Raw genomic sequence first — 57671 nt, forward strand, 5'->3', positions numbered from 1 at the left:
CCGAGATGGTCTGCGCGTCCGGCTTCAGCGCGTCCGCGTTCGTGCCGTTGGCCGGCTCGTACTGGACGACCTGGCTGTCCGCGATCCCGTACGCCTGACGCGTCGCGTCGATGTTCTTCTGGATGTACGGCGTCTCCTTGGCCTGCTCGTTCGGCTTGACCTGGAACTGCTGCACGATCGCCGGGTACACCCCGCCGATCAGCACCGCCGACAGCACCATCAGCCCCAGCCCGATCAGGGCCGGCGCCCAGGTGCGGCGCACCGGGGTCAGGAAGAAGAGCAGCGCGCAGATCACCGCGACGAAGAACAGGATCGTCTTCGCCGGCAGGAACGCGTTCGCGTCCACGTACCGCAGGCCCGTCCAGCCGGACACGCCCTTGTACGTACCGGTCTTCACCGCCAGCGCGTACCGGTCAAGCCAGTACGCCACCGCCTTCAGCAGCACGAACACGCCCAGCAGCACCGCCAGGTGCCCCTGCGCGCCGACGCTCGCCCGCCGCCCCGGCCCCTGCAGCCGCAGCCCCCCGTACAGGTAGTGCACCATCACCGAGGTCAGCAGCGAGACGATCACCGCGCTGAACGCGAAGCCCAGCAGGAACTCGTAGAACGGCAGGTCGAAGGCGTAGAACGAGACGTCCTTGCCGAACTGCGGGTCCTTCGTGCCGAACGGCGTCCCGTTCGTCCACAGCAGCCAGGTCCGCCACTGGCCCGAGGCCGCGGCACCCGCCACCAGCCCGATCACCAGCGACACCCCGAGCAGCGCCCAGCGCTTGAACGGCGCCAGGCCCGAGCGGTAGCGGTCCAGGCTCTGCTGCTCCACCGACATCGCCGACAGCGGCGGCCGCAGCCGGTGCGCCAGCCAGACGTTGAAGCCGACGATCACCGCCATCAGCAGGCCGAACACCGCGAACAGGCCGATCTTCGTCCACAGTTGGGTGGTGAAGACCGACGAGTAGTGCACCGACCTGAACCAGAGCCAGTCCGTCCAGAACCCGGCGAACATGACGAACAGCAGGAACAGCACCGCGAGCACGCCCAGGGTCAGCAGGAGCACCCGCGCCCGCCGCGAAGGTGGTCCCACTCTTCGCCGGAACCCCGGTCCTGAGCGTTCCGGCATCTGGAAAACCACGGTGGCACCTCGGCTGTGTCGTCTTGAGTCGGTCGGTCCTCAGTGCAACTTAACCAGTCTTTGGCCGAGTTCCCACCGTTAGCAGACGGTTACGACAACCCGGGAACCGGGACGCTCCCCCGGCCTCCGCCCGGCCTCCGCCCGCACCCCGTGCGGGTCCCCGGCGGGCGGACGCCACGCGCGGGTCGCCCGGCGTGTGAGGATTGAGACATGTCCGATGGATCCAACCTCCCCGACGACGTCTCCACCCTCCCGGCCGGCAGCCCGCTGACCCGGGCCGCGCTGGAGATCGACGAGTACGCCGCCACCCTCGGCTGGGACCTCCCGGCCCGCCTCTTCGCCCTGGTGGACAGCGCCGCCCTGCGCAAGGCCGACCCCCGCATCGCCGAGCAGCTCGGCCTCCCCGACGGCGGCGAGCCCGGCCTCACCCCGGTCGAGCAGGACGAGCTGCCCGCCGGCATGGAGCTGGACAAGTTCCTCGGCACCATCGCCTGGCCGGCCGCGGTGGCCGGCTGCGCCCTGGTCGTCGAGCGCCTCATGCTGCCGCCGGGCGCCGAGCAGTCCCGCCCGCGCAACGCCAGCGACGCCCAGCTCGCCGATTGGGTGGCCAACCACCCCAAGCGCGAGGAGGTGCGGATCACCGCCGCCGTGCTGCGCGACGGCAGCAAGGAGATCGCGCTGCGGCTGCGTTCCAAGGACGTCGCCCGCGAGGTGCTGACCGGCCCCGACCTGGTGCCGGGCCTGACCGAGGCGCTGCTGGCGACCTTCGTCTGAGGCCCGCCGGGCCTGCCGGGCCCTACGAGGCGCAGGACGGCAGCGCGGAGGTCTGCCCGGAGCTGATCTGCTCCAGCGCCTTCAGCGCGCCGTCCAGCGTCTCCACCTTGACCAGGCGCAGCCCGGACGGGGTGTTCTTGGTGGCCTCGGCGCAGTTCGCCGCCGGGGCGAGGAAGTACTCGGCGCCCGCGTCCCGGGCGGCGATCAGCTTCATCGCTATCCCGCCGATCGGGCCGACCTCGCCCGCGTCGGTGATGGTGCCCGTGCCGGCCACGAACCGCCCGCCGGTCAGGTCGCCCGGGGTCAGCTTGTCGATGATGCCGAGCGAGAACATCAGGCCCGCGCTGGGCCCGCCGACGTCCTGCAGGCCGATGTCGATCCGGAACGGGTAGGTGTGCCGCAGGCCCGGGCGGATGCCGACCATCGCGGCGCCGGTGTCCGGCGACTTCACGGTCGGGACGCTGATGTCGGTGCGCACCCCGGGCTCGGCCGAGCCCTCCTTGACCCGCGGCACCACGGTGAAGACCGCCGGCTCGCCGGGCTGGTGCCGGGTGACCGCCTTGGCGACCGCGTCCGCGTCGGCGACCGGGGTGCCGTCCACCGCGACGATCTGGTCCCCCGCGTGCAGCCGGCCCTCGGCCGGGGCGCCGGCGGTGACGCTCTGGACGATCAGCTCGCTGCCCATCGGGATGCCGAGCTGGCTCAGCGCCGCGGTGCGGGCGTGGTCCTCGGAGAGCGCGAACTCCTCGGCGTTCTGCCGCTTCGCGTCGGCGTCGGTCTGGCCCTTCGGGTAGACGTTGTCGTGCGGCACCACCAGCACGTCGTCGCGCAGCCAGCCGACCACCGCGTTGACCAGGCTCGGCTCGTACTTGGCGCCGGTGACCTGGACGGTCGTCATGTTGAGGTTCCCGCTCGCCGGGAACGACTCGTGGCCGGTGATGGTGATCACCGGGGTCCCCGTCTTCTCCTGCACCCCGAGCGTGTTGTACGTCGGCCCCGGGCTCATCTCCGTGTACGGCACCTTCATCAGCACCGAGGCGCAGAGCAGCGCTATGAGCAGCAGGGTGGCGGCGAGCATCGTCGCAGAGCGGCGTGGCATGCCTCGACAGTACGGGACGCCGGTGACGGCACGCCCGGCGGGCCGGGCGCCACCGGCCCCGGTGCTACCGCTCCGGGCGCTCGCGCGGGGCGTCGGCGGCCGTGGTGCGTTCCATCGCGGCCATGAACCGCTGGTGCTCGGCCAGTGAGGCCGGGTCCCCCGTCGCCCTCGGGGCCCGCTGGGCCCAGCCCGCCCACACGGTGGCCAGCACCGCGGCGACGCAGGGAATGATCAACCAGGCGAGCACAGCCATCTCAGTACTCCCAGCTCGTCGTGTCTATGAGCAGATTAACCATCCCGGCGGACAACGCCACGGGCGCCGTCCGGGTTACGGCACCGCCGATCGGCTCACTGCCAGGGAGTATCCGGCGCACCGGCCCACACCCGTTCGGGTGAGCGACCGGCGCGCCTGCACGACACGGGGATCCGACGGCTGCTCAGCAGTCGCCGGCGCCGACCCACTCCTCGCCGCCGTCCGCGAACACCTGGTGCTTCCAGATCGGCACCTCGTGCTTGAGGTCGTCGATCAGCCGGCGGGCCGCCTCGAACGCCTCGCCGCGGTGCGCGCAGGACACGGCGACGATCACGGCCTTGTCGGTGATCCCCAGCCGGCCCACCCGGTGCACCGCGGCCAGCGCCCGGACCGGGAAGTCGGCGACGACCTTCTCGGCGACCCGGCGCAGCTCCTGCTCCGCCGACGGGTGGCAGCTGTACTCCAGCACGGAGACCGGCCGGCCGCCGTCGTGGTCGCGGACCGTCCCGACGAAGACGGTCGTCCCGCCGGCCGCGTCGTCGCCCACCGCCGCGTACACCTCGTCGAGCGAGAGCGGGGTGTCGCGGATCGCGAGCAGGCGGATCGGGTCGTGGTTCTCGGACATGCCCTCATGATGGCCCATCGGGGACGGACGGGGGCAAGCGCCTTCCGCATCACGACGGCGGAATTCCGCATCGCGAGAACCACGAGGTGCCCCGGACCACCGCCCGGGGCACCGTCGGAGCCTGGATCCGCTCAGCACCGGAACCGGCTCAGAACCGTGACCGGCTCAGCACCGTGACCGGCTCAGAACCGGCGCCGCTTGCGCGCCCGCCGCACCAGCGCGGCTGTGCCCACCAGCGCCACCGTCGCCCCCGCCGCGCCCAGGCTCGTCGCCGCCTCCTTGCCGCCGAGGCGCCGGCCCGCCACCGCGTGCTTGCCCGCCACCTGCGCCAGCAGCTCCGCGAGCACCTCCTCGTTGGTGTGCACCGGCCGCCAGCCCGCCTCGTGCAGCCGACTCCCCGACACCACCCACGGGTACATCGTGTAGGCCAGGTCCCCGGCCGGCGCCGGCGTCAGCCCCAGCCGGTGCAGCCGCGCCGCCGTGCCCAGCGCCAGCGAGGCCGGCAGCTCCATCCGCCGGATCCCCGACAGCCGCTCCACGTCCTCCTGCTCCAGCCAGCCGTCGCAGCCGACCGTCACCTCGCCCTCGACCAGGCCGAGCGCCGCGTACTCCAGCGCCGCCGCCAGATCGTCCACGTGGCAGAACTGCCAGCACGGCCGCGAACCCGCCACCACCAGCAGCCGCGGCGCCTCGAAGTGCCGCGTCAGCACCGTGTCCACCCCGGGGCCGACCACCACCGCCGGGCGCAGCACCGTCACCTGCAGCCCCGGGTGCGCGCGCGGCGCCCGCCGGGCCAGCCGCTCGATCTCCAGCAGGTCCCCGACCAGCGAGGCCTCCTCGGTCGCCCGCAGCTCCGAGTCCTCCGCCAGCGGCACCTCGTTGTCGGCCAGCGCGCCGTAGACCATCGCCGAGGTGCACAGCACCACCCGGGGCACCCCGGCCGCCGCGGCCGCCGTCAGCACCGTCTGCGCGCCCCGCACGTTGTAGGCGCTGCGCGCCCGCGGGTCCGACTCCATGCCCAGGTCCATCGCCAGGTGGACCACCACGTCCACCCCGGCCAGCCTCTCCGCGACCGCCGGGTCCCGGACGTCCAGGACCCGCCACTGCACCCCCGGCACCTCACCGCGCCGGTCGTCCACCGCCAGGACCCGCTTCACCCCCGGCGAGGCCACCAGCCGGGCCGCGACCCGTTCGCCGAGCACCCCGGCGGCACCCGTGACCGCCACGGTCAGCGGTCTTCCGGCATAGGCTGGAGGCGGCGACGCCGTGATGTCCGGGGCGTCCTCTCCTCCGGTCAGCCCAGAGCGAACGTCCGAGGGCGGGGAACTCACCGGCCATCCTCCACGGTTAGCTTATGTGCGTACGTACGTGTGTCACGTACGTCCATCCTGCCCGAGGCGGAGGCCCGGCGGTGCACCCGGCGCGGGCCAGCCGCACGGGAGCCGCCCACCGGCCGGGAGTCCCCCCACTCCACCGACCGCCCCGGGCACGCAGACTTCACCGCCACCACCCGTATGACGGCCGACCGGATCGAGGACCCCGTGAGCGACCTTCCCTTCGGATTCGGCGTTCCGCCCGAGGAGCCCGAGGACGGCAAGGCCAAGCCCGACGACGACCAGAAGAAGAAGGAGGAGAGCGGCAGCGCCCAGTCCGGCGGCCCGCACCCCTTCGGCTTCGCCGGCGGCAACCCGCTGGGCGCCCTGTTCGGCATGGGCCTGCCCGGTATGCCCGGCACCCCCGGTGCGGGCGGGCCCGGCGCCGGCGACAACCCGTTCGCCGCGATGTTCGGCGGCCTCAACCCCAACGACCTCGGCGCCGCCTTCCAGCAGCTCGGCCAGATGCTCTCCTTCGAGGGCGGCCCGGTCAACTGGGACCTCGCCAAGGACATCGCCCGGCAGACCGTTGTCGCCGAGCCCGCCGAGGGCAAGAGCAAGGACCGCTCCGTCAGCGCCTCCGAGCGCTCCGCCGTCGCCGAGGCCGTCCGCCTCGCCGACCTGTGGCTCGACGGCGTCACCACCTTCCCCTCCGGCGCCGGGACCGCCGTCGCCTGGAGCCGCGCCGAGTGGATCGAGGCCACCCTCCCGGTCTGGAAGGACCTCGTCGACCCGGTCGCCGAGCGCGTCGGCAACGCCATGGGCGGCGTCCTGCCCGAGGAGATGCAGGCCATGGCCGGCCCGCTGCTGGGCATGATGCGCTCCATGGGCGGCGCCATGTTCGGCACCCAGATCGGCCAGGCGCTCGGCGCCCTGGCCGCCGAGGTCGTCGGCTCCACCGACGTCGGCCTGCCGCTCGCCCCCGCCGGCAAGGCCGCGCTGCTGCCCCAGAACGTCGCCGAGTTCGGCGAGGGCCTGAGCGTGCCCGCCGAGGAGGTCCGCCTCTACCTCGCCCTGCGCGAAGCCGCCCACCAGCGGCTCTTCGCCCACGTGCCGTGGCTGCGCGCCCACCTCCTCGGCGCCGTCGAGGCCTACGCCCGCGGCATCAAGGTCGACAGCTCCCGCATGGAGGAACTCGTCGGCCAGCTCGACCCGGGCAACCCCGAGGCGCTCCAAGAAGCCCTCGCCGGCGGCCTGCTCCAGCCCGAGGACACCCCCGAGCAGAAGGCCGCGCTCGCCCGGCTGGAGACCGCGCTCGCCCTCGTCGAGGGCTGGGTCGACGCCGTCGTGCACGCCGCCGCCGAGCCCCACCTGCCGCAGGCCGGCGCCCTGCGCGAGACCGTCCGCCGCCGCCGCGCGGCCGGCGGGCCCGCCGAGCAGACCTTCGCCACCCTCGTCGGCCTCGAACTGCGCCCGCGCCGGCTGCGCGATGCCGCCCGCCTCTGGGCGCTGCTCGCCGACGCCCGCGGCACCGAGGGCCGCGACGACCTCTGGCAGCACCCCGACATGCTCCCCACCGCCGCCGACCTCGACGACCCCGACGCCTTCGTGCACCGGGGCGGCGGCGACGACCTGGAGGGCGGCATCGACTTCGACGCCCTCGACAAGCTGCTCGGCGAAGCCGCCGCCGGCGGTGCCCCGGGCACCGGCTCGGGCACCGGCTCGGGCACCGGCTCGGGCGACACGAAGCCCGACCTGACGAAGGACGACGGCGACGACCGCGGGAAGGGCGAGCCCACCGCATGACGGCCACCGAGACGGACCGCGCCGGAGCCCTGCACGCCGACGCCGTGCGCGCCCTGGGCGACTGGCGGCCCGCGGAAGCCGCGCAGGAACAGCTGCGGCTCGACTACCTGCGGCACCTCGCGGAGCAGCCCGAGGGCCTGTACCGCGCCTGCCTGCCCGCTCACATCACCGCCAGCGCCGCCGTCGTCGACCCCGCCGCCGGGCGCGTCCTGCTGACCCTGCACCCCAAGGTCGGCCGGTGGCTGCAGATGGGCGGCCACTGCGAACCCGGGGACCACGACCTCGCCTCGGCCGCGCTGCGGGAGGCCACCGAGGAGTCCGGCATCCCCGACCTCACCCTGCTCACCCGCGACGGCGCGCCCGTCCCGGTCAAGCTCGACCGCCACCAGGTCCGCTGCACCGGCAAGGACCGGCCCGAGAACACCCACCTCGACGTCCAGTACATCGCGCTGGCCCCGCCCGGCGCCCAGACGCTGATCAGCGAGGAGTCGCTCGACCTGCGCTGGTTCGACTACGACCGCCTGCCCGAGCTCACCGACCAGTCCGTGCGCGACCTCGTCGCGCGCGCCCGCGAGCTCACCGGCTGAAGCACTCCGGAGCGCCCGGACGGCGGGAGGGGCGCGGGCCACATGGGCCCGCGCCCCTCCCGCCGTCCGTTCCGTCCGCTGCTCCGCGACGTCCCCGGGCCGCCGCGGTGCCCCGGGTGACCGCTCAGCCGCAGGACTCCGCCGGGCCGGGCTCCGACGGGGCCTCGTGCCGGGCCCCCGGAATGTGCGGCAGCCGGGCCGCCGACACCACGCCCTCCAGATAGCCGCGCGCCCGCTCCGTCCGCGGATACGCCTCCAGCAGCGCCCAGAAGTCCGGGCCGTGGTCCGGCACCAGCAGGTGCGCCAGCTCGTGCAGCAGCACGTAGTCGACCACGTACTCCGGCATCCCCTGCAGGCGGTGCGAGAGCCGGATCGTCCGCTCGCTCGGGGTGCACGACCCCCAGCGCGAATTCTGATTGGTCACCCAGCGGACCTGCGCGGGCCGGGCGCGACCGCCCAGGTAGGCCCCCGAAAGCTCGCGCGCCCGGGCCACCAGCGCATCGTCACCGAGCACCCGGCGGCTCTCCTGCGCGGCCAGCTTCTCCAGCATCTGGGCGACCCACCGCTGCTCCTCCGCATGCGACATCCGGGCCGGGATCAGCACGATCGTGCGGTCGCCCTCGCGGTAGGCGGACACCGTCCGGCTGCGGCGGGCGCTGCGCCGCACCTCCACCCGGGACCGGTCGAGCGGCTCGCGCGCGGCCTCCGGCTGCGGTTCCGGGCGCTGCTCGGGCCGTTGGTCGGGACGCTGCTCCGGACGCCCGCGCGTACTCGGCGCCGCCATGTGCGACCCGGACGCTGCACGGGCACGCCGAGGCGACGCCGAGGGATGGGAGTCCCGTTCGGCTGCCATGGCACACGACGTTACCCGTTCCCCCTGACAGAAGTCCGCTGCCATGGCCGAAATGTTTCGTGGAGCGATCGGGAACGAAAGGCCGACGGAAGGTGTCCGGAATCCGACATCCGGCCGGACGTCAAGTTATCCACAGGGCGTGCGAACGGCTTATCCGATCATGAGCCCGTCCCTGTGGACAACGCACCGCACCCCGCCGCCCCGATCGGGCATGCTGCCGTCAGCCGTCCGGAAACGATCGGAAGGAAGACCGCCGTGCGCCTCGCCCTCAAGCCCGCCCTCTCCCGCAGCTGGCGGGACTCGGACACCCTCCAGTTCGGCACCATCCCGCAGCACGCGGGGGTGCTCGGCAACGCCGCCGCCGATGCCCTGCGCGAGTTCCTCGGCCTCGTCGACGGGACCCGCGACCGGCCCGCGCTCCTCGCCGAGGGCGAGCGGATCGGCTTCGGCAGCGACCCCGCCGACTCGCTGCTCGACCTGCTGGAGGAGGCCGGGGTGCTCGACGACGCCGAGGCCGCGGACCAGGCCCTGGCCCGCTTCCCCCAGCCGCACCGCGACCTGCTCGGCCCCGACCTCGCCTCGCTGTCGCTGATCCACGCGCCGCCCGGCGCCGCCCCCGCCGTGCTGGCCCGGCGGCCGGAGCACGCGGTCGAGGTGCGCGGCGCGGGCCGGATCGGGGCGGCCGTCGCCGCCGTCCTCGCCGCGGGCGGCATCGGGACGGTCACCGTGGCGGACTCCGGCCGGGTCACGCCCGCCGACTGCTCCCCCGCCGGGCTGCCGGCGGTCGACGTCGGCCGGCTCCGGGCCACCGCCGCCCGCGAGGCCGTCGACCGGGCCACCGCGCGGCGCCCGGGCCGGCGCGACCGGCGGCCGAGACCGGGGCTGCCCGACCTGGTGGTGCTCGCGCCCCGGGACGGCAGCGGTGCGTTCGCCGGCGGCACGCCCCAGGCCCGCGAGCTGCTCCGGGCCGGGGTCCCGCACCTGTACGTCGGGGTGGTGGAGGAGTACGGGGTGGTCGGGCCGCTGGTCCTGCCGGGCGTCTCGGCCTGCGGCCACTGCCTGGTCCTGGCCCGGGAGGACGAGGACGCCGCCTGGCCGCGGATCCTCGCCCAGCTCGCCGAAGGCGGCTCGGGGCGGGCGCCGACGCCGGCCTGCGACACCGCGCTCGCGACGGCGGTCGCGGGGCTCGCGGCCCTGCACGTCCAGGTCTTCCTGGACGGCGGGCGGCCACCCAGCGTGGACGGCTGGTGCGAGCTGTCCGCCGTGGACGGCATGCCCCGCCGCCTGCGACTCAAGGGCCACCCGGACTGCGGCTGCCTCTGGCAGCCGACACCACCGCACTGAGGCGCCGCCCCGGGCGCCGGGGCGAAGGCCGCCGTGCCCTGGGGCGACAGGCACCGCTTCGAACGCCCGCCCGAGCGACCCCGGAACAACAACTGAGGCACCGCTCCGGACAGCTGCCGGAGCGGTGCCGGGAAAACGACCACCACACCCCGGGCCACGACAGCGACACCCCAGGCCACGCCCGACGCACCCGAGGCGACGACCGAGACACCGAGACAACAACTGCCGCACCACTCGGGCACCCCACCGGAGCAGCCCCGAGGCGACGACTGAGGCACCGCTCCGGGCAACTGCCGGAGCGGTGCCGGGAAAACGACCACCACACCCCGGGCCACGACAGCGACACCCCAGGCCACGCCCGAGGCGACGACCGAGGCACCGCTCCGGACAGCTGCCGGAGCGGTGCCGGGAAAACGACCACCACACCCCGGGCCATGACAGCGGCACCCCGGGTCACGCCCGACGTGTCCGGGCGGCGGCCGCAACGGCTCGGGCTGCCTCGGCGCCTCGGCCTTTGCCGAGGCGCCGAGGAGGAGGGCGGGCGGGAGGAGGGAGGGGCGGGGGGAGGGGGAGGGCCCCCGAAGGGGAGAAGGCCGCCGCAGCGGCGCGTGGAGCGCGCATGGTGCAGCTGAGCGCGCTGGGCGGCGGCGTCAACGACCCGGCCCGCACGGCCACCGCGTACGTCCACCGCGACGCGCTGTTCAACGCGAGCTTCGGCGCGGTGATCGCCACCGGCCCGGTGGGCGAGGCCGCGCCGACGGCGGCCCGCCGCCGGGCGGACGCCGGGTTCGCGCTGCTCGACCCGCACACCTCCGGCGAGACGTAACAGAACTTCGTCGACCCCGGCCTGCCGGACTGGCAGCACGCCTACTACGGGGAGAACTGTCCGCGGCTGGTCGCGGTGAAGCGCCGCTACGACCCGTACCGGCTGTTCTCCTTCCCGCAATCCCCGGGGCTGACACGCGCGGTGCGGCCCCGGGGGCAGCGGAATCCGGCCGGGGCCGCGCCGCCGAGCGGGCACAATGGCGTATGACGGTCGGCTCCCGCCCCGGGGGCCTTGGGCATGTCGACTTGGAGGCCCGGGTGAGCGATCTTCCGCGCAAGGCAATGACCCGCACGGCAAGGCTCGCCGCCCTGCCGCTGGGGATAGCCGGCCGGGCCACCCTCGGCCTCGGGAAGCGGATCGGCGGCCGGTCGGCCGAGGTGGTGACCGCCGAGCTGCAACAGGCCACCGCCGACCAGCTGTTCAAGGTCCTGGGCGAGCTCAAGGGCGGGGCGATGAAGTTCGGGCAGGTGCTGTCCGTCTTCGAAGCCGCCCTGCCCGAGGAGGTGGCCGGTCCCTACCGAGCGGCGTTGACCAAGCTGCAGGACGCCGCGCCGCCGATGCCGGCCGCGAAGGTGCACGCGGCGCTGGCACAGCGGCTCGGCGAGGACTGGCGGAGCCTGTTTCGGGAGTTCGACGACCGTCCGGCGGCGGCCGCCTCGATCGGCCAGGTGCACCGGGCGGTGTGGCACGACGGGCGCGCGGTCGCGGTGAAGGTGCAGTACCCGGGTGCGGGGGACGCGCTGCTGGCGGACCTGTCGCAGTTGAGCCGGGTGGCCTGGCTGCTGGGTCCGCTGATTCCGGGCCTGGACATCAAGCCGCTGATCACGGAGCTGCGGGAGCGGGTCGCCGAGGAGCTGGACTACGAGCTGGAGGCGCAGGCCCAGCGCCGTCACGCGGAGGAGTTCGCGGGCGATCCGGAGATCGTGGTGCCGGGTGTGGTGGCGCAGGCGGACCAGGTGCTGGTGTCGGAGTGGATGGACGGCACGCCGCTGGCGGAGGTGATCGCCTCCGGTTCGCAGGAGGAGCGGGATGTCGCCGGCCGGCTGCTGGCGCGGTTCCTGTTCGCCGGTCCGTCGCGGACGGGCCTGTTGCACGCGGATCCGCATCCGGGCAACTTCCGGCTGCTGAAGGACGACGGCCCGGTGGAGGGCTGGCGGCTGGGGGTGCTGGACTTCGGGACGGTGGACCGGTTGCCGGGCGGCCTGCCGGCGCCGATCGGGGCGTCGTTGCGGATGGCGCTGGCCGGGGACGCGGCGGGTGTGCTGGCGATGCTGCGCGAGGAGGGCTTCGTGAAGCCCTCGATCGAGCTCGACGCGGACGCGGTGCTGGACTACCTGCTGCCGATCATCGAGCCGGCGGCGGTGGAGTCGTTCCACTTCACCCGAGCGTGGATGCGGGCGCAGGCGGCGCGGATCGCCGATCCGCGGTCGCCCGCGTACAACCTGGGCAAGCAGTTGAACCTGCCGCCGTCGTACCTGTTGATCCACCGGGTGACACTGAGCACGATCGGGGTGCTGTGTCAGCTGGGCGCGAAGGCGCCGTTCCGGGCGGAGATGCTGGAGTGGCTGCCGGAGTTCGCCGAGGCGGGTTCGCCGGGGAAGCGGCCGGCCGCGAGGGCGGCGACGGCCGCGAAGCCGACGCCCAAGGCCGCGAAAACGACGGCGAAGGCCGCGAAAACGGCGACAACGGCGACCGCGAAGAGCCCGGCGGCGAAGAAGACGTCGGCCGGGAAGGCGGCCCCCGCCAGGCGTCGGAGCCCGTCGGCGGAGGGCTGATCCGCCGTCCGCCGCAACGGCCGCAGGCCGCCTCCCGGTGTCGGGGGGCGGCCTGCGGCGCGACGGGGGTCCATCGGGGCCGGACATGGCGACGCGCCGGCGTCCGGGTCACCTCAGGGAGGTCACATCAGGGCGACGGCGAGGGCCTTGCGGGCGCGCAGCGAGGCGCGTTCGGCCTTCCGCTTGAGCCGGTGGGCCCGGGCGAGCCGGCCGCCGAGCCGTTGGTGCTCGGCCTCCTGGAGGCGCTCTTGCATATGCGCCCGGGCCAGGGATTCGTGGAGGAGTTGCATTTCGAGGGTCCTGTTCTGGATCTGAAGTTCGGTGGTCTGCTCGGCGCGGACGGTCGGATCGATGGCGGCGGCGGTCATGTGGTGGTCCTGCTCGTGGTGCGTCGTCGGAAAGGGGTGGATGCGGGCGGCGTCGGCCTTGGCGGCTGCGAGGCGTACGGAGCGGCGGAGGGCGTTGTCCAGCGGGGGCTGCTCTCCCCGGCGGACGGTTCCGGCTCCGGACGCGGGGTTCACGCCGCGACCTCGGTCTTGCGCGGGCGGCCACGCGGCCGCTTGCGGGCCACGACGACACCCTGGACGAACAGCTCGCCGCCCCAGACGCCCCAGGGCTCGCGGCGCTCGAGCGCGCCGGTGAGACAGGCGTCCTTGACCGGGCAGGTGCCGCAGAGGGACTTCGCGTACTCGACGTCGGCGGGCGTCTCGGCGAAGAAGACCTCGGGGTCGAAGGCACGGCACGGGATGGGGAGACCGAGCTCCTCGGCCTGGTCGATCGAGGTGAACTGCATGGGGAGAACCTCCGGGGGGTCGGCCTGGTCGGCCTTGATCTGGCTTGTCGGCGGTACGGACGGGGTGGGCGGCGTGATGACCGTGGACACTGTGGGCGTCTTCCTCGTCTTTTCAGTGGGTCCGGCTCAGCTGACTGGTGGGGCTGGGCCGGAGGCCCCGGGGGGCCTGGGTGGTCTTGCGTACCGGACAAAACAGAAGGGCCGCGGATCCCGGTGTAAGGGGTTCCGCGGCCCTGGAGGCGCCGACCTGAGGCTGGCTCAGGTTCGTTCTCTCCAGGGTTCGGGGCCGCGGAAGGCCCTCATCCGGATGGCCGTGGCGTCGGCAAAGACGGCCATGGCCTGCTTAATCTGCTGCTCGTTCTGCTTCTGGGTGTTTCCGGCACCGATGACCTGCGCATAGCCGCCATGCAGGGCGATCGCTACAGCCGTCTTCGGTGCCTGGGTCGGTCGCTCATCACGCAGGGAGCGCGAAGCGTCGACCGACGCCCAGTCGCGGGACAGACCAGTCTCGACACGGGTGCCGTCGAGGCTGCCGCCCTGGATGCCATTGCTGCCGGGGCCAGTGTGTCCGAGGCCACTGACAGCGGGGGCGGGGGAAGCGGGAACGACGGAGACACCGGTGGTGTCGAGACCCAGACCGGTTCCGCACAGCTCGGCGGCGAGCCGCAGGCTGGCGGCACGCAGGGAGGCAGCGTCGACGGTCTGGCCAGTCATTTTGGTGATCATGGTTTCCACTGCCTTCGCCTCCTCTCGGCGCCTAGCGGAGCCTGGTTTCCCCGGCTCCGAACTGTTCGGATGTCTGTCTCGGTGAAGCTGGTCGAGCCGGTGGGGCTTGATGAGGCCCCGTGAAGCTCGTGGGTGCAGGGGAAGCGGCGACAGGCGTCACCCCGGGCGATCGCGTCCCCTTGACCGCTCCGGCAGGCTATTGCGCTCCCGGTACGGCGCGCAAACTATTTTTCCGGCGAGTTTCCCGACGGTCTCCGCGACGCCCCTCGGCGCCGGCCGTGATCGCCCCGGACCGGGCTCAGGCCGGTTCGTCCGGCTGGTCGTCCGTGACGTCCGCCGGATCCCTGACGGGCTCCTCCCCCGCACACAACGAGAGCACGGCGGCCCCGTATTTGTCCAACTTCATCGCGCCGACCCCGGAGATGCCGGCGAGCTCCTGCCGGTTGGCCGGGACGTCCTCGGCGATGGCCATCAGGGTGGCGTCGGTGAAGACGACGTAGGCGGGGGCGCCCTGCTCGCGGGCCTGGGCGGCGCGCCATTCGCGCAGCCGCTCGTAGAGCGCCTCGTCCATGGTGGAGGGGCAGCTCTCGCAGCGGCGGAGCTTGCGTTCGACGGCCTCGGTGAGGGCGCGCCCGCAGACCCGGCAGACGACCGGCCCGCGGGCCCGGCGCCCGGCGGAGCGCTCGCCGGCCTCGCCGCCGCGCCCGCCGCGCCCGGCGGGGCGGGTGCCGGGGGCGCTGGAGCCTGGGCGCAGCCCGTCCATGAAGCGGCTGGGCTTGCGGGAGGCGCGGCCGCCCGGGGAGCGGGAGAGCGCCCAGGAGAGGGTGAGGTGCTTGCGGGCGCGGGTGACGCCGACGTAGAGGAGGCGGCGTTCCTCCTCGACCTGCTCGTCGGTCTTGGCGTAGATGATCGGCAGGGTGCCCTCGGTGAGGCCGACGAGGTAGACGGCGTCCCATTCCAGGCCCTTGGCGGCGTGCAGGGAGGCGAGGGTGACGCCTTCCACGGCGGGGGCGTGCTGGGCCGCGGCGCGGGCGTCGAGTTCGGCGACGTAGGCGGCGAGGTCGGTGCCCTGGCCGGCGGCGGTGCGGCCGCGTTCGAATTCCTCGGCGAGCCGGACGAGGGCGGCGAGGGACTCCCAGCGGTCGCGGACGGCGCCGGAGCCGGCGGGGGGTTCGGCGGTGAAGCCGCGGGTGGCGAGGACGGCGCGGACCTGCCCGGCGAGGTCGGGGGCGCCGTCGGTGACGGGGTCGGAGGCGGCGCGGGCGGCGCCGCGCAGCAGGACGCCGGCGTCGCGGACCTCGGGGCGTTCGAAGAACCGCTCGGCGCCCTTGAGCTGGTAGGGGACGCCGAGGTCGGCGAGGGCCTGTTCGTAGACCTCGGACTGGCCGTTGGTGCGGAAGAGGACGGCGATCTCGCTGGCGCGCACGCCGGTCGCCAGGAGGTCCTTGATCCGGCGGGCGGTGTTCTCGGCCTCGGTGGGTTCGTCCTCGTACTCGGTGTAGACGGGGTCGGGGCCGGCCTCGCGCTGGGAGACGAGTTCGAGGCGGTGGCGGGCGGCCTCGCCGCGGGCCTGGGCGAGGAGTCCGTTGGCGAGGTGGACGACCTGGGGGGTGGAGCGGTAGTCGCGGACGAGCTTGACGACGGTGGCCTCGGGGTGGCGGCCGCGGAAGCCCAGCAGGTAGTCGGGGGTGGCGCCGGTGAAGGAGTAGATGGTCTGGCTGGCGTCGCCGACGACGCAGAGGCTGGCACCGCCGCCGGGGCCGGTCCACTGGTCGAGGAGGCGCTGCTGGAGCGGGGAGACGTCCTGGTACTCGTCGACGGTGAAGTGCCGGTACTGGGCGCGGACCTGGTCGGCGATGTCGGGGCGGTCCTCGAGGATGGCGGCGGTGAGCAGCAGGACGTCCTCGAAGTCGATGTTCCCGCGGCGGCTCTTGGTCTCCTCGTAGACGCGGTAGACCTGGGCGGTCTCGGCGGGGTCGCGGGGGGCCTCGCGGCCGGACTTGGCGACGGCGGCGGGGTAGTCGTCGGGGCCGGTCTGGGTGACCTTGGCCCATTCGATCTCGGCGGTGAGGTCGCGCAGTTCGGTGCGCTGGACGCGCAGGCCGCAGCGGCCGGCGGCTTCGGCGACCAGCTGGACCTTGCGTTCGAGCAGCTGGGGGACGGGTCCTCCGACGGCGCGGGGCCAGAAGTACTGCAGCTGGCGCAGGGCGGCGGCGTGGAAGGTGCGGGCCTGCACGCCCTCGGCGCCGAGCTCGCGCAGGCGGCCGCGCATCTCGCCGGCGGCGCGGGCGGTGAAGGTGACGGCGAGGACCTGCTGGGGCTGGTAGACGCCGCTGCGCACGCCGTAGGCGATGCGGTGGGTGATGGCGCGGGTCTTGCCGGTGCCGGCGCCGGCGAGGACGCAGACGGCACCGTGCAGGGCGGTGGCGACGGCCCGCTGTTCGGGGTCGAGTCCGGCGAGGACGGCGTCGGGGCCGCCGGCGGCGAGGTGGCCGGGCCGGGGGGCGTCCTGGTGTCCGTCGAACGGGCTGCCGCTCAAGAGGTCTTCCTGCATGCGTTCCATCCTCTCAGTCCGAGCGGACAATGCGGGCGGGGTTGTCCACAGGTGCGGTGTGATCGCCGGATGATCGCGGTGCGGACGGCGGACTGTGGCACACGGGGGCGCGTGCGGTGAGCTCCGCGCCGGTGCGGATGGGCGCGCGCCGGCGCGACAGTCCGGTCCGGAGGCGGAATGACCGCCGGGCGGTGCGCGTTCTCCCCCCGGAGCCGCGTGACGCGCGCGGCGCCCCCAGTTTCAGGCCCTCCCCGATCCGAAGGAGTCCCCTCGATGTCCGGCAGCGTGACGATGTACAGCACGACCTGGTGCGGCTACTGCAACCGGCTCAAGAGCCAGCTGCAGCGCGAGGGCATCGGCTACACCGAGATCAACATCGAGGAGGACCCGGCGTCGGCGGCCTTCGTCGAGTCGGTGAACAACGGCAACCAGACCGTTCCGACCGTGCTGGTGAAGCCGGCCGGCGGCGGCGAGCAGGTCGTGATGACCAACCCGAGCCTGCTGCAGGTGAAGAAGGCCCTGGCGGCCTGACGCCGGACGTTCGGCACATCGACGCCCGGCGCCCCCCGCGGCGCCGGGCCGGTGCGCCCGCCCACCGCGGCTACGGCGCGTCGGCCCGGGCCGGGTCGACGGGCGCGGCGGGCGCGGGCAGCGAGGCCCGGACCCCGAGGTCGCCGACGCCGTAGACCAGCCGGCTGCGGTCGGCGGAGTAGCGGGTCTCGATGACCCGGACGGGCCCGCGCCGGTCGTAGGTGACCCGGGTCTGGACCACCAGCGGCACCCCGGGCCCGCCCTGGAACCACTGGGCCTCCTCAGGCCCGGGCATCCGGGCGACCAGGTGGTCGACGGCGCCGACCTCGGTGCGGCCGAGGGCGGCGAGCACCGCCTCGTCGCCGCCGTCGATCTGGTCGGGCTCCATCAGCGGGGTGCCGGCGGCGAGGCCGGCCCGGTAGTGGCTCTCCTCGATGGAGTACGGCTCGCGGTCGAGCATGCGCAGCTGGCGGCGGACGACGATGGCCTCGCCGGGGCGCAGTCCGAGCCGTTCGGCGATGTCGACGCGGGCCCGGACGATCATCATCTCGAAGTCGACGGTGAGTTCGCGCCCGCTCTCGGCGGCCTCGCCGCGGTAGACGGCGCTGGGTACGGCCAGGCAGTCGTCGGGGGCGGCGTCCTGCGGGTCGAGGCGGGGGGCGGGCCCGTAGGCGCGGTGGTCGAGCACGGGGTGCTCGCGCAGGTAGGTGCCCTTGCCCTGGAGGCGGACCAGCCGGCCTTCGTTGACGAGGACGTCGACGGCGAGGCGGACGGTGTTGCGGGCGACGCCGTACTGGCGTTCCAGTTCGCTCTCGACCGGGAGGGCGGCCGCGGCGGTGAACTCGCCCTCGGCGATCCGGCGGCGCAGGTCGGCGGCGAGGCGCTGGTATTTGGGGGATTGGGCGGTGCCCCGGGGGATTGTCACCCGAGTGAATGTAGCGAGACGGGTGAGGGGCTTTCAGGCGTTTGCGGCAAAGTCGACCGGGATCGGTGACTCCGCTCGACGGGGGCCCGGGCCCCGTACTGGACATGGCCGCTCCGGTTACGAACATCCTGGGGAGACGGATTCGAAAAGGAAATTGGGGGCGCGCAGATCAACTCCGCACGCCCCCAATCCGTGGAACACCCCGGGAAGCGCCGGGAATTACCAGCGGGCCGCCGACGGCAGCGGCTCGCCGTACCAGACCTCGACCAGGTGCCGGGCGATCGAGATCCCGGACGGCGGCAGGATCTCCCCCGCCGCCATGCCCGCCCGCAGCTCCTCCCGGGAGAACCAGCGCGCCTCCGCCAGCTCCTCGCCGTCCACCGTGATCGTGGTGCCCTCCGGGTGCGCCCGGCCCAGGAAGCCCAGCATCAGGCTGGACGGGAAGGGCCACGGCTGGCTGGCCACGTAGGAGACATCGGCGACCCGCACCCCGGCCTCCTCCCCCACCTCGCGCACCACCGCCTGCTCGATCGACTCCCCCGGCTCGACGAAGCCGGCCAGCGTCGACCAGCGGCCCTCCGGCCACAGCGCCTGGCGGCCGAGCAGGCAGCGGTCCTGCTCGTCGGTGATCAGCATGATCACCGCCGGGTCGGTGCGCGGGTAGTGCTCGGCCGCGCAGGAGGTGCAGCGCCGCACGTGCCCGGCACCGGCCTTCTCGGTCGGGTGGCCGCAGCGCGAGCAGAAGCTGTGCAGCCGGTGCCAGTGCTCCAGCGCGACGGCGTGCACCAGCAGCCCCGCGTCCCGGTCCGAGAGCAGCGCCCCGACCTCGCGCAGCCCGGCCGGGCGGGCGTCGCCGTCCAGCCGGCCCGGCAGGCTCTCGCCGGCCAGCGCGAAGTAGGAGACGCCGTCCTCGTCGGTGCCGAGGAAGTACCGGTCACCGGTCTGCGGCGCCTCGAAGGAGGGCAGCAGGACCAGTTCGGTCCCCTGCCCGGTGTCCACCACGAACGCCTCGCCGCCGGCGATCGGCAGCACCTTGGTGGACGGGTGGCTCCACGCGGCCGCCAGCCAGGGCTCGTCGAACCGGTGCTGGGCCGCCCGGTCCACCCCGGCTCGGGCCAGCGCCAGGTGCAGCGGGTGTTCGGTCTCAGGCACGGTGTTCAACTCTTCCATCCCCACGTGATGAGTCTTCCGGACGGTTCGGGTCCCACGTTCGGGTCGGCGCGGACGGCCGGATCGGGGCGCGCCCGCCACCGGTCCGCCCGCGCCCGCCCGCGGTTCACGCGCGCTCGCCGCCCGGCCGCCAGTTCTCGGCCAGGTCGGCCCACAGGTAGGCGGCGGTCTCGACGCCCTTGGCCAGCAGGTCCAGCTCGACCTTCTCGTCCACCGAGTGCCAGCCGTCCGAGGGCACCGAGATGCCGAGGAACAGCACCGGCGCGCCGAGCACGTCCTGCAGGTCGGCGGCCGGGCCGGAACCGCCCTCACGGGTGAACAGGATCTTCTGCTCGAAGGCCCGGCCCATCGCCCGGACGGTGGACTGCAGCGCCGGGTGGTCGAGCGGGGTCAGGCAGGGGCGGGTCGCGCCCGGGAAGACCAGCTCGTACCGGATGCCCTCGGGCACCCGGTCGGCCACCCAGGCGCGGACGGCCTCGCGGACCTTCTCCACCTCCTGCCCGGCGACCAGCCGGAAGGACAGCTTCAGGTGGGCCGAGGCGGGCACGATGGTCTTGCCGCCGGGGCCGGTGTAGCCGCCCCAGATGCCGTTGACCTCGGCGGTCGGGCGGGCCCAGATCCGCTCCAGGGTGGAGTAGCCGGCCTCGCCGCGGGTGCCGTACGACTTGGCGGTCCGCAGCCAGGACGCCTCGTCGAAGGGCAGCTCGGCGAAGAGCGCGCGCTCGCGGTCGGTCAGTTCGACCACGCCGTCGTAGAAGCCGGGGACGGCGACCCTGTGGTCGGCGTCGTGCAGGCCCGCGGCCAGCTCGGCGGCGACGGCGGCCGGGTTGGGCACGGCGCCGCCGAAGGAGCCGGAGTGGATGTCGGTGTCCGGCCCGTACAGGTCGATCTGGGCGTCGGCCAGGCCCCGCATGCCGGTGCAGACGGTCGGCGTGGTCTCGGACCACATGCCGGTGTCCGAGATGATCACGACGTCGGCGGCCAGCCGGCCGGCCTCGCGGCGGACCAGGTCGGCGAAGTGCGGGGAGCCGGACTCCTCCTCGCCCTCGACCAGCAGCTTGAGGTTGACGGCCGGCGCGGTGCGGCCGGTGGCGGCCAGGTGGGCGCGCACGCCGAGGGTGTGGAAGAACACCTGGCCCTTGTCGTCGGCGGCGCCCCGGGCGTACAGCCGGTTGCCGACCACGGTCGGCTCGAACGGCTCGGTCGCCCAGCCGTCCTCCCGGGCGGCCGGCTGCACGTCGTGGTGGCCGTAGACGAGAACGGTCGGCGCGTCCGGGTCCCCGGAGGGCCACTCGGCGAAGACCGCCGGCAGGCCGTCCGTCTCCCAGACCTCGGCCACCGGGAAGCCGGTGTCGCGCAGCTTGGCGGCCAGCCACTCGGCGGAGCGCCGGACGTCCCCGGCGCGGCCGGGGTCGGCGGACACCGAGGGGATGCGGAGCCAGTCCGCGAGGTCCGCGAGGAAGGCGGGCCGGTGCTGGTCGATGAAGGAGCGGACGACACTGTCCGGAGTTCTCGTCATACGGACGACTGTAGTTCGCCCGGACGCCCGCCCATGGCCCCGGTCCCGAAGGGTGGGCACCGCAGGGCCTGTTACGTCCGTCACCCCGGACGCGCGCGGGCGTCCGGGGTGACCGGGGCGGGACGGCGCGAGCGGCTCAGCCGGTACGGCGCAGCAGCGAGATCCGCGAGCGGGTGAGCAGCGCGGCCAGCGCCACCGCGAGCAGCGGCAGCAGGATCACGGTGCCCCCGATGTTGAGCCAGGGGAACACCACGATGCCCTTGGCCGCCTGTTCCTGGAGGCTCATCCCGGGGTAGGCCTCGGCGGCTGCCTCCACCTTGCGCAGCGCGATCGCGGGCACGATTCCGGCGACGGTGCCGAGCACGGCCCCCATGGCGGCGATGACGCCGCATTGGAAGCCGGACAGGGTGCGCCGGATCCGGGGCGCGGCGCCGACCGCCGCGAGGGTGGTCAGGTCGCGCTGGGAGTCGGCGGCGGCGAGGCCGGTGGCGATGCCGGCGGCGCCGAGGGCGACCAGCCCGGCGAACACGGTCAGGCCCAGGGTGATGAGATCGCCCGGGGACTGGTAGCCGCGTTCGATGTCGAACTGGATGCCGTCGGAGAGCTTGGCGAGCTCGGCGCGGGCCTTCTGCTCCGCGGCGTCGGCGGTCGGGCCGTCGGGCCGCCACACCGAGCCGACGTCGCGGGTGGTGAGGCCGAGGCGCTGCGCGGTGTCGGGGTTGAGCACCACCTGGGCGGTGCCGCCCAGGGGGGAGACGGCGAGATGGGCGTCGACGGTGACCGGGTGGATGACCGGTTCGGCCTCCGGGGTGTTCTCGTTCCTCGGCTCGGTGAGCTCCAGGATGGCCTTGCCGTCCTTGATGTAGCGCTCGTCGAAGACGACGGCCTTGCCGGCCGCGAGGGCCTGGACGGCCGCCTGGTCGGTGACGTCGTAGAGGTTGCGCAGCAGGGCGCCGTCGCCGGCCTGGACCATCCCGAAGGGGCTGCCGCGGGAGATGCGGTCCTCCCGGCAGCGCGGGTCCTCACGGGCGAGCCGCTCGCGTTCCTCCTGGCCGACCTCCATGCTGTGGCGGCCCCAGGCGGGGCAGCGGCGCTCCTCGGGCATGACGAGCGTGGCCCAGCCGCAGAGGCCGTTGCGGCTGACCATGCAGTCGCCCTGGTAGTTGACGCGCTGGACGTCGGCGCGGCTGCCCAGCCCGGGGACGGTGTTCTGCACGGCGCCGCGCATCTGCGGGAGCAGCGAGCCGTCGGAGCCGGCGCCCCAGCCGGCGGAGAGGATGACGGAGTGGTCGGGGCCGGAGGCGATGTACTGGCGGCGCTGCTCCTCGTCGGCGCTGACGGTGTAGACGCCGACGGCCACGGACCCGGCGACGGCGGCCATGACGGCGGCGACGGCGGGGGCGGTGCGGCCGCGGTGGCGCACCGAGTCGCGCAGCGCGAGGCGGGGGCCGAGCGGCAGCCAGCGGCCGAGCCGGCCGAAGAGGCCGACCAGGTAGGGGGCGAGGGCGACCATGCCGAGTTCGGCGATGGCCGAGCCGCCGAGGACGCTGAGGGAGCGGCCGCCGAAGTCGCCGGTGGCGCCGAGCAGGGCGAGGGCGGAGCCGCCGCCGAGCATCAGCAGGCCGAGCAGGGCGAGCCGCCGGCTGGGCGGCTTGAGGGTGTCGCGGCCGGTGAGGGCGGCGACGACGTCCTGCCGGGAGGCCTGGACGGCGGGCACGACGGCGGCCAGCAGGCCGGTGACGAGGCCGATCAGGGCGATGCCGAGCAGGTCGAGCGGCTGGAGGTCGAAGTGGCCGAAGCGTTCGCCGGAGAACTCCTCGGCCCGGGTGCGCAGCAGCGCGACCAGGCCGATGCCGAGGGCGAGGCCGACGGCGGCGCCGGTGAGGCCGAGGACGACGCCGCCGCCGAGGACGACGGCGCGCACCTGGGCGCGGTCGCCGCCGCCGGCGGCGAGCAGGCCGAGCTGGCGGCGGGAGCGGCGGGCGCCGACGGCGAAGGCCGGGCCGGCGAGCAGGACGATCTCCAGCAGGGCCATGCCCATGACGGTGCCGAGGATGACGACGGAGGTCCGGTCGAGGAACGGGGTGGGGCTGCTACTGCCCCGGCTGTCCTGGTCGACGTAGAACGGCACCTCGGAGCGGGGCGGCGGGTCGAGGATCACGGCGCGGGAGGCGACGAGGAAGCCGTACTTGTTGAGCTCCACGACCTTGGGCCAGTCGAGGGTGGTCCCGGCCGGGAGCTTGACGAGCCAGCGGTTGACCTCCTCGCTGACGGAGGTGCGTCCGCGCGGGCCGGGGTCGGCGCCGGGCAGCTTGGCGAGCGGGTCGATCAGGGCGCCGGGGCGGGCGAACAGCCCGGCGCCGCGCAGGTCGCCGGGGTGCTCGGCGACGCCGGTGATGGTGTACGGGGTGGCTTCGAGGCCGCGCGGGGAGGTGCGGTCGCCGATCCTCAGCCCGGAGCTGTCGAGGAAGGCCTGGGTGACGGCGACCTCGTGGTCGGCGCTGGGGGCCCGGCCCTTGACCACGTCGTAGCGGCCGTGCCAGACCGGGTCGGCGAGGTCGAGTTCGGTGACCCGGACGTTGGCGAGGCCCTCGGCGGTGCTGGTGGTGATGTAGGGGCCTTCGCGCAGCGGCACGAGGGTGGCGCCGGGCAGCAGCTGCCCGGCGAGGTCGGCGGGCGCGGTGTCGAGGCCGCGCTGCTGCTCGGGGGTGAGGACGGGCTTGCCGTTCTCCTTCTTCGTCTCGTCGACGGTGGCGATCCTGCGGTCCACGTCGGGGTCGGGGGTCTGCAGGACGATGGCGCCGCGGTCGAGGATCTCCAGGGAGGCGGCGGCCTGGCCCATGGTGCGCTCGATCTTCTCGGCGGGGTCGAGTTCGGCGCTGCGGAAGAACACGTCGGCGCCGGTGACGCCGAGGACGGGCAGGGCGACCATGGCGACGACGAGGGCGCTGCGGCCCTTGGCGCGCAGGGCGTCGCGGCGGGCGATGCGCAGGGCGACCCGCCAGGAACCGAGCTTCACTCCCCCACCGGGCCCTTCGCGTTGGCGGCGGCGGCGACGAGCAGGCTGCCGGCGTCCTGGCTGGCGCTCTCGTCGACCATCCGGCCGTCGCGCAGGAAGACGACGCGGTCGGCCCAGGCGGCGTGCCGGGGCTCGTGGGTCACCATCATGGCGGCGGCGCCGGTGTCGCAGCGGGCGCGCAGCACGGCGAGGACGGCCTCGCCGGTGGTGGAGTCGAGGGCGCCGGTGGGTTCGTCGGCGAGGACGAGGCGGCGGTCGCCGATGAGCGCGCGGGCGATGGCGACGCGCTGCTGCTGGCCGCCGGACATGTCGTCGGGGAAGCGGTCGGCGAGTTCGGGGATGCCGAGTTCCTCCAGGGCCGCGAGGGCCTCGCGGCGGGCGGCGCGGGTGGACAGGCCGTCGAGTTCGCGCGGCAGCGAGATGTTCTCGGCGGCGGTGAGGGCCGGGATGAGGTTGTAGTCCTGGAAGACGTAGCCGACGGAGCGGCGGCGGACCTCGGCGAGCCGCTTGCGGCTGAGTCCGCCGAGGGAGACGCCCTCCACCAGGACCTGGCCGGTGCTGGGCGTGTCGAGGCCGCCGGCGAGGGTCAGCAGGGTGGATTTGCCGGAGCCGGAGGGGCCCATGACGGCAACGAACTCGCCGGGGTGGACCTTGAGGTCGACGCCGCGCAGCGCCTGGACCTCGGCGGCGCCCTGTCCGTGGACCCGGGTGACGTTGTCCAGGTGCAGAACGGCGGTGGCGCCGTTCGTGCTCGGACCGGTGTGGGACACGTTTCCCCCTGCTGTGGTGGGGCCCGTCGCGCGAGGGCGCGTCGCGGGCCGGTGGTTCGCGTGGTTCGGGTGGTTCGTGCGGTTGGCACGGTTCGTGCGGTTCATGCGGTTCGTGCGGTTCGGACGGAGCCGGGCCCCCGGGCGGTTCAGGCCTTGCTGCGGCGGCGCCCGAACCGGCTGGGCGCGGGCGGGCCGTCGTCGGCGCGGGCCTCGGCGGCCCGGGCCTGTTCAACCTCGGCGTGCTGGGCGAGCCGGGTCTCGCAGTGGTCGAGCCAGCGGATCTCGGCCTCGGTCTGGAAGATCAGCTGTTCGAGGACGAGCAGCCAGGCCAGGTCGGAGCCGGGCTCCGCGGCGCCGCCGGGGCGGGCCTCGCCGGCCAGGGCGCGGCCCTTCAGCCGGGTGTAGTCCTGGAGCGCCCTGATGCTGTGCCGGCGCTGGCCCTGGACGACCGCGGGCACGTCGACGCCGGGGACGGTGACGGCCATGGCGAGCTTGATGGCGAGTTCGTCCCGGGGCGGGTTGGTGCGCGGCACCGGGGTGTCGAACCAGGCGCGCAGTTCGGCCCGGCCGGCGTCGGTGGCGGCGTAGAACTGGTGCCCCTCCTCGTCCTCCCCGGCGGGGACGACCAGTCCGTCGCGCTCCAGGCGGGCGAGGGTGGTGTAGACCTGGCCGACGTTGAGCGGCCAGGTGGCGCCGGTGCGCGCCTCGAACTCGGTTCTCAGTTGGTAGCCGTAGCGCGGCCCCTGGTCGAGCAGGGCGAGCAGGCCGTGACGGATGGACATACCGAGTATGTATACCCGGTATGCTCGACGGGTCAAGCCGGGAGGTCCGCCCGGAGGTCCGCCCGGAGGTCCGGCCGTCACCGGCGGCGGGTAACGTCGGGGGGCGTGAGCCAGTTGCGCATCGCCACCTTCAATCTGTTGCACGGTCAGCCGCTCGCGCCCGACGGCGCCCCGCGGCCCTTCCCCGCCGACCCCGGCGGACCGCTCGCGCAGGCGGTGGCCGAGCTGGACGCCGACGTGCTCGCGCTCCAGGAGGTGGACCGCGGCCAGGCCCGCTCCGGCGGCACCGACCAGGCCGCCGTCGCCGCCGCCGCGATGGGCGCGAAGGACTGGCGGTTCGCCGCCGCCCTGCACGGCCGGCCCGCGCCGGTGGCCGGCTGGCTGCCGGAGGCCTCGGCGCCCGCCGGGATCCGGGTGTACGGGCCGGACGAGGTCGGCGACGGCGCCCCGCCCGCGTACGGCACGGCGCTGCTGACGCGGCTGCCGGTGCGGCACTGGCGGGCCCGCCGGTTCGCCGCGGCGCCGTTCGGGCTGCCGCTGCGGGTGGCCGGGCGGCGCGGGCTGACGCCGGTGCCGGACGAGCCCCGGGCGGCGCTGGCGGCCGTCCTGGAGGGCGAGCACGGCCCGTTCACGGTGGTGGCCGCGCACCTGTCGTTCGTGCCGGGCTGGAACATGGCACAGCTGGCGGCGATCCGCCGGTGGATCGCCGACCTGCCGCAGCCGTACCTGGTGCTGGGGGACTTCAACCTGGTGGGCGCGGTGCCGCGCACGGTGCTGGGCGGGGCGAGCGCGCTGGAGCGGTCGGCGCCGCGGGCGCGGGTGCGGGAGCTGCGGGCGGCCCGCCGGGCCCGGCCGGCGCTGGTGGAGCCGCGCCGGCGGCGGGTGCGGGAGCCGCGGGCGCGGCTGCAGGGCTGGTCGGACCTGGTCCGCACGCCGACCTACCCGTCGCACCGCCCGGCCGTGCAGTTCGACCACGTGCTGGCGGTGGGGGTGCCGCGCTCCGCGGTGGGGGCGGCGTCCGCCCCGCGCGCGGGGGTGTCGGACCACCGGCCGCTGGTGGTGCGGGTGTCGCTGTAGGAGGGGCCGGTCACTGCCGGGACAGGTGCCCGTTCTGCTGGGGGACGTGCGGGGCGGTCGGGGCGGGCGGGGTGAGCGGGCGGGCAGGATCGGCGGGGGCGGCCGCCGCGGCGGCGGCCTGCGGGCGGTCGGCGGCCGGGGGCGGCTCGTACTGGAGGAGCAGCATGGCGGCGTCGTCGCCGAGTTGGCGCCCGACGTGGCGCACCACGTCCTCGTGCAGCCGGCGCAGCACGTCGACGGGGCCGCCGCCGTGGGCGCAGCGCGGAAGGCGTTCGGCGAGCGGGTAGAAGGCGCCGGCCCGGTCGCGGGCCTCGATGACGCCGTCGGTGAAGAGCAGGACGCGGTCGCCGGGGTGCAGCGGGACGCGGTGGACCGGGGGGCGGACGTCGGCGGGGTCGAGGACGCCGAGCGGGGGCACCGTCTCGGCGAGTTCGAGCGGGCGGGCGGCCTCGGTGCCGCGCAGCAGCAGCGGGGCGGGGTGGCCGCAGTTGACGATCTCGGCGGTGCCGTCGTGGCCCACGCCGATGAGGACGAGGGTGACGAACTCCTCCTCGACGCCGGGGTGGTCGTTCTCGTCCAGGGCGCGGTCGAGGCTGTCGGCGAGCCAGCCGGCGACCTTGTCGAGGGCGGCCTCCTGGTGGGCGGCCTCGCGGAAGGCGCCGAGCACGGCGGCGGCGGTCTCGACGGCGCCCAGGCCCTTGCCGCGCACGTCGCCGACGACGGCGCGCACGCCGTGCCGGGTGTTGACGACCTCGTAGAGGTCGCCGCCGATGCGGGCGTGGGCGGCGGCGGCGGCGTAGTGGACGGCGGCGCGGACGGTGCCGACGCGGTCGGGTACGGGGCGCAGCAGGACGCGCCGGGCGATCGAGGCGACGAGCTGGGCGTCGGCGAGCAGCCGCTCCTGGCGCAGCCTCAGGGTGGCGCTGACCCAGCCGATCGCGGCGACGAGGACGATGGCGAAGACGGTGGCGCTGTGCACGGACTCGCCGAGCACGTCGTTGCGGAAGGCCATCAGGAAGGCGGCGGCCTCGGTGCAGGCGCCGATGGCGAGGGGGTACCAGGTGCGTCGGCTGACCACGGCGGCCAGCGCGGGGACGGCGGTGAGCGCCGGTTCGACGGTCACCGCGGCGTCGGTGAAGTAGTCGAGGACGACGACCAGCACCATGCCGATGAACGGCAGCGACAGTGCCGTCCTCGGCCAGGTGCCGGTCTCGCCGGGTGCGGCCCCCGGGGTCGGCCCGGCGAACCGTTCTCTGATCCATCCGGTCGCGCTCAACTTCGGTTCTCCAGCAGAAGACGCCGATGCCCAGGGGCACCTGCGGTGATGACTGAGGGTTGGGGAATGCGGGCCTCGCTGGCGGCCGGAGCACGGGGGTTGACCGGTTACCGACCCCACAATATGCGCGAAACGTGCACTACGCACAGGTTTCGCCCGATGCCGTGATGACTTGAATGCTCTCCGTGACTCATTCTTCACTGTTCCCGATCAGGAGCCGTTCCAACTCTTTTCGGCCGGGAAGTCCTGCGGGTTGTTCGATCCGGCCGCTGCGGACGTACAGGAACGAGGCCGTGACCTGCTCCGGCGGAACGCCCGCCTGTTCGGCCCAGGCCAGTCGGTAGACGGCGAGTTGGAGCGGATCGGCGGTCTCCTCGCGGTGCGTCTTCCAGTCCACCACTTCGTAGCGTGACGCGCCGCCCATTTCTGACCCGTCGTCACTCCCACGATAGACCGCGTCGATCCGGCCGCGCACCACCCGCCCCGCCAGCACCAGCTGGAACGGCGCCTCGACGCGCAGCGGCTCGCGGTGCGCGTAGGGGGTGCGCAGGAAGGCCTCCTTGAGGCGTTCGAGGTCCTGCTCGTCCTCGATGCCGTCGTCGTCGGCGCCGGGCAGCGCGCCCGGCCCGATCAGCATCAGCGGTTCGATCCGGGACTGCACCCAGGCGTGGAAGCGGGTGCCGCGCCGGGCGGCGGGCTGCGGCGGGCGGGGCATCGGGCGGGCGAGGTCGTGGGCGAAGCCGTCCGGGTCGGCCGCCAGGCGCATCAGCTGGGTGGCGGAGAGCGAGGCGGGCAGCGGCACCTGCCGCACCCGGGTGCGGGAGCGCTCCAACTCGCCGACCAGCGCGGTCAGGTCGCGGTCCCAGGACTCCACGAGCCGGCGGTCCTCGGGGGCCATCGGCTCGGGCTCGGGGGCGGGCGCCCCGGCCAGCCGGCGGTGCACGACCTCGGCGACCCGGCGGCGGGCCCGCTGGGCGGCCGGGTCCAGCGGCAGCGGCCAGGGGCGTTCGACGGGCGCGGCGAGCGCCGGGTTCTCCGCTCCCTCGGCGGGCGGCTCGGCCCAGGCGGCGACCTCGCCGTCGCCGGGCCGCTCGGCGTGCCCGCGCAGCTGCTCCAGGAAGGCCGACGGGCCGCGCGGGGACTTCTGGCTGGGCCCCCACCAGTGGCCGGAGGCGAGCAGCAGGGCGCGCGGGCGGGTGAAGGCGACGTAGCCCAGGCGCAGCTCCTCGGTGGCGGAGTGCTCGGCGAGGGCGGCCTTGAACTCCTTCATCGCCTTGGCGTTCCAGCCGCCGCGCACATCGGGCAGGGTGGCGGCGTCGCCGCGCAGGGCGTGCGGCAGGACGCGCTTGGTGCTGGTCCAGCGCTCGCGCGGGGAGGAGGACGGGAAGGCGCCCTTGACCAGGCCGGGGACGGCGACGACGTCCCACTCCAGGCCCTTGGACTTGTGCGCGGTGAGGACCTTGACGGTGTCCTCGCCACCAGGCAGGCCCGCGTCCAGGCCGCGGTCGTGCTCCTGGGCGGCGCGCAGGAAGCCGAGGAAGGCGGCGAGGCCGGGGTCGCCGTCGAGGTCGGCGAAGGAGGCGGCGACGTCGAGGAAGGCGTGCAGGGTCTCCCGGCGGCGGGCGGCCAGCGCCTGCGGGGAGGCGGCGAGTTCGACCTCCAGGCCGGTGACGGCGAGGACCCGGTGCAGCACGTCCATCAGCGGTTCGGCGAGCGAGCGGCGCAGCTCGCGCAGTTCGCGGGCGAGCCGGGCGAAGCGGACCCGGGCCTCGGCGGAGAAGGGCAGCTCGTCGGCCTCCTGCGTGTCCAGGAAGGTCTCCAGGGCGTCGGCGAGCGAGACGACCTCGGTGGGGTCGGTCTCGGCGACGGCGGCGGCCAGCGCCTCGACGCCCTCGGGGCGCGCGGTGCGGACGAGTTCGGCGGCGCGCCGGCCGAGCAGGGCGAGGTCGCGCGGGCCGATCCGCCAGCGCGGGCCGATCAGCAGCCGGACCAGGGCGGCGTTGGCGGTCGGGTCCTGGAGCACCTCGCAGACCGCGACCAGGTCGGCGACCTCGGGCAGGTGGAGCAGCCCGCCGAGGCCGACCACCTCGACCGGCACGTCCCGGGCGACCAGCGCCGCGTGCACGTCGGGGAAGGCCGCGCCGCCCCGGCACAGCACGGCGATCCGGCCGGGGGCGGTGCCGGTGCGCACCAGGTGGTCGATCTCGTCGGCGAGCCAGTCGATCTCCTCGGCGTGGGTGGGCAGCAGCGCGGCCCGCACCAGGCCGTCGGACTCGGCGCCGGGGGCGGGGCGCAGCGCCTCCACGCCCTCGTGCATCGCGCGCAGCGGGGCCGCGAGCTCGTTGGCGAAGGCGAGCAGCCGCCCGCCGCTGCGGCGGTTCTCGCTGAGCGCGTACCGGTCGGCGGGGGCGCCGTCGGCGTTCGGGAAGTGGCGGGGGAACTCGTCGAGGTTGGCGACGGAGGCGCCGCGCCAGCCGTAGATGGCCTGGCAGGGGTCGCCGACGGCGGTGACCGGGTGGCCGGGGGCGGTGCCGTCCGGGCCGGCGCCGAACAGGCCGGCGAGCATCAGCCGCTGGGCGACGGAGGTGTCCTGGTACTCGTCGAGCAGCACCACCCGGTACTGGTCGCGCAGCAGGGCGCCGACCTCGGGGCGCTGCTGGGCGAGGCGGGCGGCGGCGGCGATCTGGTCGCCGAAGTCCATCAGTCCGGCGGCCCTCTTGCGGCGCCGGTAGTCCTCGACGAGGCGCAGCAGTTCCAGCCGGGCGCGGGCGGTGGCGGGCACGGCCCGCAGGTCCTCGTTGCTGAGCCGCACGCCGGCGAGGGTGTCGAGCAGGTCCTCGTCGAAGGCACGCAGGACGGCGGGGTCGACGAGGTGTTCGGCGAGTTCGCCGTCGAGGGCGGTGAGGTCGGCGACCAGGTTGGTGAAGGTGCCGGTGAGGGCGGGGAACGGGCCGCGGGCGGTGCGCAGCACCTTGGCGGCGAGCTGGAAGCGGGTGGCGTCGGCGAGCAGCCGGGTGTCGGGTTCGATGCCGATGCGCAGGCCGTGCTCCTTGAGCAGGCGGCCGGCGAAGGCGTGGTAGGTGGAGATCTCGGGCTCGCCGAGCACCTCGCCGTCGTCGGGGTCGGCGGCACCCCCCCAGCCGTCGGCCCGGGGTGCCCCCAGCCGGTGCAGGGAGGCGCGGACGCGTTCGGCGAGTTCACCGGCGGCCTTGTTGGTGAAGGTGAGGCCGAGGACCTGTTCGGGGCGGACGGCGCCGGAGCCGACCAGCCAGACGACCCGGGCGGCCATCACGGTGGTCTTGCCGGAGCCTGCGCCGGCGACGATGACGGCCGGACGCAGCGGGGCGCCGATGGCGGCCATCTGCTCCCGGTTGAAGGGGATGCCCAGCAGTTCCTTGAGCTGGTCGGGATGGCTGAGCACGGCGGTCACCACGCAACGGTAGCCGGGGGCGCCGACAGCCGGGAGCCGCTGTGGCGACGGCCACGTGCCGCGTCCGCCACACCGGGCCGGGGGTACGTTCCCGGCGGCTACTCGACGAGCTGGGCGCCGTCGCGCTGGGCGGAGCAGCTGCGGCGGAAGGCGCAGCGGTCGCAGCCGCCGCCGGTCTGCGGGACGAACCGCTCGGCGAGGATCCGCCCCGCGGCGTCGGCGAGCAGGTTCTCGATCCACGGCTCGCCCTCGGGCGGGTCCTGGCGCTGCACCTTGGGCGCGTCGGCGACGGCCCTGTCGGGCTTGCGCAGCTGGACGAGCTCGGCGCCGCCGGACTCGGCGGCGGCGGCGTCGAAGCCGGGCAGCCCGTTGAGGGCGCCGGAGCGGACGGCGAGCTGGTAGACGGCGAGCTGCTTGTGCTCGGGCAGGGACCTGTCGGAGGGCGCCTGCTTGCCGGTCTTGAAGTCGACGACGTAGGCGCGGCCGGCCTCGTCCTTCTCGACGCGGTCCATCGAGCCGCGGATGCGCACCTCGACGCCGCCGGCGTCGAGGGTGACGTCGAAGCCGTGCTCGGTGGCGACGACGTCGCGGCCGCGGGCCATCACGTGCCAGGTGAGGAAGCGCTCCAGGGCGGCGCGGGCCTCGGTCTTCTCCTGCTGGGACTTCCACGGCGCGTCGAAGGCCAGCGCGTCCCAGACGGTGTCCAGGCGTTCCATGAGGACGGCGAGGTCGGCGGGGGTGCGGCCGGAGCCGACCTCGTCGGCGAGGGCGTGCACGACGTTGCCGAAGCCCTGTGCGGCGGAGGAGGCGCCGCGGGCCTTGACCTCCTTGTCGAGGAACCACTGCAGCGAGCAGTCCTCCAGCTGTTCCAGGCCGCTGCCGGACAGCCGCACCGGCAGGTCGGCGGAACGCAGCGGGTCGGGGGCGGCGGTGGGGTCCTCCAGGCCCCACCAGGTCTCGGGGCGAGCGGCGGGCACCAGCGGGCGGTCCTCGTCGTCGGTGGCGAGGGCGAGGGTGGCGAGCCGTTCGGCGGCGGCGCGGCGCAGTTCGGGCGAGCGGGCGGGGTCGACGGTGACCGCGCGCAGCTCGGCGACCAGTGCGGGCACGGCGAGCGGGCGGCGCGGGCGGTGGGTGACGTCCTCGACGGTGACCGGCGGGGTGCGGCGCAGGACGCGGCCGGTCCTGGGGTCGACGTCCTCGCGGTAGAGCTCGCGCAGGAAGCGGGACGGCTGGTCGCCGTCGTCGGCGGGGGCCTTGACGGCGGTGACGACGAGCCGGTCCTTGGCGCGGGTGGCGGCGACGTAGAAGAGGCGGCGCTCCTCGGCGAGCAGGGCGGCGGGGGTGAGCGGTTCGGCGAGGCCGTCGCGGCCGATCCGGTCGGCCTCCAGCAGGGAGCCGCGGCGGCGCAGGTCGGGCCACAGGCCGTCCTGGACGCCGGCGACGACGACCAGGCGCCACTCCAGGCCCTTGGCGCGGTGGGCGGTCATCAGCCGGACGGCCTCGGGGCGCACGGTGCGCACGGTGAGGGTGTCGGCGGCGATGTCCTGGGCCTCCAGCTCGGCGAGCAGGTCGAGGGCGCCGCGGTGGCCGGTGACCTGCTCCTCGGCGCGGGCGGCGGTCTCGAACAGGGCGCAGACCGCGTCGAGGTCGCGGCCGGCGGCGCCGCCGCGCAGGGCGGCCCGCTCCAGGCGTTCGCGCCAGCGGCGGGAGCCGTCCCACAGCTGCCAGAGGGCGTCCTCGGCGGTGCAGCCGCCGGCCAGGGACTCGCGGACCTTGCGCAGCAGGGTGGCGAGGTCGTGGGCGCGGCGGGCGTACGGGGCGTCGACGACGACGAGGCGCTCGGGTTCGGCGAGGGCCTCGCGCAGGAGTTCGCCGGCCGGGCGGGGCACCGCGGCCGGGGCGCCGCCGTTCGCGGCCTCGGCGCGCAGGGCGGTGCGCTCCTCCTCGCGCAGGGTGCGGCCGAGGCGGCGCAGGTCGGCGCCGTCGAGGCCGCCGAGCGGGCCGGTGAGCAGGGCGTGGGCGAGGTCGGTGGTGAGCGGGTCGGGCGCCCCCGGGCCCGCGGCGTCCGCACCGTCCCGATCGTCCCCGCCGTCCCCGCCGTCCCCGTCATCCCTGCTGCCCCCGTCGTCCCGGTCGTCCCGCCGGTCGTGGACGGCCTGCTCGGCGCAGACCCGCAGGGCGAGCAGCAGCTGGGCGACGGCCGGCTCCTCGCGCAGCGGCAGGTCGTCGCCGTCGATCTCCAGCGGGACGCCGGCCGCGCCGAGCGCCCGCCGCACGCCGGGGATGGACCGGGCGCCGGCCCGGACCAGGACGGCCATCTCACCCCACGGCACGCCGTCCTCCAGGTGGGCGCGGCGCAGCAGGTCGGCGACCGAGTCCAGCTCGGCGCCGGGCGTCGGGTAGGTGTAGACCTCGACCCGGCCGCCCTCCCGGGCGGGCAGCGGGGTGCGGTGCTGGGCGAGCTTGTCGGCGGGCAGCCGGCCCATCGGCATCCGGCGGGCGAGTTCGCGGGCGGCGGCGAGCAGCACGGCGCCGGAGCGGCGGGAGACCCGCAGCACCTTGACGTCGGCGGGGCGGCCGTCGGTGTGCCGGAAGGTCTGCGGGAACTCCAGGATGCCGTTGATGTCGGCGCCGCGGAACGCGTAGATGGACTGGTCGGGGTCGCCGACGGCGACCAGTTCGCGCCCGCCGCCGGCGAGCCGGTGCAGCAGCCGGACCTGGGCGGGATCGGTGTCCTGGTACTCGTCGACGAAGACGGCGTCGTAGCGCTCGCGCAGGCTCCGCTCGACCTCGGGGCGGTCGGCGAGCAGCACCGCGCGGTGCACCAGCTCCGCGTAGTCGAGGACGCCGCGCAGGTCCAGGACGTCGAGGTAGTCGGCGAGGAAGTGGGCGGCGGCGGCCCAGTCGGGCCGCTGGACGCCCTCGGCGAAGCGGGCCAGCTCGGCCTCGCCGAGGCCGAGCTCCCGGCTGCGGGCGAGCACGGCGCGGACCTCGTCGGCGAAGCCGCGGGTGGTGAGGCAGGCGCGCAGGTCCAGCGGCCAGGCGATCCGGGAGCGGCCGCGCCGGGCGTCCTCGGCGCCGCCGGCGAGCAGTTCGCGGACCATGACGTCCTGCTCGGGGCCGGAGAGCAGGCGCAGCGGCTCGGCGTAGTCGGCCGGGTCCTGGTGGGCGCGGAGCAGGGCGTAGCAGAAGGAGTGGAAGGTGGTGGCCTGCGGGGCGGCGGCGCGGGAGCCGGCGGCGGTGGCGGAGAGCCGGCCGGCCATCCGGTCGCGCAGTTCCATCGCGGCCTTGCGGCTGAAGGTGAGGACGAGGATCCGCTCGGGGTCGGCGCCGCCCTCGATCCGCCGGGCGACCGCCTCGACGAGGGTGGTGGTCTTGCCGGTCCCCGGTCCGGCGAGCACCAGCAGCGGGCCGCCCGCGTGCTCGGCCACGGCGCGCTGGTACGCGTCGAGCTCGGGCGGGGCGGGCGGTACGAGGGGGCTGCGCACCAGACGGTAGGGGGAGGTCACGGACGTCCTGGGGGTCGTACTCGGGCAACTGCGGGCGGGCGCCGAGGGGCCCGCCGTATCGAGCCTACGATCCTGCCCCGTCATTCCCGTCCGCGCACGGGGTTGCGCCGATCCCGGCCCGGCTCACTCCCCGGCGGGCCGGCCGTCCCAGCGGGCGTGCCGCAGGTCGACCCGGGGCGGGTCGGCGAGCTCGCGCAGCGGGGTGCCCTCCTCGCCGTAGTGGGCGAGGGCGCGGTGCTCGTGGCCGGGCAGCAGCCGGCCGTCGGCGCGGATCACCCGCCACCAGGGCACGGCGCCGCCGTACAGGGCCATCACCCGGCCGACCTGCCGGGGGCCGCCCTGGCCGAGGTACTCGGCGACGTCCCCGTAGGTCATCACCCGGCCGGGTGGAATCCGCTCGGTCAGGTCGAGCACCAGTTCGGCGAACGGCGGCAGCTCGTCGGGGCCGGTCTCGTCGGGGGCGTCCGTCACCTGCGGCATTCTTCCGCATCCGGCCGGCCCGCGGGCCCCGGGCCGGCTATCCGCCGCGCCCGATCCGGCCCCTGTCCAGCGCGGGGCGCCGAGGCATGCCACCATCTTCGGGGCGGTGAGTGGTGATACGAGGACAAGACCAGATGACCGGGACGGCTGACGTGGGTGTGGACGAGGGCTCCGACGAGTCCTCCGACAGCATGCCCGCAGGTGGCGGTGGTGACGCCGCCGAGGCGCCACCGGAAGTCTCCCTGATCAAGGACCGGACGATCAAGAGCCCGCAGCCGGCCCGCCCCGCGACCGGGGCCCCCGCCGTCGTACCGAACCAGCCGACCGCGCCCGAGGCGGCGGGGCCCGCGCCGTCCGCGCCCGTGCCGTCCGCGCCCGCCCCGTCCGCGTCGGTCCCGCCGGACGACCCCGGCCCGCGTCCCGGCCACGACCCGCTGGACGACGCCCCGCACCTGGACGTCGACGAACCGCTGCTCGCCGCCCGCGCGCACCGGCCCTCCGACCTCATCCGCTTCCTGGCCGGCGTCTTCGGCATCGTCGCGGTCTTCGTGCTGGCCGGGGTGGCGACCTCCACCACCACCGGCATCGAGATCGACATCGCCGAGAACGCGCCCCGCTTCTCCCCGGTGCTCTCCACCATCACCGGCCTGATCTCCAACGTCGCGGTGCTGGCCGTCCCGCTCGCCTTCGCGGTCGAACGGCTGATCAAGCGCGACGGCCTGCGGGTCGCCGACGGCGTGCTCGCCTCGGTGCTGGCCTACGGCGTCTCGCTGGGCATCGACTGGTGGGTCGCCGAGGGCGCCTCCGAGCACATCCGGGACGCCCTGACCCGCTTCCCGCTGGACTCCGTCGGCACCCTCACCGACCCGGTGCACGGCTACCTCGCCCCGGTGATCGCCTACATGACGGCGGTCGGCATGTCGAGCAGACCCCGGTGGCGGGTCGCCCTGTGGGTGGTGGTCGTGTTCAGCGGCATCACCGAGCTGCTCGGCGGCTACACCACCCCGCTGTCCCTGCTGCTCACCGTCCTGATCGGCTGGTCCGTCGCCTACGGCACCCTCTACACGATCGGCTCGCCGAACATCCGGCCCACCGGCCAGCACCTGATGATCGGCCTGCGCAAGGTCGGCTTCACCCCGGCGAGCGCCCACCGCGCCCCCGACGCCCCCGGCGGCACCCGCCGCTACCTGGTCGCCCAGCAGAGCGGCCCGCCGCTGGACGTCCACATCGTCGACCGCGAGCAGCAGGCCTCCGGCTTCTTCTACCGGGCCTGGCGGCGGCTGCGGCTGCGCTCGGTGGCCGTGCGGCGCAGCCCGCAGTCGCTGCGCCAGGCGCTGGAGCAGGAGGCGCTGATCGCCTACGCGGCCGCCGCCTCCGGGGCCCGCGCCCCGCAGCTGGTCGCCACCTCCGAGCTGGGCCCGGACGCCGCGATCCTGGTCTACGAGAACGTCGAGGGCCGCACCCTGGACGACCTCGCCGACGAGGAGGTCACCGACCAGGTGATGGCCTCGCTGTGGGAGTCGGTCGCCGCCCTGCACGAGCGCCGGATCGCCCACCGCCGGCTGACCGGCGAGTCGCTGCTGGTCGTCGACGAGAAGGCGGCGTGCCTGGTCAACCTCTCCGGCGGCGACATCGCCGCCACCGACCTGACCCTGCGCATCGACGTCGCCCAGCTGCTCACCACCTTCGCGCTGCGGATCGGCCCCGAGCGGACCGTCGCCACCGCCAACGCGGTGCTCGGCGCCGAGCGGGTCGCCCAGGCGCTGCCGCTGCTGCAGCCGGTCGGCATGAGCCGCTCGACCCGCGTCGACCTGAAGAAGGTCACCAAGGAGCGCAAGGCCGCCGCCCGGGCCCGGGCGCTGGAACAGGTCGCCGCGGGCGAGCGCACCCAGCAGCAGGCCGAGGAGGACATCGCGGCCGCCGGCGAGGACCTGCTCAGCCGGATCCGCGCCCAGATCCTGCAGATCGCCCCCGAGGCGCCGATGGAGCCGGCCAAGCTGGAGCGGCTCAAGCCGAAGAGCCTGATCATGGTGATCGCGCTCACCTTCGCCGCCTACCTGACGCTGACCACCGTCAAGCCGGCCCAGCTCAAGCTCTCCCAGATGGACTGGGCGTGGGCGGCGGCGGCGCTGGCCGCGGCCGCGTTCTCCTACGTCGCCGCGTCGATGAGCCTGACCGGCTTCGTCCCGGAGAAGCTGCCGTTCCGCCGCACCGTGGCCGCGCAGCTCGCCGGGTCCTTCGTGAAGCTGGTCGCCCCGGCGGCGATCGGCGGCATCGCGCTGAACACCCGCTACCTGCAGAAGGCGGGCATCCGCTCCGGCCAGGCGGTCGCCTCGGTCGGCGCCTCCCAGCTGGCCGGCCTGGCCGGGCACCTGCTGCTGCTGTTCAGCTTCGGCCTGATCACCGGCAGCCAGACCAACGGCGACCTCTCCGCCTCCCGCGCGGTGATCATCGGTGTGCTGAGCGCCGCCGTGCTGGCCCTGGTGGTCGCGGCGGTCGCCCCGCTGCGGCGGTTCGTGCTGAACCGGCTGCGCTCGCTGTTCTTCGGCGTGGTGCCCCGGATGCTCGACCTGATGCAGACGCCCAGCAAGCTGATCACCGGTTTCGGCGGCATCCTGCTGCTGACGCTCTCCTTCACCGCCTGCCTGGACGCCTCGGTGCGGGCCTTCGGCGGCTCGATCTCCTTCTCGGCGGTCGCCGTGGTCTTCCTGACCGCCAACGCGGCCGGCTCCGCGATCCCCACCCCCGGCGGCATCGGCCCGATCGAGGTCGCGCTGATCAGTGCGCTGACCTTCGCCGACGTGCCGACGTCCGTCGCCACCCCGGCGGTCTTCCTCTACCGGGCGCTCACCTTCTGGCTGCCGGTGCTGCCCGGCTGGATCTCCTACAACGTGCTCCAGCGCAAGGGCGCGCTGTAGGTCGCCGGACATGCGGAAGGGCCCGCCGGAGCGGGCCCTTCCGGACGTCCGGGATCAGTACACCGGCTTGTGCGGCTCGATCTGGTTGACCCAGCCGAGCACGCCGCCGCCCAGGTGGACGGCGTTGGCGAAGCCGGCCGACTTCACCACGGCCAGCACCTCCGCCGAGCGGACGCCCGACTTGCAGTGCAGCACGATCTTCTTGTCCTGCGGCAGCTGCTCCAGCGCGTTGCCCATCAGGAACTCGTTCTTCGGGATCAGCACCGCGCCGGGGATGCTGACGATCTCGTACTCGCCGGGCTCGCGGACGTCGATGAGGAAGATGTCCTCCTCGTCGTCCTGCCACTGCTTGAGCTGCTTGGAGGTGATCGTCGAACCGGCGGCCGCCGCCTGCGCCTCCTCCGACACCGCGCCGCAGAAGGCCTCGTAGTCGATCAGCTCGGTGACGGTCGGGTTCTCGCCGCAGAGCGCGCAGTCCGGGTCCTTGCGGACCTTCACCTGGCGGTAGTTCATCTCCAGGGCGTCGTAGATCATCAGCCGGCCGACCAGCGGGTCGCCGACCCCGGCCAGCAGCTTGATCGCCTCGGTGACCTGGATCGAGCCGATCGACGCGCACAGCACGCCCAGCACGCCGCCCTCGGCGCAGGACGGGACCATGCCCGCCGGCGGCGCCTCCGGGTAGAGGCAGCGGTAGCAGGGGCCGTGCTCGGCCCAGAACACGCTCGCCTGGCCGTCGAAGCGGTAGATCGAACCCCACACGTACGGCTTGCCGAGCAGCACCGCGGCGTCGTTCACCAGGTAGCGGGTGGCGAAGTTGTCGGTGCCGTCCACGATCAGGTCGTAGCCGGAGAAGATCTCCATGACGTTGGAGTTGTCGAGGCGCTCCTCGTGCAGGATCACGTCGACGTAGGGGTTGATCTCCTTGACCGAGTCCCGCGCCGACTCGCCCTTCGAGCGGCCGATGTCCGACTGACCGTGGATGATCTGGCGCTGCAGGTTCGACTCGTCGACCACATCGAACTCGACGATGCCGAGCGTGCCCACCCCGGCCGCCGCCAGGTACATCAGCGCGGGCGAGCCCAGGCCGCCGGCGCCGACGCACAGCACCTTGGCGTTCTTCAGCCGCTTCTGCCCGGCCATGCCCACGTCGGGGATGATCAGGTGGCGGGAGTACCTGCGGACCTCGTCAACGGTGAGCTCGTCGGCCGGCTCGACCAGGGGTGGCAGCGACACGGGGACTCCGATGGTCGTCAGTTCAGGTGGCCAGGGCCAACCTCTAGGGGCATGTGGTTCCGCCACCGAGGTGGCTCTGCTACGCCAACAGTGTCACTCCGCTCCGGTATTCCGAGACAGCTCGTCCGGTGGGCGAGACGGCCCGCGCCGGATGGTGGGACCACGGAGCAGGCCCCGGACGGGCCCCCGCAGGGGCGTCCGAGGCCTGCGCACGGGCCTTCGGGGCCCTGCCGGGACCCGCGGCCGGGAACTCAGACCCGGCAGGCCGTCTCCAGCCAGACGTCGCCCAGCGACTCCTCCAGCGGCACCTGTGTCCGCCAGCCGAGACGGTCCCGGGCGGTGCGCACGTCCGCCTGCCGCCACGGCACCGGCTCGCCCGGGGCCACCCGCCCCTCCCCCGGCCGCGGCTCCGCGGGACGGTGGCCCGGCAGGTGGTGCGCGGGCACGTGGCCCGGCACGTGCTCGACCGGCCCGCCGGCCTGCGCGGGCAGCACCACCTGCCGGTTCTCCTCCAGGATGGTCCCCTCGAAGCCGGACGCCCGGACCAGCAGCTGGGCCGCGTCGCGCGCCCGCACGGCGTGCCCGCTGCCGACGTTGATCACGCCCGTCGCGGCCGACACCGCCGCCGCCTGGATCGCCCGCGCGACATCCCGCACGTCGACGAAATCCCGGTATCCGGACAGGTCCGGCATCCGCACCTGGGACTCCTCGCGCTCCAGCGCCCGCCGCAGGCCCTCCGCCAGCCGCCCGAACAGCGAGGCGGTCGGCGCCCCCGGCCCCACCACGTCGAACACCCGCAGCACCGCCGCGTCCAGCCCCGAGGCCAGCACCAGCTCCGTGCCGGCCAGCTTCGACACCCCGTACGGGCCCACCGGGCGCGGCTCGGCGCTCTCCGACACCGGGACCCCGCCCGGCACCGGCCCGTACTCGGCCGCCGAGCCGACGTGCACCAGCCGGGCGGGCTCGCGGCTGCGCCGGATCCCCTCGCAGACCGTCGCCACGGCGAGCGTGTTGGCCCGGATCAGCGTGCGCGAGCTGCCGTAGGTGGCGCCCGCGCAGTTGATCACCACCTGCGGCGCGACCGCGTCCAGGAACCGGGCCAGCGCGCCCGGACTCCCGGTGGTCAGGTCGAAGCGGATGTCGGCGGAGTCACGCCGGCCGAGCACCGTCACCTGCAACTCCGGATCCACGAGCAGGCGGTCGGTGACCCGACGGCCGATGAAGCCGTCGGCGCCCAGCAGCAGCACCCTCATCGGGGGCGTCCTTCCACGAAGCCAGACCGAGGCACGGCCTGGCGGGTCCGAGTGAACAACGGGAAATCGAGCGGATCGAATGCGGGGGATCGAACGGTCGGCGCACCGGTGTGCGCCCGGAGGGTCACCGGTGCGCCTCGGGACGGCTCAGCACCGGCCACGCGTACGCCAGCAGCGCCAGCGCCGCCGCGCCGCCCGCGAGCGGTGCGGTGAGCGGTGCCGGCGCCGCCGTGCCCGCCGCCCCCGCCAGCGCGCCCAGTGCGGCCGCGCCCGTCCGGCCGCAGCGCGCCAGCAGCGCGGACAGCACCAGCAGCAGCCCGAGCACCCCCTGGGCCGCCCACTGCGCGGGCCCGGCACGCTCGGCCGCCAGGTGCAGCAGGCCGCCGCCGTGGCCCGGCCCCGGGCGCGGCGCGAGGGCGGTCAGCACGGCGAGCGCCGCGAAGCTCAGCACGGCCAGCACCGCCAGGTGCAGCACCAGCGCCACCGGGAGCACCGGCCGCATCCGGGAGCGGAACTCCGCCGGCGTCGCCGCCGCCGCAAGATGCCCCCGGCCGACCTGCCGGAACCACCGGGCCGCCCACTGCGCCGACCCGGCGGACAGCGCCGCCGCCAGCACCAGTGCCGCCGTCACCCGCCGCTCCTGCGGCCCCCCTGCCGCCGCGGCCGACGGCGCCAGCAGCAGCGCGGCCGTCCCCGCCCGCACCGCCACCGCACCCCACCGGCGCGGCCGCCACCGGGCCGCCACCGGTACCAGCGCGAGCGGGACGGCCGCCGCCGCCAGGACCGGGCGGCTCCCGCCAAGGGCGACCGCCGCCGCGCAGGGCAGCACGGCCGACACCGACACCCGCAGCGCCGCACCGGAGCGCCGCTGCCAGCTCTCGGCCGGCCCGGCCGGCTCCACGGCGGGCGGGCGGCGCGGCACCCGGGCGTACAACTCCTCGGCGAGCGAGAACAGGTCCGCGTGCCGGCAGCGGGCCGCGGCCGCCGGGCCCAGCCCGGCCTCCTCCAGCCCGGCGGCGATCTCCAGGGGGTCGACGGCCCGCTCGCAGAGCAGCCGGTGCTCGGCCATCACCGCCCGGACCGGGTCCCCCACCCCCGCACCCCCGCCCCCCGCCATCAGACCGCCTCCGCGAACGCCCCGGCCCGCACGGCCGCGACACCTCCGTCGGCGGATCCGTTCAAGGCCCCCTCGCCCCCGGAGCGCCCGCCCGTACCGTAGCCGCCCCCGGCACGGCCCGCCTGCGGCGTCCCGGCCGTCTCCGGCGGCGGCTCGCACTCGGCCCGGTCCCCGGCGGGCACCACCTCGGCGCCCGCCGCCCGGGTGGACCCCGCCGGCCCCCTTCGCCCCGGGTCGTCGACCGCGCCCGCGCCCGCACCCGCTCCCACCGCGCCCACCGGCCCTGCGCCGCCGCACGGACCGCCGCCCTCCGCACCCGCCGGGCAGGCGTCCACCGGCAGCCGGGCGCCGGACGGGCCCACGGCCGGGCCGGAGCCGGCGCCCGCCGGGGCGGGCGTCCGCGGGGACGGAGCGGGGCGGCGGCGGTCGGTGAGCCAGTACTCGGCGGGGCGGGCGAAGGGGCGCGGGCGCGGGCCGGGGGCGGCGGTCGGGAAGGCCGGCCAGTGCGAGACGAGTTCCAGGTAGATCTCCCGGAAGGCCCCGATCACCGGCTCGACGGCGAAGCGTTCCTGCGCCCGCAGGCGGCCGGCCAGTCCGAGGCGGGCCCGCCGCTCCTCGTCGCGCAGCAGGGCGAGGCAGGCCCCGGCCAGGGCCTGCGGGTCGCGGGGCGGCACCAGCAGCCCGGTCGGGCCGACCACCTCGCGGACCACCCCGACGTCGGTGGCGACCACCGCGCGGCCGCTCAGCATCGCCTCGGCGAGCAGCCGGGGGCGGTGCTGGGAGAGCGCGGAGAAGACGACGACGGTGCCGTCCGCCCAGGCGTCGGCGGCCGGGCGGGGCCGGGCGGCGAACTCGACCGCCCCGGCCACCCCGAGCCCTTCGGCGACGGCCGCGCAGTGCGCCCGCTGGCCGGGGACGGCCTCCTCGCCGTGGACGAGCAGCCGCGCGTCGGGCAGCTCTGCGCGGACCCGGGCGAAGGCGTGCAGGGCGAGCCCGGGGTCGCGGCCCGGCTCCAGCGAACCGGCCCAGACCAGGGTGGGCGCGGCCGGTTCGGGACCGGCCGCGGGACGGCCGACCGCCGGGGTGCCCTCGTACACCACCCGGGTGCGCGCCGGATCGGCCCCGCAGCGCAGCTGCCACCGCTGGTCGTGGGCGCTGCCCGGGGTGAGTATCGCGGCCTGCCAGTAGGTCTCCTCGGTGAGCGCCCGGAAGAAGGCGAGCAGCAGGGCCCGCACCGGCCACCGGTACGGGCCCTCGCGGTGGCCGAGGTACTGCTCGCGCAGGTGCAGCGTGTGCTCGGTGACCACGAACGGGACGCCGTGCAGCCGCTTGGCGACCAGCGCGGGCAGGGCGGCCGGACCGCCGCCGACCACGTGGCAGAGGTCGGCGGCGCCCAGGTCGCCCGGGGCGGTGCCGTACCAGGGGGCGGAGAGCGGGCGCAGGCACTGTTCGAGGAGGTCGGCGGCGGCCAGGACGTCGCGGACCAGGGGCTGTCCGGCGGAGGTGTCGGCGCCGGGCGAGCGCCAGACCCGCTCCAGGACGAGCCGGGCGTGGACCGAGACCAGGAAGGCGGGCAGATCGCGGCCCGTACGGGCGAGGTCGGCGAGCCGGTACAGGCCGGGGCCGAAGGCGGCGCGCTCGCCGGGGCGCAGCAGGGCGCGGAGGAGCTGCTCGTAGGCGGCGGCGTACTGGCGGCGGCGCGGCGCGCCGGGTGCGCGGCCGGCCGGGCGGCGGCCCCCGAGGGCGAGTTCCCGGACGCCGGGCCGGGGCTCGGCGGTCGCCGGGCCGGCCGCCGCGGTGAGGACGTACCGGGTGAAGTCGTGCTCGGGCAGGCCGTCCACCAGCCGGTCGCACCAGCCGCCGGTGCCACGCGGGGCGTGCGGGCGCACACCCTCGGTGAGCAGTGCAACGCGCACGGGGGACCTCCAGAGCAGAGCGGATCGGCGGATGGCGGGGCGGACCTGGCGGGCTGAGCGGACTGATCGGGCGGATCGGGCTGAGCGGGCGACGCGTCCGGCGCGTGCTCCGCGGGGCGGCCCGGGGCGGGGGGAAGGCGGTCCGCGGTGAGGCACCGCGACCGGGCCGGCGGCCGTCACCGGCGCCGGCGTCCCCCCGTACGGCCGCCCTCCGGGTTCTCCGGCGGCCGCGACTCCCCCACACCTGTTCGGTCCGACAGCAGAAAGGTAGGTCCGGCCCGGGGCAATCCATCGGTCACATGCCTGGCTGCCACCTGAACGAGTGAACCGGAGTGACCTCGTCCCGATCATCGCGTTAACGGCGTCCGATCACGGGGTGTCCGTCGCACCCCGCCGTCGCACCCCGCCGCCCGCACCCCGCCGTGGCGCGGCGCGGGCGGTCAGGCCCGCCGGAGCAGTTCGCGCACCGCGCGGGCGACGGCGTCGGGGTGCTCCATCATGGCGACGTGCCCGGAGTCCGGCAGCACCAGCAGCCGGGAGTCCGCGAAGGCCGCGCAGGCCCGGCGGGCGGAGCGGTAGGAGACCAGCTTGTCGCGCAGCCCGTACACCAGCAGGACCGGGGCCTTCACCCGGGCGGCCTGCCGCCAGAGCGCCTGGTCGCCGCGCTCGGTGTAGGCGGAGACGATCCCGCGCGCCGAGCCGGCCAGCGCCCGCATCGCGTAGGGCAGCTCGATGCGCCGCCGGTACTGGGCGAGGGCCTCGGCGCGGGAGGCCGCGGAGAGGCGGTCCGGGTCGCCGTAGACCAGCCGGAGCAGTTCGTCGGTGGCCTGCTCGGGTCCGCGCCGGCCGGCCGGCAGCCGGCGCAGCAGCGCGGGCAGGCCGGGGACGGCGAGCAGCCCGGTGGACCAGGCGGTGCGCTGCGGGGGCAGTTCGGGCAGGGCGGGCGAGACGAGGGTGAGGCTGCGGACGAGGTCGGGGCGCAGGGCGGCGAGCCGCACGGCGACGGCGCCGCCGAGCGAGTTGCCGAAGAGGTGGACGGGGCCGCGGCCGGTGGCCTCCAGGTAGCCGATGACGGCGCGCACGTGCCCGGAGAGGCCGAGGTTGCCGTCGGCGGGCGGGGCGGAGTCGCCGAAGCCGGGGAGGTCGACGGCCTCGCCGTCGAGCTGTCCGGCGAGCCGGGCCATCAGCTCGGTCCAGTTGGCGGCGCAGCCGCCGAGCCCGTGCACGAACAGCGCCGGCTCCCGTCCGCCGCCCGGGGCGGGGTCCCCGGCGGTCCGGTGCACGGCCAGGGCCGCGCCGGGCACCTCGACGGTGCGCAGCGGAGCCAGGGCGGCCGGTTCCGGGAGTATCTGCTGATCAGCGCTGTCCATGGGGGACGATGGTAGTGAGCCGGTGCCGCCGCGGCCCACGGGCCGCCCGGTGCCGCGGGGTTCCCCATTGCCTCGTGCTCGGCACTGCCGACGGCCGTGGTGGGCGCCGTATTGTGGGCTCCTGACAAGGGGGATCGCCACTTTTCTCGCGCCTGGCAAGCGCGAACGCGGTTACCCGAAAGTAGAATCGGTCATCTTGCCGACCCCGTACGACCCGTGAAGTGAGGAGCGCCGTGACGGCCATCCAGGAGGCGCAGGAGCGCCCGCGCGGTGCCCGCCTGCCGCGAAGCGCCCGCCGTGAACAACTGCTCGGTGCCGCCCAGGAGGTGTTCGTCGCGCAGGGTTACCACGCGGCCGCCATGGACGACATCGCCGACCGCGCCGGGGTGAGCAAGCCGGTCCTGTACCAGCACTTCCCCGGGAAGCTGGAGCTCTACCTGGCGCTGCTGGACAAGCACTGCGACGCCCTGGTCGACTCGACCCGCCAGGCGCTGGAGACGACCACCGACAACAAGCTGCGGGTGGCCGCGACGATGGAGGCGTACTTCAACTACGTCTCCAGCGAGTCGGGCGCCTTCCGGCTGGTCTTCGAGTCGGACCTGACCAACGAGCCGGCCGTGCGCGAGCGGGTCGAGCGGGCCGCCGAGGCCAGTGCGACCCTGGTCAGCAAGGTGATCCAGGAGGACACCGACCTGCCGGAGGCGGAGTCCAAGCTGCTGGCCGCGGGTGTCTGCGGCCTGGCCCAGATCACCGCCCGGTACTGGCTGTCGCAGGGCCTGGAGATCCCCCGCGACGAGGCGGTCCGGCTGGTCGCCAGCCTGGCCTGGCGCGGCCTGAAGGGCTTCCCGATGCACCCGAACACCGAGGGCCCGGAGGGCTCCGCGGCGGACCAGTGATCCACGGACCTTCGCCTCGGCGCCGATCCGGTGCTCTATGGTGAAGCCGTACGGCGCGGTCGCCGGGCCCGCTTGTCCCAGGCGGTGCGGCGCCGCGCGTGGATGGCTGCAAACCCGGAGGGACGGAAGCCCGTGGAGGTCAAGATCGGCGTGCAGAACGCGCCTCGCGAGATCGTGATCGAGAGCTCGCAGACTGCCGATGAGGTCCAGAGCGCGGTCGCGAAGGCGCTGGAGGGCACCGAGAAGCTCTTCTCCCTGAGCGACGAGCACGGCCGACGCATCATCGTCCCGGCCGACCGCCTGGCGTACGTGGAGATCGGCGAGCCGGCCGCGCGCAAGGTCGGCTTCGGCACGCTCTGAGCCACGGGCCTCGCCCGGTGCCCCGTTCCCTCGGCCGAGGGAACGGGGCACTGTCGTTCCCGGGGCGGGCGCCCGGTGCGGGCGGGGCCTGGTGTACGGGCGCGGTGGCCGGGGTACGGCGACAGTACGCCCGGCCTCGCGCCGGACGCCCGTCCCCGGGGAGGCATCCTTGTTGGTCGAGACGTTCGCCTTCGCCCTCGTCGGCGTGGTCGTCGGCGCCGCCGCGCTGCTGTCGTGGCCCGCGTACTTCCCGGCCGGGCGGTCCATGACGCTGGGCACCGCCCTCGGCTCGGCGCTGCTCGCCGGGGTGGTCGCGCACTTCGCCCTGGACGGCCGGTACCCGGCGGTGAGCATCGCCGTCTCGGCGGTCGCCTCGGCCCTGCTCACCTCGGTGCTGGCCCGGCCCGACCTGGCCGCCGGACGGGCACCGGCGCACCGTCACCGCCCGCACCGGGCAGGTGCGCACCGGGCGGGCGCGCACCGGCGCCACCGGCACGCCTGAGCCGCCCGGGCGGGCCGAGGGGGTCAGGACGCCAGGCCGAGCGCCGCCATCCGACGGGTGTGCGCCTCGGTGATCCGGTTGAACATCTTGCCGACCTCGACCAGGTCGAAGCCCTGCACCTGGACGCCGCCGACCAGCAGGTTGGAGAGCGCGTCCCGCTCGGCGACCACCCGCTGCGCCTGGCTGAGCGCCTCGCCCATCAGCCGCCGGCCCCACAGGGCGAGCCGGCCGCCGGCCCGCGGGTCGGCCTCGATGGCCTGGCGGACCTTGTCGACGGCGAACTGCGCGTGGCCGGTGTCGGACATGACGCCGAGGACGAGCTCGCGGGTGTCGTCGTCGAGCCGGACGGCCACCTCGCGGTAGAAGTCGGTCGCGATGGCGTCACCGACATAGGCCTTGACCAGGCCCTCCAGCCAGTCCGAGGGCGCCGTCATCCGGTGGAAGAGCTCCAGCGGCTCGACGAACGGCCGCATCGCCTCCTGCGGGTCGGCGCCGGTCTCGGCGAGCCGGTCGTGCAGCCGCTGGTAGTGCTGGAACTCGGCGCAGGCCATCCGGGCCAGCGCCGCCTTGTCGGCCAGGTCGGGCGCGAGCTTGGCGTCCTCGGCGAGCCGCTCGAAGGCGCTCAGCTCGCCGTACGCGAGGGCGCCGAGCAGGTCCAGTACGGCGGCCCGGTAGCCCGGATCGGCCGAGCAGGCCGCCCAGTCGCCGATCGAGCCGGCCGCCACGTCGTCCTGCGTCTCACCACGGTTCTCCATGACCCGCCACCTTAGTCCCGGTCCGTCCCGGGTCACCTCTTCCACCGCTCCGACCTGCGATGTCGTCCGCGTCACGTGTTCGAGTCGTCGGGTGACTGTATGGTGGTACGGAGGCCCGTCGTGCTCGCACGGTGTCACCGCCGTCTCGGTGTGCCGGGCAAGCCCGCTCCGCAGCGGCTCCGTCCCCCACGGACGCGCCGTACCGGAAGCCGGGTACTCAACGTACGCGGATGCCCGGTCGGAGAGCCGATCGGCTCCGACCAGGGTTTGGACTTCAAGCCTTGGCACCGCATGTGGCCGAGCGAGGGCCGCCGAGACCGCGCCAGTCGGCGCAGGTCCCGCGCAGGTCCCTCACGGGAATCCTCCCCGACGCCGCCGGCGACGCGCCCCCTTGACCGGGCCGCGCGCACCGGCCGGCCGCAGGGACCGGCGCGGTTGTGCGTCCGCGCAGCTGTATTCGGGGCCCTCCGGGCCCGTACGCAGCCGCGCGGCTGCCCGCCCGCCGCTCGCTCTCGGCCCCTCCACACGGAAGAGGCAGCACCCTGTCCACCACCGCTGAACCCACGAAGACCACCTTCCGGGACCTGGGAATCCTCCCGGAGACCGCCGAGGCCCTCGAAGCCGTCGGCATCGTCCACCCCTTCCCGATCCAGGAGATGACCCTGCCGGTCGCGCTGACCGGCCACGACGTCATCGGCCAGGCCAAGACCGGCACCGGCAAGACCCTCGGCTTCGGCCTCCCGCTGATCGAGCGGGTCGTCGTGCGGGCCGACGTCGACGCCGGGCGCGCGCGGGAGGAACAGCTCACCGACTGCCCGCAGGCGCTGATCGTCGTACCGACCCGCGAGCTGTGCACCCAGGTCACCAACGACCTGCAGACCGCCGGCAAGGTCCGCGACGTGCGCGTGCTCGCCGTCTACGGCGGCCGCGCCTACGAGCCGCAGGTCGAGGCGCTGAAGAAGGGCGTCGACATCGTCGTCGGCACCCCCGGCCGACTGCTCGACCTGGCCGGCCAGAAGAAGCTGAACCTCTCCGAGGTCCGCTCGCTGGTCCTGGACGAGGCCGACGAGATGCTCGACCTCGGCTTCCTGCCGGACGTCGAGAAGATCATCACCATGCTGCCGGCCAAGCGGCAGACCCTGCTGTTCTCGGCGACCATGCCGGGCCAGGTCATCAGCCTCGCCCGCCGGTACATGAGCCAGCCGACGCACATCCGCGCCGCCGCCCCGGACGACACCGGCACCACCGTCGCCAACATCGAGCAGCACATCTTCCGTGCGCACTCGCTGGACAAGGTGGAGATGGTCTCGCGCATCCTGCAGGCCGACGGCCGCGGGCTGGCGATGATCTTCTGCCGCACCAAGCGGACCGCCGCCGACGTCGCCGACCAGCTCACCCAGCGCGGCTTCGCGGCCGGCGCGGTGCACGGCGACCTCGGGCAGGGCGCCCGCGAGCAGGCGCTGCGGGCGTTCCGCAACGGCAAGGTCGACGTGCTGGTCTGCACCGACGTCGCGGCCCGCGGCATCGACGTCGAGGGCGTCACGCACGTGATCAACTACCAGTGCACGGACGACGAGAAGACCTACCTGCACCGGATCGGCCGCACCGGCCGGGCCGGCGCCTCGGGCACCGCCGTCACGCTGGTCGACTGGGACGACATCCCGCGCTGGCAGCTGATCAACAAGGCGCTGGACCTGCCGTTCAACGAGCCGGAGGAGACCTACTCCACCTCGCCGCACCTGTACGAGCTGCTGAAGATCGCGCCGGGGACCAAGGGCATCCTGCCGCGCTCGGAGCGGACCCGGGCCGGGCTCGGCGCGGAGGAGGTCGAGGACCTCGGCGAGACCGGCGGGCGCGGTTCGCGCTCCGCCGTGCGCGGGCGCGGCGGGCGGAGCGGCCCCGGCCGCACCGGTGCCGCCGAGCCGGCCCCGGCCGAGGAGAAGCCGTCCCGCAAGACCCGTGAGCGCCGGCGCACCCGCCGGGGCTCGGCGGTCGACGGGGCCGTGGACGTCGTCGACGGGGCGCCCGACGCTCCCGTCGCGCCGCAGGCTCCGGCCGCCCCCGCCGTCGAGGGCGCCGAGGGCGAGGCGCCGCGCCGCCGCCGTCGCCGCTCGCGCGCCGCGGCACCGGGCGAGGGCACGGCCGCCGAGGCCGTCGCCACCGCCGTCGAGGAGGCCGTCGTCGTCGAGTCGGCCGCCGCCGAGGCCCCGGCCGCCGAGAAGCCCAAGCGCACCCGGACCCGCTCGCGGGCGAAGGCCGAGGCTCCGGCCGAGGCCGAGGCCGCGACCAGCGCCCCCGCCGAGGCCGAGGCCGCCACGGAGGCGCCGGCCGCCGAGAAGCCGAAGCGCACCCGCACCCGCACCCGCCGCCCGGCGGCCGCCCCCGAGGCGACCCCGGAGAGCTGACCCGCGTTCCCCGAAGGGGCGGCCCGGACACCCCGGGCCGCCCCTCCGTCGTTCCCGGGCAGCCTCCATGGTCGGACACGCCCTAGGCTCGGCGTCACCCGCCAGTTCGCGCCGGTCGCCGGAGGTCCGTTCGATGAGCACGCCGCCCTTCCTCACCCTCCCGCCCGGTGCGCGTGCGCTGCGGGTGGTGACGGCCCGCGGGGAGTTCGCGGCGCTGCGGGCCGAGCCCGCCGGGGCGGTGCGCGGCTCGGCGCTGCTGGTGCCCGGGTTCACCGGCAGCAAGGAGGACTTCATCGCGCTGCTGGAGCCGCTCGCCGCGGCCGGCTACCGGGTGACCGCCGTCGACCAGCGCGGGCAGTACCAGACGGGCGGGCCGGACGACCCGGCCGCCTACACGGTGGCCGCGCTGGGCGCGGACGTACGGGCGCTCACCGCCGTGCTCCTGGCCGAGGCCGGCACCGGGCCGCTGCACCTGCTGGGCCACTCCTTCGGCGGCCACGTGGTCCGCGAGGCCGTCCTGGCGGAGGCGGCCGGGGCCGCGGACGGCGCGCCGCTGCCGTGGGCCTCGCTGGCGCTGATGTCCACCGGCCCCGGGGCGATCGACCCGGCCGAGGCGGAGCGGACCCGGCTGCTGATCGGCGTCCTGCCGACGATGGGCCTGGAGGAGATCTGGCAGGTGATGCAGCAGTTGGAGGAGGGCGGCGGGGACCGCGCCCGCCGGCCGTCCCCCGAGGTGGCCGGGTTCCTGCACCGCCGCTGGCTGGCGAACGTGCCGCAGTCGCTGATCACCACCGGCGGCCACCTGGTCGCCGCGCCGGACCGGGTGGCCGAGCTGGCCCCGGTGGTCGCCGCCGGTCTGCCCGCCCTGGTGCTCTCGGGCGTGCGGGACTACGCGTGGCCGGTGCCGGAGCAGACCGCGATGGCGCGGCGGCTGGGCGCCCGCCGGGTGGTGGTGGAGGGCGCCGGGCACTCCCCGAACGCCGAGCAGCCGGCCGCCACCGCCGAGGCCCTGCTGGCCCACTGGGGCTGACTCCCGGGTCCCCCGGGGCCGACACCGGGGCCCCACCTGGACGGTTTCCGGAGGTCCCTGGTACAAGGGGGGCGACAAAATTCGTTAGTTGCGGTAATATTTGATTCGGTCCTGGAAACATCGTCGACAGTGCCGTCGGCGTCCCGTCGACGCGATCCATCCGAAACCAGGACTTCACGGACGGGCAACGACCCGGTAGCAGCGCCACCGCAGTGTGGTTCACGAGGGACCACGCGCCTTGGGCGAGCAGGGGGGAGCCCTCTTTGCCGCGACAGCGGTCGGTCGACGAACCGACCCGACGGACCCCGAAAAGGCTGATTCCGACTCAGCCACGACCGCCCCGCCCGGCGGGGCCAGGAAAGGACAGGCCCATGCGCTTCGAGATCCTCCGACTGGACGACGCCCACGGCACCGCCACCGACCGCCTGATCGCCGACGCCGAGACCGTCCGCGAGCTCGTCCAGGCCGCCGCCCGCACCGGCGAACGCCTGCTCATCCGTCCGTGCCCGACCGTCTGACCGGGCGCGGCACCCGGGAGCCCGAGCACTCCCCCGCCGCCGACGAACCCGGCCCGTCCGACCCGGACGTCCCGATACCCGACTGACGCCCCGTCATCGCAGCAGCGACCACGGGGCGTCAGTGCGTCCGGGCCCGAACGGTGCCCGCCACGCCGGCCTCGAACAGCGCGTCGAACGCCACCGGGACGGCGCACCCCGGCGCACGCCGCCGACGTTTGCCGCCGCCCGCCGCTGGACATTTCCCAACGGGAGCCGCCCGCACCGCGCCCATCGCGCGCCTCGCGGGCGCCCGCTGCCGACAGGTGCCGCCGCGCCGCCCCCGTACGGGTGATCGTCCTTGACGCGGCGGTCCGGAGGGAGGAGCGTTGACGGCTATGAGGGGCGAGCCCAGCTGCCCGAGGTGCGCCGGTCGGGTCCGCGCCCCCGGCCTGTTCTCAGACACGTGGCAGTGCGACCGGCACGGCGCCGTGCACCCGATGCAACCGGTGCTGCCCCCGAGCGTGGAGGCACTCGGCGTCGCCGTCGCCCGCTCGCAGGTCCCCGTCTGGATGCCCTGGCCGCTGCCGGTCGGCTGGCTGTACACCGGGATCGCGCACGTCGGCGACGACCTCTCCGGGGCCCGGGCCACCGCCGTCGCCTGCTCCGGGCCGGCCCCGCTGGGCGGTTTCGGCGAACTGGTGCTGGTCGCCGAGGAGTTGGGCGTGGGGCTCGGCGCCCGGTACGCGGGGATGGCCGGCCCGGACCCGGGCGAGTCGGTGACGCTCTACAAGCCCGCCGACGCCAAACTGCTGGCGGCCGGCCGGCCGACGCCGATGTTCCACGTACCGCAGGCCCCGGCGGACCGGGCGGTGTTCGTCGGCGAGGCGCGCGGCCTGTGGCTCTGGGCGGTGGCCTGGCCGGAGCAGTCGGCCCTGGTGATGTACGACGAGCTGGTGCTGACCGACCTGCGGGAGGCCGGCGCGGAGCTGGACCTGCTGCCCTGCGGGGCCCTCTCGCCCCGGCTGCTCGGCTGAGCGACCCTCGACCCCACCGCACTATCCTGGGCGTCACCCGCCGGCAGGCCGTGCCGGCGCCGGCGCCGCCCCGCGCCGACCCCCGAGGAGCAGCAACCGTGCGCATCGACCTCCACGCCCACAGCAACGCCTCCGACGGCACGGACAGCCCGGCCGAACTGGTCGCGGCGGCCGTCGGGGCCGGGCTGGACGTGGTGGCGCTGACCGACCACGACACGGTGGCGGGCCACACCGAGGCGGCCGACGCGGTGCACGCGCTGCCGGCCGGCACCCGGCTGACGCTCGTCCCCGGCGCGGAGCTGTCCTGCGTGGTGGACGGCATCTCGATGCACCTGCTCGCCTACCTCTTCGACCCGGCCGAGCCCGCCTTCGCGGCGGAGCGCGAACTGGTGCGCACCGACCGGTTCCGGCGCGGGCGGGCGATCGTCGAGCGCTGCCGCGAACTGGGCGCGGACATCAGCTGGGAGCAGGTGCGACGGATCGCCGGGGAAGGTTCGGTGGGCCGTCCGCACATCGCCAGCGCGCTGGTGGAGGCGGGCGTGGTGGCCTCGGTGTCGGACGCGTTCACGGCAAACTGGCTGGCCAACGGCGGGCGGGCGGACGTCCGCAAGCACGAGACCGACCCGGTGACGGCGGTCCGGCTGGTCCGGGCGGCCGGCGGGGTGCCGGTCTTCGCCCACCCCGGGGCGGTCAAGCGCGGACGGACCGTCTCCGACCGGGTCATCGCCGACCTCGCGGCGGCCGGGCTGGCCGGGCTGGAGGTCGACCACATCGACCACGACGAGCCCACCCGGGAGCACCTGCGGGGCCTGGCCGCCGAGTTGGGGCTGCTGACCACCGGCTCCAGCGACTACCACGGCGCCCGCAAGACCGTCCGCCTCGGCGAGTTCACCACCGGCCCGGCGGTCTACGAGGCGCTCGTGGACCAGGCCACCGGTGCCAAGCCGATCGGCGGCTGAGCGCTCCGCCCGGGGCCCTGTGACGCCGGGTCAGTCCAGCCGCACGCCCAGGCGCTCCGGGTCGCGCAGGTCGGTGCCGTGCTGGAGCCAGCGCTCCTGCAGGGCCGCCGCGCCGTGCACCCGCTTCCAGCCCGCCTCGTTGGGCGTCATCGGCAGCAGCGGCAGGAAGCGGACCGGGTCGGCCGGCGCGTCCAGCTCCAGGTCCTCCACCAGCCCGCCGGGTTCGGCCGCCAGGACGGAGGTGAACGGCGCGCCCTCCCAGAGCGGGGCGCCGAGGTCCAGCGAGCCGCCGGGGGCCACCACCAGGCCCTCCACCTGGGGCGTCGCGGCGAAGGTGGCCAGCGGACGGAGCACGCCGTCGCGCCCGCCGCGGATCGTCAGGACCAGTTCGGCGCGCGGGCCGCGAACCTGGTCGACGACCGCCGCGGTCGGGTCGGCCATCGGCGCCGCCGCCATCCCGAGGGTCGCGTAGCGGACCAGGCCCTCGGCATCGGGACCGAAGCGCAGCACCTCGACGCGGTCGGCGCCGAGGAAGGTGACGGCGGCGCGGCCGCTCGGCTCGCCGAAGACGGTGAGCAGCCGGGCCTCGACGGCGGCCAGCACCGCCGTGCGGGAGGGGCCGTGCGGGCTGCCGCCGGAGGGATCGCCGAAGAGCGGGAAGTCGTGGGCCATACCGGTGAGCGTAACCCGCGCACCGCGGGCTGTTGGCAAGGCCTTTACGCGAACGCGGGCGCGGCAAAGGCGGTCCGGATGTTAGTGTGAGCGACTGGCTACCGGGGATCCCACTCCCGCGGGGCAGCGGCGCGAAGGAGGTGGTTGCGGTGGATACCAGCCGACCATGCAGTACCGGCAGCTCTACCCGGCCCGGACGCCTTCCCCGTACCCCTCGACGCGCGGGCTGAAACAGCGGGCCTGAGAAGCCTCGGCAGTTGCCGGGCCTCCTCCCCAGCACCGCGGACCCCAGCCTCCCCGTGCCGACGCGCGCGGCGGAACTCCGGTCCGGCCGGGAGAGCACCCCACCGACGTCCGGCCGTTCCGTTCCCCCGTGCCCCGGCAAGGCACCCAGGGGCGGCCGCAGGCGCCGGAGTCCATCGGTGTTCCTCCGTCGTCGCACCGCGGCCGCCGCTCGTCGCGCCGTCGTGCGGCGGTTCCTGCCCAAGGAGCCTGCCATGTCGATGATCAACAGCCTGCGTGCGGCCGTCCGCACCAACCGCCGCCGGTCCGCCGCGGCCCTGTTCGACTCCATCCACCCGGGCCAGAGTCCGTCGGCGGTGGTGGACTGCGCGGTCTACCAGCACGGGAAGCGGCACGGCGAGACGTGCAGCCCGCGCGAGGCGGCCCGGCTGGTCAAGGCCTCGAAGCAACTGCCGGACGGCGAAGGATCGTTCAGCTGGATCGGGCTGCACGAGCCGACCGAGGCGGAGTTCGAGGGCATCGCGCAGCGGTTCGGACTGCACCCGCTGGCGGTCGAGGACGCGGTGCACGCGCACCAGCGGCCGAAGGTCGAGCGGTACGACGACGTGCTGTTCGCCGTCTTCAAGACGATCCGGTACCTCGAGCACGACCAGCTCACCCCGACCAGCGAGGTGGTCGAGACCGGCGAGCTGATGGTGTTCGCCGGGCGGGACTTCGTCATCACCGTGCGGCACGGCGGGCACAGTTCGCTGAACGAGCTGCGGCACCGGCTGGAGGCCGACGCGGACGGCTCCGGGCTGCTCGCCAAGGGCCCCTCGGCGGTGCTGCACGCGATCGCCGACCACGTGGTGGACAACTACCTGCTGGTCGCGGACCAGTTGCAGACCGACGTGGACGAGATCGAGTTCGAGGTCTTCTCCAACCGGGGCGGCCGGGGCGCGGACGTCGGGCGGGTGTACCAGCTCAAGCGCGAGGTGCTGGAGTTCAAGCGCGCGGTGGCGCCGCTGCTGCGGCCGATGCAGCAGCTGTCGGAGCCGCTGCAGCGGCTGGTCGACCCGGAGATCCAGAAGTACTTCCGGGACGTCGCCGACCACCTGGCCCGGGTCACCGAGCAGGTGCACGGCTTCGACGAGCTGCTCAACTCGCTGCTCCAGGCCAACCTGGCACAGGTGTCGGTGGCCCAGAACGAGGACATGCGCAAGATCACCGCCTGGGCGGCGATCTTCGCCGTGCCGACCATGATCACCGGCGTGTACGGGATGAACTTCGAGTACATGCCGGAGCTGCAGTACAAGTACGGCTACCCGGTGGTGCTCGGCAGCGTGGTGCTGATCTGCCTCGGCATGTACCGGGGCTTTCGCCGCAACGGCTGGCTGTAGCGGGCGTCCGGGTTGTCCGGGGTGTCCGAGGTGTCCGGCTACCGCCGGTCGGCGCGGGCGACCAGGACCAGGCCGGCCAGGATCAGCACCACCGCCGGACAGGCGGCGACCGGGGGCCACTGGCCCAGCCAGAGCGCCGCGATCAGCGCGGCACCCGGGGTCTCCAGCAGGATCGCGGTCGAGGTGACCGAGGGCCCGAGAGTGCGCAGAACCCGGTTGCTGAGCGAGTGGCCGAGCAGCTGGGCGGTGACCATCAGCAGCACGATCTGCCACCAGGCCCCGGCGGACCAGCCGGACAGCGGCGTCCCGGCCACCAGGCAGACCGCCAGCAGCACGACCGCCGTGGTGGCGTAGCAGACGAGCGTGTACGCGGTGGTGCTGACGGTGCGCCGGACCTCGGCGCCGAGCAGCATGTACCCGGCGGCGGCGAGCCCGGCGCCGAGCGCGAGGGCGTCGCCGGCCAGGGCGCGCGGCGAGAGCGAGAGGTCGACCCCGGTGAGCACCAGGACCCCGGCGAAGGCGACACCCGTGCCGAGCCACACCATCCGGGGCGCCCGCACCCCGAGCAGCCGCATCAGCACGATGGTCCACAGCGGGGTGGTGGTGACCAGGGCGGTCGCCGAGGCCACCGAGGTCATCCGCAGGCTGGGCATCCAGAGCGCGAAGTGGACGGCGAGCAGGGCTCCGGCCGCCATGGCGAGCAGCAGCGCGCGGCGCGAGACGGCGCGCAGTTCGGCCCGGTGGCGCAGCAGCGCGTAGGGGCCGAGCACACCGATCGACATGAGGTTGCGCCAGAAGGCGATGGCCAGGGCGGGTGCGGCGGTGGCGCTGATCAGCGGGGCGGAGAGCGAGATGCCGGCGACGGAGACGGCGAGCAGCAGCAGGTCCGCCCTGGGGAGCGGGCGCGCGGGGCCGGCGGGCGCGGCGGCGGGTGCGGGGGCGGGGACCGCGGTGGCGGCGGTCTCGGGCCGGGCGGCGGGCACGGCGCTCCTCGGGTCGGCGGGTCCGGGCTGGACCGGGCTGGGCCGGGGCCGGACTGGGCGGCTCCTACGGTAAGGCCCGTGCGCCGTCCACGGAACTGTCGCCCGAACCGTGGACCGTCACCCGGGCGGCGCAGGCCGTACGCTGTGCGCCATGGACCGTACGCCCGCCGCAGCCGCGACCGCCGACGACTTCCTCGACCGGGCCCTGTTGGAGGAGGCCGCGAAGAAGTCCGGGCTGCTCTGGGTCCGGGCGGACGGCCAGGAGCACGCGCGGGCGCTCTGGCACGCCTGGCACGACGGCGCCGTGGTGGTGGTCGGCGACGGCGCCGAGCAGCCGCTGCACGGGCTGGCCGGCGGGTCGGGCGCGACGGTGACCGTCCGCAGCAAGGACAAGGGCGGCCGGCTGACCGGCTGGCCGGCCCGGGTGGTCGAGCTGGCGCCGGGCGGCGAGGCCTGGCTGGGCGCCGTCGAGGAGCTGAAGGGCAAGCGGCTGAACGCGCCCGACACCGACACCATCGCCGACCGCTGGGCCCGCGAGTGCCGGGTGCTGCGACTGGAGCCGGCCGGCACGGCGGGCGCCGAACTCGCCGAGCGGCCCGGCGCGATGCCGGAGGACTCGCACGTCGCGGCCCCGATGCCCACCCCGGCCACCACCCGCCGCCCGATCCCGGCCGGTCTGCCGAAGCTGCTGCTCAAGCGTCGCAAGGGCTGACACCCCGCCACACCGCCCCGGCCCCCCGTCCCGCCCCCTCCCCTCCCTTTCCCCCTGCCCCCCGCCGCCCGATTCGCCCGGCTTTCGCCGAGCCCGGTCGGAGATGCCCGAGTAGCCTGGGCCGCGGGGCGTGCCCGCGCACCCGACCAGGCGTCGAGCGAGGCGAGGGAGTCCAGAAGTCCATGGCAGGGCCAGGCAACCGGGTCTTCATCTCGCACCTGTCCGGCATCGCCGTCTTCGACCCGAACGGCGACCAGGTCGGCCGGGTCCGGGACGTCGTGGTGACCCTGCGGGTCGGCGGCCGCCCGCCCCGGGTGCTCGGCCTGGTGGTGGAGGTGGTCGGCCGGCGCCGGATCTTCCTGCCGATGACCAGGGTGACCAGTCTGGAGTCCGGCCAGGTGATCACCACCGGGGTGATCAACATGCGCCGCTTCGAGCAGCGCCCCGCCGAGACGCTCGTCCTCGCCGAACTCCTGGACCGCACCGTCACCT

At 75.1% G+C, this 57671-nt stretch carries 48 protein-coding genes and 1 pseudogene (2 of these 49 cut by a window edge); 21 read left to right on the forward strand and 28 right to left on the reverse strand.

Going from position 1 to position 57671, the window contains the following annotated elements:
- Positions 1-1117, reverse strand: the 5' end (the start) of a protein-coding gene (locus tag ACFCLZ_RS15690) for a UPF0182 family protein (RefSeq protein ID WP_380285506.1). Its footprint begins 1883 nt before the window's first position; the window shows 1117 of its 3000 coding nt (coding positions 1-1117); its start codon is at positions 1115-1117; the stop codon falls past the left edge of the window.
- Between the two features lie 222 nt (positions 1118-1339).
- Between ACFCLZ_RS15690 and ACFCLZ_RS15695 the strand changes: the two genes are divergently transcribed.
- Positions 1340-1903, forward strand: a complete 564-nt coding sequence (locus ACFCLZ_RS15695; protein WP_380285507.1) for a PPA1309 family protein — start codon at positions 1340-1342, stop codon at positions 1901-1903.
- Between the two features lie 22 nt (positions 1904-1925).
- Here the strand turns inward: ACFCLZ_RS15695 and ACFCLZ_RS15700 are convergent, their stop codons facing one another.
- The 4 genes from ACFCLZ_RS15700 to ACFCLZ_RS15715 form a co-directional block, all read right to left on the reverse strand.
- Positions 1926-3002 carry a PDZ domain-containing protein gene (locus ACFCLZ_RS15700; RefSeq protein WP_380285508.1) on the reverse strand — a complete coding sequence of 359 codons (1077 nt, stop codon included), beginning with the start codon at positions 3000-3002 and terminating at the stop codon, positions 1926-1928.
- Positions 3003-3066: 64 nt separating this feature from the next.
- Entirely contained in the window at positions 3067-3255 is a 189-nt protein-coding gene (locus ACFCLZ_RS15705; RefSeq protein WP_380285509.1) for a hypothetical protein, read from the reverse strand.
- Between the two features lie 184 nt (positions 3256-3439).
- Positions 3440-3880, reverse strand: coding sequence for a molybdenum cofactor biosynthesis protein MoaE (locus ACFCLZ_RS15710; RefSeq protein ID WP_380285510.1), 441 nt, complete (start codon positions 3878-3880; stop codon positions 3440-3442).
- Positions 3881-4062: 182 nt separating this feature from the next.
- Complete coding sequence (locus ACFCLZ_RS15715) at positions 4063-5211, reverse strand: NAD-dependent epimerase/dehydratase family protein (protein ID WP_380285511.1); 1149 nt, start codon at positions 5209-5211, stop codon at positions 4063-4065.
- Between the two features lie 210 nt (positions 5212-5421).
- Between ACFCLZ_RS15715 and ACFCLZ_RS15720 the strand changes: the two genes are divergently transcribed.
- Together ACFCLZ_RS15720 and ACFCLZ_RS15725 are read left to right on the forward strand one after the other, a co-directional pair.
- Complete coding sequence (locus tag ACFCLZ_RS15720) at positions 5422-6999, forward strand: zinc-dependent metalloprotease (RefSeq protein WP_380285512.1); 1578 nt, start codon at positions 5422-5424, stop codon at positions 6997-6999.
- Positions 6996-7586: an NUDIX hydrolase gene (locus ACFCLZ_RS15725; protein ID WP_380285513.1), complete on the forward strand. Its 591-nt coding sequence runs from the start codon at positions 6996-6998 to the stop codon at positions 7584-7586. The genes ACFCLZ_RS15720 and ACFCLZ_RS15725 overlap by 4 nt, the downstream gene beginning before the upstream one ends.
- Before the next feature lie 124 nt (positions 7587-7710).
- Here the strand turns inward: ACFCLZ_RS15725 and ACFCLZ_RS15730 are convergent, their stop codons facing one another.
- Positions 7711-8370, reverse strand: a complete 660-nt coding sequence (locus tag ACFCLZ_RS15730; RefSeq protein WP_380285514.1) for a SprT-like domain-containing protein — start codon at positions 8368-8370, stop codon at positions 7711-7713.
- 324 nt (positions 8371-8694) lie between these two features.
- On the opposite strand from ACFCLZ_RS15730, the gene ACFCLZ_RS15735 reads away from it, so the two are divergent.
- The 4 genes and pseudogenes from ACFCLZ_RS15735 (at position 8695) to ACFCLZ_RS15750 (ending at position 12384) form a co-directional block, all read left to right on the forward strand.
- A complete protein-coding gene (locus tag ACFCLZ_RS15735) occupies positions 8695-9783 on the forward strand; it encodes a ThiF family adenylyltransferase (protein WP_380285515.1) in 1089 nt (362 codons plus the stop codon).
- Positions 9784-10402: 619 nt separating this feature from the next.
- Entirely contained in the window at positions 10403-10609 is a 207-nt protein-coding gene (locus tag ACFCLZ_RS15740) for a hypothetical protein (protein WP_380285516.1), read from the forward strand.
- A gap of 15 nt (positions 10610-10624) precedes the next feature.
- Positions 10625-10816 (forward strand): annotated as a pseudogene (locus ACFCLZ_RS15745) (BBE domain-containing protein); the annotation flags it as partial.
- Positions 10817-10866: 50 nt separating this feature from the next.
- Positions 10867-12384, forward strand: coding sequence for an ABC1 kinase family protein (locus ACFCLZ_RS15750; protein WP_380285517.1), 1518 nt, complete (start codon positions 10867-10869; stop codon positions 12382-12384).
- A 122-nt stretch (positions 12385-12506) separates the two neighbouring features.
- On the opposite strand, the gene ACFCLZ_RS15755 is transcribed toward ACFCLZ_RS15750, so the two are convergent.
- The 4 genes from ACFCLZ_RS15755 to ACFCLZ_RS15770 form a co-directional block, all read right to left on the reverse strand.
- Positions 12507-12752: a hypothetical protein gene (locus ACFCLZ_RS15755; protein WP_380286183.1), complete on the reverse strand. Its 246-nt coding sequence runs from the start codon at positions 12750-12752 to the stop codon at positions 12507-12509.
- A 149-nt stretch (positions 12753-12901) separates the two neighbouring features.
- Positions 12902-13267: a WhiB family transcriptional regulator gene (locus ACFCLZ_RS15760; protein WP_380285518.1), complete on the reverse strand. Its 366-nt coding sequence runs from the start codon at positions 13265-13267 to the stop codon at positions 12902-12904.
- Positions 13268-13435: 168 nt separating this feature from the next.
- Positions 13436-13912 (reverse strand): hypothetical protein, encoded by a 477-nt coding sequence (locus ACFCLZ_RS15765; protein ID WP_380285519.1) that lies wholly within the window; start codon positions 13910-13912, stop codon positions 13436-13438.
- 289 nt (positions 13913-14201) lie between these two features.
- Complete coding sequence (locus ACFCLZ_RS15770) at positions 14202-16466, reverse strand: ATP-dependent DNA helicase UvrD2 (RefSeq protein WP_380285520.1); 2265 nt, start codon at positions 16464-16466, stop codon at positions 14202-14204.
- A gap of 264 nt (positions 16467-16730) precedes the next feature.
- On the opposite strand from ACFCLZ_RS15770, the gene ACFCLZ_RS15775 reads away from it, so the two are divergent.
- Positions 16731-16988 carry a mycoredoxin gene (locus ACFCLZ_RS15775; protein ID WP_344345785.1) on the forward strand — a complete coding sequence of 86 codons (258 nt, stop codon included), beginning with the start codon at positions 16731-16733 and terminating at the stop codon, positions 16986-16988.
- Positions 16989-17058: 70 nt separating this feature from the next.
- Here ACFCLZ_RS15775 and ACFCLZ_RS15780 read toward each other — a convergent pair whose 3' ends face one another.
- From ACFCLZ_RS15780 to ACFCLZ_RS15805, 6 genes are all read right to left on the reverse strand, one after another.
- Positions 17059-17913 carry a GntR family transcriptional regulator gene (locus ACFCLZ_RS15780; protein WP_380285521.1) on the reverse strand — a complete coding sequence of 285 codons (855 nt, stop codon included), beginning with the start codon at positions 17911-17913 and terminating at the stop codon, positions 17059-17061.
- Between the two features lie 219 nt (positions 17914-18132).
- Complete coding sequence (gene nudC, locus ACFCLZ_RS15785; protein ID WP_380285522.1) at positions 18133-19083, reverse strand: NAD(+) diphosphatase; 951 nt, start codon at positions 19081-19083, stop codon at positions 18133-18135.
- 106 nt (positions 19084-19189) lie between these two features.
- Positions 19190-20602: a dipeptidase gene (locus ACFCLZ_RS15790; protein ID WP_380285523.1), complete on the reverse strand. Its 1413-nt coding sequence runs from the start codon at positions 20600-20602 to the stop codon at positions 19190-19192.
- Positions 20603-20738: 136 nt separating this feature from the next.
- Complete coding sequence (locus tag ACFCLZ_RS15795; protein WP_380285524.1) at positions 20739-23621, reverse strand: FtsX-like permease family protein; 2883 nt, start codon at positions 23619-23621, stop codon at positions 20739-20741.
- Complete coding sequence (locus ACFCLZ_RS15800; RefSeq protein ID WP_380285525.1) at positions 23618-24391, reverse strand: ABC transporter ATP-binding protein; 774 nt, start codon at positions 24389-24391, stop codon at positions 23618-23620. The genes ACFCLZ_RS15795 and ACFCLZ_RS15800 overlap by 4 nt, the downstream gene beginning before the upstream one ends.
- 146 nt (positions 24392-24537) lie before the next feature.
- Positions 24538-25173, reverse strand: coding sequence for a PadR family transcriptional regulator (locus tag ACFCLZ_RS15805; protein ID WP_380285526.1), 636 nt, complete (start codon positions 25171-25173; stop codon positions 24538-24540).
- 105 nt (positions 25174-25278) lie between these two features.
- Here ACFCLZ_RS15805 and ACFCLZ_RS15810 point away from each other — a divergent pair, with 105 nt between their 5' ends.
- Positions 25279-26250, forward strand: coding sequence for an endonuclease/exonuclease/phosphatase family protein (locus ACFCLZ_RS15810; protein ID WP_380285527.1), 972 nt, complete (start codon positions 25279-25281; stop codon positions 26248-26250).
- 10 nt (positions 26251-26260) lie between these two features.
- Here the strand turns inward: ACFCLZ_RS15810 and ACFCLZ_RS15815 are convergent, their stop codons facing one another.
- The 4 genes from ACFCLZ_RS15815 to ACFCLZ_RS15830 all read right to left on the reverse strand — a co-directional run bounded on the left by ACFCLZ_RS15815 (position 26261) and on the right by ACFCLZ_RS15830 (position 34945).
- On the reverse strand, positions 26261-27526 hold the full coding sequence (locus ACFCLZ_RS15815) for a PP2C family protein-serine/threonine phosphatase (RefSeq protein ID WP_380285528.1): 1266 nt from the start codon (positions 27524-27526) through the stop codon (positions 26261-26263).
- Between the two features lie 190 nt (positions 27527-27716).
- Positions 27717-30956 carry a UvrD-helicase domain-containing protein gene (locus ACFCLZ_RS15820; RefSeq protein WP_380285529.1) on the reverse strand — a complete coding sequence of 1080 codons (3240 nt, stop codon included), beginning with the start codon at positions 30954-30956 and terminating at the stop codon, positions 27717-27719.
- 98 nt (positions 30957-31054) lie between these two features.
- Positions 31055-34549 (reverse strand): ATP-dependent helicase, encoded by a 3495-nt coding sequence (locus ACFCLZ_RS15825; protein ID WP_380285530.1) that lies wholly within the window; start codon positions 34547-34549, stop codon positions 31055-31057.
- A gap of 39 nt (positions 34550-34588) precedes the next feature.
- Positions 34589-34945 carry an MGMT family protein gene (locus ACFCLZ_RS15830; RefSeq protein WP_380285531.1) on the reverse strand — a complete coding sequence of 119 codons (357 nt, stop codon included), beginning with the start codon at positions 34943-34945 and terminating at the stop codon, positions 34589-34591.
- A 134-nt stretch (positions 34946-35079) separates the two neighbouring features.
- Between ACFCLZ_RS15830 and ACFCLZ_RS15835 the strand changes: the two genes are divergently transcribed.
- Positions 35080-37863, forward strand: coding sequence for a flippase-like domain-containing protein (locus ACFCLZ_RS15835; RefSeq protein WP_380285532.1), 2784 nt, complete (start codon positions 35080-35082; stop codon positions 37861-37863).
- A gap of 54 nt (positions 37864-37917) precedes the next feature.
- On the opposite strand, the gene moeZ is transcribed toward ACFCLZ_RS15835, so the two are convergent.
- The 5 genes from moeZ to ACFCLZ_RS15860 all read right to left on the reverse strand — a co-directional run bounded on the left by moeZ (position 37918) and on the right by ACFCLZ_RS15860 (position 44752).
- Positions 37918-39096, reverse strand: a complete 1179-nt coding sequence (moeZ, locus tag ACFCLZ_RS15840) for an adenylyltransferase/sulfurtransferase MoeZ (protein WP_380285533.1) — start codon at positions 39094-39096, stop codon at positions 37918-37920.
- Between the two features lie 251 nt (positions 39097-39347).
- Entirely contained in the window at positions 39348-40349 is a 1002-nt protein-coding gene (locus tag ACFCLZ_RS15845) for an NAD-dependent epimerase/dehydratase family protein (protein WP_380285534.1), read from the reverse strand.
- Between the two features lie 124 nt (positions 40350-40473).
- On the reverse strand, positions 40474-41442 hold the full coding sequence (locus ACFCLZ_RS15850) for a hypothetical protein (protein ID WP_380285535.1): 969 nt from the start codon (positions 41440-41442) through the stop codon (positions 40474-40476).
- Between the two features lie 23 nt (positions 41443-41465).
- Positions 41466-43382 (reverse strand): DUF3492 domain-containing protein, encoded by a 1917-nt coding sequence (locus tag ACFCLZ_RS15855; RefSeq protein WP_380285536.1) that lies wholly within the window; start codon positions 43380-43382, stop codon positions 41466-41468.
- A 440-nt stretch (positions 43383-43822) separates the two neighbouring features.
- A complete protein-coding gene (locus tag ACFCLZ_RS15860) occupies positions 43823-44752 on the reverse strand; it encodes an alpha/beta fold hydrolase (protein ID WP_380285537.1) in 930 nt (309 codons plus the stop codon).
- 233 nt (positions 44753-44985) lie between these two features.
- Here ACFCLZ_RS15860 and ACFCLZ_RS15865 point away from each other — a divergent pair, with 233 nt between their 5' ends.
- The 3 genes from ACFCLZ_RS15865 to ACFCLZ_RS15875 all read left to right on the forward strand — a co-directional run bounded on the left by ACFCLZ_RS15865 (position 44986) and on the right by ACFCLZ_RS15875 (position 46510).
- A complete protein-coding gene (locus tag ACFCLZ_RS15865) occupies positions 44986-45648 on the forward strand; it encodes a TetR/AcrR family transcriptional regulator (RefSeq protein ID WP_380285538.1) in 663 nt (220 codons plus the stop codon).
- A gap of 132 nt (positions 45649-45780) precedes the next feature.
- A complete protein-coding gene (locus ACFCLZ_RS15870) occupies positions 45781-46008 on the forward strand; it encodes a DUF3107 domain-containing protein (protein ID WP_380285539.1) in 228 nt (75 codons plus the stop codon).
- Between the two features lie 172 nt (positions 46009-46180).
- Positions 46181-46510, forward strand: coding sequence for a hypothetical protein (locus tag ACFCLZ_RS15875; RefSeq protein WP_380285540.1), 330 nt, complete (start codon positions 46181-46183; stop codon positions 46508-46510).
- A gap of 23 nt (positions 46511-46533) precedes the next feature.
- On the opposite strand, the gene ACFCLZ_RS15880 is transcribed toward ACFCLZ_RS15875, so the two are convergent.
- Entirely contained in the window at positions 46534-47265 is a 732-nt protein-coding gene (locus ACFCLZ_RS15880) for a ferritin-like fold-containing protein (protein ID WP_380285541.1), read from the reverse strand.
- A gap of 437 nt (positions 47266-47702) precedes the next feature.
- On the opposite strand from ACFCLZ_RS15880, the gene ACFCLZ_RS15885 reads away from it, so the two are divergent.
- The 5 genes from ACFCLZ_RS15885 to ACFCLZ_RS15905 all read left to right on the forward strand — a co-directional run bounded on the left by ACFCLZ_RS15885 (position 47703) and on the right by ACFCLZ_RS15905 (position 53190).
- The gene (locus tag ACFCLZ_RS15885) at positions 47703-49670 is read left to right on the forward strand and encodes a DEAD/DEAH box helicase (RefSeq protein WP_380285542.1); all 1968 of its coding nucleotides are present in this window, start codon (positions 47703-47705) and stop codon (positions 49668-49670) included.
- A gap of 133 nt (positions 49671-49803) precedes the next feature.
- Positions 49804-50700 (forward strand): alpha/beta fold hydrolase, encoded by an 897-nt coding sequence (locus tag ACFCLZ_RS15890; protein ID WP_380285543.1) that lies wholly within the window; start codon positions 49804-49806, stop codon positions 50698-50700.
- Between the two features lie 371 nt (positions 50701-51071).
- Positions 51072-51218: a hypothetical protein gene (locus ACFCLZ_RS15895; RefSeq protein WP_350563393.1), complete on the forward strand. Its 147-nt coding sequence runs from the start codon at positions 51072-51074 to the stop codon at positions 51216-51218.
- Positions 51219-51592: 374 nt separating this feature from the next.
- Positions 51593-52231 (forward strand): DUF6758 family protein, encoded by a 639-nt coding sequence (locus ACFCLZ_RS15900; RefSeq protein WP_380285544.1) that lies wholly within the window; start codon positions 51593-51595, stop codon positions 52229-52231.
- A gap of 98 nt (positions 52232-52329) precedes the next feature.
- Positions 52330-53190, forward strand: a complete 861-nt coding sequence (locus ACFCLZ_RS15905) for a PHP domain-containing protein (protein ID WP_380285545.1) — start codon at positions 52330-52332, stop codon at positions 53188-53190.
- Positions 53191-53220: 30 nt separating this feature from the next.
- Here the strand turns inward: ACFCLZ_RS15905 and ACFCLZ_RS15910 are convergent, their stop codons facing one another.
- Entirely contained in the window at positions 53221-53862 is a 642-nt protein-coding gene (locus ACFCLZ_RS15910) for a suppressor of fused domain protein (protein ID WP_380285546.1), read from the reverse strand.
- Between the two features lie 497 nt (positions 53863-54359).
- Between ACFCLZ_RS15910 and corA the strand changes: the two genes are divergently transcribed.
- Positions 54360-55484, forward strand: coding sequence for a magnesium/cobalt transporter CorA (gene corA, locus ACFCLZ_RS15915; RefSeq protein WP_380285547.1), 1125 nt, complete (start codon positions 54360-54362; stop codon positions 55482-55484).
- 38 nt (positions 55485-55522) lie between these two features.
- Here the strand turns inward: corA and ACFCLZ_RS15920 are convergent, their stop codons facing one another.
- Positions 55523-56467, reverse strand: a complete 945-nt coding sequence (locus ACFCLZ_RS15920; protein ID WP_380285548.1) for a DMT family transporter — start codon at positions 56465-56467, stop codon at positions 55523-55525.
- A 151-nt stretch (positions 56468-56618) separates the two neighbouring features.
- Here ACFCLZ_RS15920 and ACFCLZ_RS15925 point away from each other — a divergent pair, with 151 nt between their 5' ends.
- Positions 56619-57179 (forward strand): hypothetical protein, encoded by a 561-nt coding sequence (locus tag ACFCLZ_RS15925; RefSeq protein ID WP_380285549.1) that lies wholly within the window; start codon positions 56619-56621, stop codon positions 57177-57179.
- A gap of 182 nt (positions 57180-57361) precedes the next feature.
- On the forward strand, positions 57362-57671 hold the beginning of the coding sequence (locus ACFCLZ_RS15930; protein WP_380285550.1) for a magnesium transporter MgtE N-terminal domain-containing protein. It continues 1010 nt past the right edge of the window; only the first 310 of its 1320 coding nucleotides appear in the window; its start codon is at positions 57362-57364; its stop codon lies off the right edge, out of view.

The sequence above is a fragment of the Kitasatospora purpeofusca genome (assembly GCF_042691725.1).
Lineage (GTDB): Bacteria > Actinomycetota > Actinomycetes > Streptomycetales > Streptomycetaceae > Kitasatospora > Kitasatospora purpeofusca_B.

Bases quoted from the DNA above. Each gene is read 5' to 3' on its own strand.
- ACFCLZ_RS15790 (WP_380285523.1), bottom strand. From the start codon at position 20,602: ATGACGAGAACTCCGGACAGTGTCGTCCGCTCCTTCATCGACCAGCAC.
- ACFCLZ_RS15880 (WP_380285541.1), bottom strand. From the start codon at position 47,265: ATGGAGAACCGTGGTGAGACGCAGGACGACGTGGCGGCCGGCTCGATC.
- ACFCLZ_RS15730 (WP_380285514.1), bottom strand. From the start codon at position 8,370: ATGGCGGCGCCGAGTACGCGCGGGCGTCCGGAGCAGCGTCCCGACCAA.
- ACFCLZ_RS15705 (WP_380285509.1), bottom strand. From the start codon at position 3,255: ATGGCTGTGCTCGCCTGGTTGATCATTCCCTGCGTCGCCGCGGTGCTG.
- ACFCLZ_RS15695 (WP_380285507.1), top strand. From the start codon at position 1,340: ATGTCCGATGGATCCAACCTCCCCGACGACGTCTCCACCCTCCCGGCC.
- ACFCLZ_RS15925 (WP_380285549.1), top strand. From the start codon at position 56,619: ATGGACCGTACGCCCGCCGCAGCCGCGACCGCCGACGACTTCCTCGAC.
- ACFCLZ_RS15825 (WP_380285530.1), bottom strand. From the start codon at position 34,549: ATGACGGGGCAGGATCGTAGGCTCGATACGGCGGGCCCCTCGGCGCCC.
- ACFCLZ_RS15860 (WP_380285537.1), bottom strand. From the start codon at position 44,752: ATGGACAGCGCTGATCAGCAGATACTCCCGGAACCGGCCGCCCTGGCT.
- ACFCLZ_RS15895 (WP_350563393.1), top strand. From the start codon at position 51,072: ATGCGCTTCGAGATCCTCCGACTGGACGACGCCCACGGCACCGCCACC.
- ACFCLZ_RS15835 (WP_380285532.1), top strand. From the start codon at position 35,080: ATGACCGGGACGGCTGACGTGGGTGTGGACGAGGGCTCCGACGAGTCC.
- ACFCLZ_RS15910 (WP_380285546.1), bottom strand. From the start codon at position 53,862: ATGGCCCACGACTTCCCGCTCTTCGGCGATCCCTCCGGCGGCAGCCCG.
- ACFCLZ_RS15710 (WP_380285510.1), bottom strand. From the start codon at position 3,880: ATGTCCGAGAACCACGACCCGATCCGCCTGCTCGCGATCCGCGACACC.
- ACFCLZ_RS15770 (WP_380285520.1), bottom strand. From the start codon at position 16,466: ATGGAACGCATGCAGGAAGACCTCTTGAGCGGCAGCCCGTTCGACGGA.
- ACFCLZ_RS15725 (WP_380285513.1), top strand. From the start codon at position 6,996: ATGACGGCCACCGAGACGGACCGCGCCGGAGCCCTGCACGCCGACGCC.
- ACFCLZ_RS15775 (WP_344345785.1), top strand. From the start codon at position 16,731: ATGTCCGGCAGCGTGACGATGTACAGCACGACCTGGTGCGGCTACTGC.
- ACFCLZ_RS15900 (WP_380285544.1), top strand. From the start codon at position 51,593: ATGAGGGGCGAGCCCAGCTGCCCGAGGTGCGCCGGTCGGGTCCGCGCC.
- ACFCLZ_RS15700 (WP_380285508.1), bottom strand. From the start codon at position 3,002: ATGCCACGCCGCTCTGCGACGATGCTCGCCGCCACCCTGCTGCTCATA.
- ACFCLZ_RS15830 (WP_380285531.1), bottom strand. From the start codon at position 34,945: ATGCCGCAGGTGACGGACGCCCCCGACGAGACCGGCCCCGACGAGCTG.
- nudC (WP_380285522.1), bottom strand. From the start codon at position 19,083: ATGGAAGAGTTGAACACCGTGCCTGAGACCGAACACCCGCTGCACCTG.
- ACFCLZ_RS15805 (WP_380285526.1), bottom strand. From the start codon at position 25,173: ATGTCCATCCGTCACGGCCTGCTCGCCCTGCTCGACCAGGGGCCGCGC.
- ACFCLZ_RS15890 (WP_380285543.1), top strand. From the start codon at position 49,804: ATGAGCACGCCGCCCTTCCTCACCCTCCCGCCCGGTGCGCGTGCGCTG.
- ACFCLZ_RS15755 (WP_380286183.1), bottom strand. From the start codon at position 12,752: ATGACCGCCGCCGCCATCGATCCGACCGTCCGCGCCGAGCAGACCACC.
- ACFCLZ_RS15740 (WP_380285516.1), top strand. From the start codon at position 10,403: ATGGTGCAGCTGAGCGCGCTGGGCGGCGGCGTCAACGACCCGGCCCGC.
- corA (WP_380285547.1), top strand. From the start codon at position 54,360: ATGTCGATGATCAACAGCCTGCGTGCGGCCGTCCGCACCAACCGCCGC.
- ACFCLZ_RS15845 (WP_380285534.1), bottom strand. From the start codon at position 40,349: ATGAGGGTGCTGCTGCTGGGCGCCGACGGCTTCATCGGCCGTCGGGTC.